Here is a 57,671-nt window from a genome sequence, read left to right as displayed (position 1 = left end):
TTATTATTGTACTAAAGTGTTATCGTGCTAAAATTCTGAAAATTCAATTGACAAATAAGCTTTGTATCCCATACAATAATTATCATTAAGATAATTAAAGAATGGAATGATACCAATGAGGCATCTGAAAATATTCAATCTATTAATTATAAAAGAGGCTGGACTCCCAATCGAGTAGATTCGGAATCCAGCCTCTTTCTTTATTATACTACAGTGGTAGAGGAGAGAGACAAAATGATAACACTAACAGGTGGAAGTTTAACATTAAAGCAAATGAAGGATGTTTTATATCGTAAGCAAAAGGTCATGGCTTCAGCCGAGAGCATGGAAGCAGTCAAGAAGAGTCGTGAAGCAGTGGAAAGAATTGTGGCAGAATCAAAGGTGGTTTATGGAATTACGACAGGGTTTGGAAAATTCAGCGACGTACTCATTGATAAGAACCATGTCCAAGATCTTCAGCTTAATCTAATTCGTTCTCATGCATGCGGAGTGGGCGATCCTTTTCCAGAAATTGTTGCAAAAGCAATGGTGCTACTCCGGGCTAACGCACTCCTCAAGGGATTTTCAGGTGTCAGGCCGATTGTCATTGAAAAGTTATTAGAATTAGTAAATCAAGACATTATTCCTGTCATCCCGCAGCAAGGTTCCCTTGGGGCAAGTGGTGATTTAGCCCCGCTTTCTCATCTGGCATTGGTATTAATTGGTGAAGGGGAAGTATTTTACAAAGGCGAGCAAATGGAAGCTTTTAATGCACTTCAACAAGAAGGTATTTTACCCTTAACATTGGAAGCAAAAGAAGGTCTTGCCCTTATTAATGGAACCCAAGCGATGACTGCTATGGGAGTTATCGGTTACTTGGAAGCAGAGCAGCTGGCACAAGAAAGTGAGCTGATTGCTTCCATGACAATGGAAGGGTTAAATGGAATTATCGATGCATTTGCGGAAGAAGTTCAGGTGGCAAGAGGGTATAAACAGCAAATTGATACAGCAGCAAGAATCCGCCGCTATTTAAGCGATAGTTTGTTAACAACCCAGCAGGGTGAGTTACGAGTTCAAGATGCTTATTCACTCCGGTGTATTCCACAGGTTCATGGTGCCTCATGGCAGGCTTTGGATTATGTAAAGGAAAAATTAGAGATTGAAATGAATGCCGCAACAGATAATCCGTTAATTTTTGATAACGGGGAAAAGGTGATCTCAGGGGGGAACTTTCACGGGCAGCCGATTGCTTTTGCGATGGATTTTATGAAAATTGCCGTTGCCGAACTGGCAAATATTTCGGAAAGACGAATTGAACGCTTGGTAAATCCTCAGCTAAATGATTTACCGGCATTTTTAAGTCCACAACCTGGTTTGCAATCGGGTGCGATGATCATGCAATATGCGGCTGCAGCACTGGTATCAGAGAATAAAACACTTGCCCATCCAGCAAGTGTCGATTCTATTCCTTCATCTGCCAATCAAGAGGACCATGTAAGCATGGGCACAATTGCCTCAAGGCATGCTTATCAAATTATCCAAAATGCAAGAAGAGTTTTGGCGATTGAACTGATTTGTGCCATGCAGGCAGTGGAGATTCGCGGAATTGATAAAATGGCAACACATACTAGGGTGTTTTTTGATAAAGGTCGCGAACAGGTAGCGTCCATTACACAAGATAGAGTGTTCTCAAAAGATATAGAAAAAGTTGCTGAGTGGCTTAAGTCCATAGAATTTTCGCAACTTATTAGAACTTTAAGTATTGAAAAAGGACAATTCTAAGGGGAATTCCTAAGAATAAAAAGGCGTGTGGTGCTCACGCCTTTTTATTCTGTCTGATCATTGAGCAAACGAGCAGTATCTCCTCGATATTCTTCCTCATTTTCAACTCGATTTTTAAAGGCTTCCCGTACCACTAGGAATTCCTCGTCACCGACTGCTTCTTTCCCCTGTTTTTCTGTTAAAGTGTCTTTAGGGAAGTTCCCTGGATGATGCTTCTTTTTATGTTCAAAATGTTCTCCGCGTGCCAAATTCAACACTCCTTTCGTCTTCGCAAGTATCATTCCCAAAATAGAGTGAAATAATTACTTTTTGATTAGCACATAAAAAGAAAAAGCTGATTGAAAGAGGAATCTTACATAGATTCACTCTTCATCAGCTTTTTGTTTTGAGAGCTCTGGCTTGCATATGCGGTCCAATAAATAGCCAGCAAACACAATAAATGCAATCGGAATAGAAAAGTTTAACACATGAATAAGGGGCATCGAACTGCTTCACCACCAATATTTGAATATTATTAATATTATGATAATAGTCGTGTTGTTTACATTATATGCTAATTGTCACAATTTAGACAAATATTGAAGTGATAAATATATCTTTTAATGGTTATTCAACATAATGAGAAGGAAAGAAATTGTTCAAAGTTCCATCATTTTGACATAAAGCTGCAAGGATTCGATTTAAATTGGGATATTTTTGTAGAAATATGGGATTAATTGTTAGAAAAAGTTTTTTGAATATTGTAAAATTACGACAAATTACAACACCCTACTGAAATAGCACTAGATATAATATCAATGAGGATTAAGTATATCGACCTATCAAAACAATGAAAAAAACATTAATACAGTGACTTAAGTTGTGTTGGAATCAGAAAAAGGCAAACCTGTTGAAAAGCAGGGACGCAAAGCCGAGGATCTAAGGTATGTTTTACATGCTAAGATGGCCGGGTTACCTGGAATACATTATGTATTTTAGGAGTGAGTAGAATGGTTATAACCGAAAATAATGTAGAAGTAATCGATCAAGAATGGATGGCACTCATATTAGAAGCAAAGGACTTAGGGTTATCCATAGAAGCAGTTCGTGATTTCTTGATTAACAAGAGATAATCACGTTAAACGTACATAAATAAAAAGCATTCTACAAAAAAATCACGTTTTTTGTAGAATGCTTTTCTTTTCAATAAGATCTTTTATATCTATTTATCGTTTTGATTAATTCGCCACTTATTAAATTCAAGGAAATCCCGAAATTGTTCCTTAGATACACCAGACTTCATTGCATCTTTGACTAGATTCATCCAATCAATATCTAATTCCTCTTTATTGATTTCTTCATGTATCAAATGGTCCACAGGAATATTCAAAACAACAGCAATTTTTTCTAGGAACTTTATAGAAGGGTTCTCTTGTTTATTATTTTCAAGGTTACTTAAATATGATTTAGCCACCCCAGCTTGAGCAGCAAGTTCGGAAAGTGACATTTTTCTATCTAAGCGAAATTTTTTTACGCGATCACCAATCATTAGTCTCACACCCAATTATTATTCACTTTACGTTAATTCTAACAAAAAGAATGGAAAAGCACCATATTAAGAACAAAGAAATATGACAATTTTTGAACTTTGAGAATTAGTTTAGTCAAAGTATCTTTGAAAAAATACCAGGATAGAGTTAATATAAAAAGTGTTGCCTATTACGGCATAATGTATAATTCTTTTGAGGTATGTTTTTAGTCGAATAACCATTTTGATTTGCATACATAAAAATAATTAAAAAGGAAGGGGACCCAATAATGATTGTCCTTAAATCACAGCGTGAAATTGATGCGATGAAAAAAGCTGGAGATATTTTGGCAGCTTGTCATAAAGAAATTGCTAAAATGATTAAACCAGGTATTACAACATGGGAAATTGATGTATTTGTAGAAGAATTTCTTAAGAAAAAAGGCGCGACCCCAGAACAAAAAGGGTATAAAGGCTACGAATATGCTACTTGTGCGAGTATAAATGACGAAATATGCCATGGCTTTCCAAGGAAAGAACCTTTAAAAGAAGGGGATATTGTGACAGTGGATATGGTTGTCAATTACAATGGCGCGTTAGCAGATTCCGCTTGGTCTTATGCTGTTGGCGAAGTATCAGAAGAAACCGAGCGTTTATTAAAAGTCACAAAGGAAGCACTTTACAAAGGGATTGAACAAGCGGTTGTCGGCAATCGAATCGGGGATATTGGTCACGCCATTCAAAAATATGTTGAAAGCGAAGGGTTTTCAGTCGTCCGGGACTTTATTGGTCACGGGATTGGAGCAGTAATTCATGAGAAACCGGATGTTCCTCACTATGGTCTGCCAGGAAAAGGGGCAAGAATAAAGGAAGGTATGGTATTTACGATTGAGCCAATGGTCAATGTAGGAAGATATCAAACAAAGATGGATTTCAATGGATGGACGGCAAGAACCATTGATGGAAAATATTCAGCGCAATACGAGCATACCCTTGCCATTACAAAAGAAGGAACCGTCATCTTAACTGAACAAGATTAAAAACAAACCCGTTATGTGCAATAACGGGTTTTCACTTTATTTTTTTCTTAAGCTGCCAAGTTCTTCAACTAAAGCCTGCATTTCATTAGGACTAAACGAATTCTTTCTTTGGACCATATCATAAATTTCTTTCAGTTCCTCGTACATTTCCTCATCAAAGTGGGAAGGTTTAATCGCACCAAGGTTCAAGACTTTTAATTTTTCCTTTATTTGTTCAATCATATATTCGACATTTTCAATCGACTTTTCAGATAAATTCATTTTCGGTCATCCTTTCCGAATTAATAAGTTTATCTTTTCATGTAAAAAATTATATGTCAATTAAAAATTTTTTAAAAGTAGATTGGACTTGCATGGACCTCTTCTATAAAGCAAAATAAATATAAGAAAGTCTTGGTATTTTTTACATTTAGTATGCTTGATAATAACAAGGATTAAAGGAGACGTTAACATGACACAGAAGAATCAATTTTGGCGCGGAATAATACTTGGTGCAATTGCAGGCGGGGCCATTAGCCTTATAGATAAACATACACGTGAACTAATGAAAGAAAACGTACAAAAAACCACCTCAAAGGTATCCTACGTATTTAGAAATCCAGGAGAAATAACGGATAAAGTAAAGGAAACCGCTGAGAAAATAAAGACAACCGTGAAACAGGTCAGCGAAGATATATCCTTTATTACAGATAAGGTAGAAGAGTTACGGGAATTAACCCCACAGGTAACTGACATGATAAAAGAAACGAAGGATTCCTTTTCAAAAGGTGATGAAGAGCTTCTTTTAGAAGAAGTGTTAGAAGACGATAGAATTCAGTAAAAGGAGGATGAAGATGGAAAAAGTGGGGAATGTTCGCTCATCGCTACTAAGATTACTTTGGCATAGGATCGATGAAGATGATCTTCCAGGCTTGAGTGCACAGTTGGCCTATTATTTTCTACTGTCCTTATTTCCGCTGCTGATTGTTCTCTTTACACTTCTTCCATATATTCCGATTCCACATAAGGATATGCTGGGGGTAATAAGAGATTTTGCACCAGGTGACACAATGGATCTAATTGAGAAAAATGTCCATGACATCATGAACCATCGGAATGGCGGTTTGCTTTCGTTCGGGATCATCGGTACCCTTTGGTCGGCATCAAACGGTATTAATGCCATTGTAAAGGCCTTTAATAAGGCATACAATGTCAAGGAAAGCCGCTCATTTATTGTCTCAAGAGGGATGGCTATATTATTAACATTTGGGATGATCATAGTATTAATTCTCGCTATTGTTCTTCCTGTGTTCGGCAAAGAAATTGGTATTTTTTTATTTTCTCAGTTGGGTTACACCACAGAATTTATTAAGCTCTGGAATACATTAAGTTGGCTAGTTAGTGCGATTATTTTGTTCTTAATTTTTACAGGATTATATTGGATTGCTCCGAATGTAAAATTAAAATGCCGCAGTGCCTTTCCAGGGGCCATATTTGCAACAATTGGCTGGATTGTTTCCTCCATCGGATTAACGTTTTATGTTGGAAATATCAGTAATTATTCGCTTACCTATGGAAGTATTGGGGCAATTATTGTTTTAATGATTTGGTTGTACATATCGGCATTTATTATTATTTTAGGTGGAGAAATAAATGCTTTTTATAGTGAAAAAAACCGGAAGAATTGCTAATAGTTACCTTCATGAAAGTAGCCTTTCTGTTCAAACTAAGATAGCAGGATACTTAACATCAAGGAGGTTCTTATTATGACAAAGAAGACCAAAAAAGATGGCGGCACAAAGCAAAAAGGTAAAGGAAGTAAAGGAAATAAAACTTCCGGTTCAGCAAACGGCTCAAATGGCTATCACTAATAAGCTTTTCCTTCTATAAAATTAAAAACCGGATGAATGTTCATCCGGTTTTTTACTTAATTACCTATTTCAACAATCGAAGGCTATTTAAAATAACCAAAATGGTACTTCCTTCATGACCAATGACTCCAAATGGTAAATCCAGCAATTGAAAGAAATTAGAGGATATTAGGATCATGATAACTGTGATAGAGAACACCACATTTTGCTTAATGATTCTATTCATGCGTTTTGATAAATCGATGGCTTCAGCAATTCGAGGCAGATCATTTTTCATTAGAACAATGTCGGCCGTTTCAAGAGCAACGTCTGTTCCACCGCCCATGGCAATGCCGACATTTGCGATGGCCAATGCAGGTGCATCATTGATTCCGTCCCCTACCATTGCAACAGTTTCATATTGTGTTTTCAAACTCTTAAGCTTTTCTACTTTCTCCTCAGGTAGGCATTCCGCGAAAAATTCATCGACATGGCTTTCAGTGGCAATCGCATGCGCAGTTTTCTCACTATCACCGGTCAGCATAACCGTACGAATCCCTTGCTTTTTTAAATGGTCAATCGCAAGCTTCGTTCCTTCGCGAACGACATCCTTCATGGCAATAATCGCACTAAGTTCGCCATCAATTTCAATAAATACCAGTGTATTGCCAAGACTAGCTAGTTCCTTAGCTTTTCCATCCGCAAACACATCGATATGCTCGTTGTCTACAAAAGCAGCCTTGCCAATTTTCCAATGCTCCTCGTTAATGGTGGCTTTTACACCCCATCCTGGTACATCTTCAAGAGTATCGGGATGAAGGAGTTCTTTGTTTATGTTGGATTTTACATATTTTACAATGGCATTTGCAAGTGGATGGTTAGAATGGCTTTCAATTGATGCTGCTTTCCAAATCAGGGTATCTTTATCAAGCCCGTCCTTTATAATCACTTCTGTTACTTCTGGTTTGCCTTTTGTAAGGGTGCCGGTTTTATCAAATGCAATGGCACCTAAATGGCTTAAATTTTCTAGATGAACGCCGCCTTTTACCAGGATTCCACGTTTTGCTCCATTTGAAATAGCTGCTAATGTCGCCGGCATAATGGATGCAACAAGGGCACATGGGGAAGCAACCACCAATAATATCATTGCCCTGTAAAAAGCTTCTTGCCAACTCCATCCTAAGATAAAGTGCGGAAGAAAAAACATCAATAAAACAACTGAAAGGACTACTTTCACATAGGTTCCTTCAAATCGTTCAATAAATAATTGAGAAGGTGACTTTTCGCTTTGAGCGGATTGTACAAGCTGAATGATCTTTTGAAAAAGTGTGTCATGACTTGCTTTTGTAACTTGGATCGTAATTGATCCTGTCATGTTAACAGTACCAGCAAAAACATCTTCCTTATTTCCTTTTGAGACGGGCATGGATTCGCCAGTGATTGCAGCCTCGTCAATATTGGTTTGTCCTTTGATGATCATCCCGTCAGAAGGGATGCGCTCCCCGGGCTTAATTAAAATCAAATCACCGACACGAAGCACTGAAACAGGGACTCTCTCTTCACAACCATTAGAGATAAGTAACGCCTCTTCTGGCTGTAGTTTCATTAAAGAGGAGATTTCCTTATGGCTTTTATTCATTGTATAAGTTTCCAGAGCACCGCTTACTGCAAAAATAAAAATTAACACAGCACCCTCTGTCCAGTAACCAATAATGGCGGACCCGATAGCAGCAAAAATCATTAACATTTCTACATTTAATTCTTTATTTTCATAGGTGGCCTCAATGCCTTCTTTTGCCTTGGCAAAACCGCCAATTACAAAGGCTAGCAGGTAAGCAATAATGGAATCAGCACCATTCCCATACTTATCAAATAGCCAGCCAGCTGCAATTAATCCACCGCTCAATCCCGCAGCAAGTAGTTCTGCATGTGGTTTGATTTTTTCGAAGAATCCTAATTTGTTCACACTCTTTGTTAGTGCCTTTGCTTCGGAACTCATTATTTCTCCCCCCTCGATTGCTAATTGATAAGAATAATCAAAGTCAATCCCCTTAAAAAATACGAAAGCTGTCATCAGAAGGATGACAGCACAGTCTATAAAATGTCTCTATTTATGATTATCTTACCACATATTTTATGCACAAGATATGAATTTGCTCTTCAATGAGTTAAGAATTTTGTTGCTCCATTAGCAAATAAGTCTTCTTCCCAAAAGTGAAAACGATGATAGATAAAGTTAACAGCATTGTACTAATGATATAGAAAAAACTCACATTTTCTAAGAATCTAATGAACAAACCTCCGATAATCGGGCCGCTTAAACTGCCGAGGCTGAAAAAGACTCCGCATAACAAATTTCCTGTTGGCAGTAAGTTCTTTGGAACTAAATCAGTCATATAGCTTATGCCAAGCGAAAAGGTTGATCCGACTATCATTCCAGAAATGAGGAAAGCTACAAATAGTCCAATAAAGGAATGTTCAAGGAAACTAGCTGCTGTAAAACTGAAAAATCCAAGAAAAAGAATTGTGATTAAGATATTTCTACGTCCATATTTATCACTAATAATTCCTAGTGGAAGTTGGGTAATAATACTGCCAATAGCAAATGCAGATAGCACCATTGAAACACTGGATATGTCTATATCCATTCTTAATGCATAGACAGGAAAACTGCCATTTAAGGAAGATTCTAAAAAGCCGTAAGAGAATGGCGGCAAAAAAGCAACCCAACCATATTTTAAAGTCTTCCTAAACTGTTTGATGGTTGCTACGAATGAATTGATACCAACTTCTTGTTCAGGCCGTTCATTTTTAAGCGTAAAGACAAAGATCCAGCCAATAAAACATAGAATCGAGGAGACAATAAAAGGCAGAGATTCATTTACGTTCACTAATGGCGTCATAAGTGGTCCACTGGCAAAACCGATTCCAAAAAATAATCCATATAGAGAAATATTTCTTCCTCGCTTATCAGCTGGGGAAGATGAAGTGATCCAAGTTTGAGTGGCAAAATGGAGAGAATGATCGCCAATTCCAATTAGTAATCGGAGGGCAAACCAAAACCAAAACGTCTCCCAGATCGGAAATAAGGCAAGTGAAATAATTACGATTGCACCACCATAGATAATTACTGGTTTGTAACCATATTTTCGAAGGGGCATTTCCATAAAAGGAGACACGAGTAGAATTCCAATATAAAGTGCTGTCGCATTGAACCCATTTAATGAGGGAGAAACCCCGCTTTTCTCAAAAATTACGGCGATAAGAGGCAGCAACATTCCTTGCGAAAACCCAGAAATGGCAACGATACTAACCAAAATCCAAAATCGAAGAGTATTTTTTTCCATATAATTTCCTCATGTCTACTTTCATAAATTAAATAGTTCCTAAATGATGGTAACGAGAAAATTGTCCATTTGCAAGAGAAATTTCATACCCTAGACATTCGAGATGATTTTAGGTAAATTAAGGAACAAAAGGGAAAAAGTTTATAAAAGGAAATCCCCATTTAATTAAAAGAATATGGAGGGAATACGGTGAATAGAATTTTTATGCTAATGACATTCATTGGCGTACCACTTTCGGTTATTGGCTCACTGATGCATTGGTCGAATATTGTCTTGTTTATTATTTACTGCTTAACCATCGTGGCGTTAGCGAGTTATATGGGAAGGGCAACAGAAAGTCTGGCAATTGTTGCAGGACCACGAATTGGCGGTTTATTAAATGCCACCTTTGGTAATGCAGTCGAGCTTATTATTTCGATTTTTTCGTTGAAGGCTGGACTTGTTGGGATTGTTCTGGCCTCACTAACTGGTTCCGTTTTAGGGAACTTACTGCTTGTAGCGGGATTATCATTCTTTATTGGGGGCATAAAATTTAAGCGGCAGACATTTAATGTTTTCGATGCTAGACATAATTCAGGACTGCTTATGTTTGCTGTTATCATTGCCTTTGTCATTCCTGAAGTTTTTTCGATAAATATGAATGAGACAAAAACTCATTCCTTAAGTGTTGGGATTTCAGTTATTTTGATTGTTCTGTATCTTGCTGCCTTATTTTTCAAACTGGTTACTCATCGAGGTGTGTATCAGCATAGTACTGAAAAAGTCGTTCATGAGGAAGAAGAACCAGAATGGGGGAAAGGAAGAGCCATCGCCGTTCTTTTTATTGCAACATTAGCAGTGGCTTACATTTCCGAACGCCTTGTCCATACCTTTGAATATGTTGGAGATACACTTGGTTGGTCTGATTTGTTTATCGGGGTAATAATTGTGGCCATTGTAGGGAATGCGGCCGAACATGCGTCTGCCATTGTTATGGCATTTAAAAATAAAATGGATATTGCTGTGGAAATTGCGATTGGTTCTACCTTGCAGGTGGCCATGTTTGTGTTACCTGTGCTTGTGCTTGTCTCTCTTTTCTTTGATACCTCAATGCCGCTCCTATTTAGCTGGCAGGAATTAATTGCAATGGTGTCCTCGGTGCTCCTTATGGTAGTCATCTCTAACGACGGCGAATCCAATTGGTTTGAAGGGCTAACTTTACTAGCAGCCTATTTGATTATGGGAATTGGCTTTTACTTACTTTAATAGTTAGAAACAAAATAAAGACTCTAAGCCGAATGGTGGCCAAGAGTCTTTATTATTCAATTTAAAGATTAAATTTCAATTCTTCAATTCTTCAATGTACGGGGTTAATTGTTAAGCTTGTGCTATACTGATAGGGTTAAAAATCAATCGCTTTACTTTGGGCCATCAATCACCAACCTTCATGTTTATTTAACTACATGAACACGAGTGTTGAATCTCATATAAGACGGGAATCCCAACCTCCTTAAGGATCATAAGTAATTGACAAGCAGATTGATTACGGCCCTCCTTTGTTGATAAGTTAAGTGTATTATAACATGTAATTTTAATTTTGTAAATGTTCTGAATATTACATTTATGTTACTTTCCACCGAAACTTTAAGGAGCGACTAATGATTATTAATTCAGATATTATTTTTTATTTTAGGTTTAAATATTATGATGTTTGGTGTCTGTATGATGTTACGTCTTAAAGCGAAATATTGAAATTAATACTTGGATGGATAAAAATAGTCAACTCCGAAAAAACTACTAGCAGACTGATTAATGCTATTAGTGAAAGGAGTTTAACTCGTGAAGAAAAATGTCACTATCCTTATGACTCTGCTATTAATGTTAACTTTTATTCCGTCAGCCTTCGCACAAAAGGGTCAGGCTCAAAAAGCTTCAGTTAAATATCAAGTTCCTGCTTCGGTCCGGAATATTACTAAGGAAAATACTTATCCAAATTCAACACAGGATTTGCCATTATTACAACCCAGTGATTTAACCAAAAAGTTGATCAACTCATCTAGGGTAAAGATTGAAAACCCTGATTTAATCCGGATGTTAAACGAATCGAGTATTAATAGCACACCGTTTGCAATTGGTTATCGTGCCATTGTTTACTTAGGTCAGTGGCCTTTAAATTACGAATCAACGGAAACCTCTCCGAACTGGGAGTTCCAGAAAATTAACACCAACTATTTCGATAATCGCGGCGGTAAAGTGCCGTATCAGATTAAGTATGTTCAGGAGTCCCAAAAAATTATCAGGGGCGGCCTAACTGCTAAAATCGCGAATGCCGAAGACGTGAAAAAAATGATGCTTTTAAAGGCGATGGAAAAAACTCATCTTCCACTTGCATTCGATACGATTATTGGGGCCGGCACGAAGAATGACCATATTTACAACATTCCCCCGAACCGCTTGGGCTACCTATATGCCTATGCACCAGGTGTGAATGAAAAGGGTAAGGTAACCTACGGCGAAGTCTACTTAATGCTAAAAGGAAGTAAAAAGTTTATTGTGGTTAAAAATGTAACTTCTCAAGGAATTGGTGCCTGGATCCCGGTTCAGGACTATGTTTCCTTTGGATTTGCAGCTTCAGAACGTCCTCGCTGATGTTGATTTGATCTAGACTCCTGATTTCTGGGGGTCTTTTTATTTTAGGCTGTGTTAAAGGTTATTGTTGATTTTTCCAATCTGTTGATTGGAGCGGAATCAACTGACAAGTTTAACCCAGCCTTAATTTAAAAAAATAGGGCAAAATATTATTAATCGATTGTCAAAGTAGCAATTTTTCGGTAGGATGAAGACGTTAGCGAAAGGAGTGAACAACTTGGGTATTCCGATTGAAGATAAAAATACACAAGTGAATTTTCTAAAACAGCGATTAAACATGTTCATTGATGTCCTCGATGCCATTGATCCAGAAGATACGGATCTTGAAGATATTGACCGCTTAATTTCAATGTTAGATGATATGGAATCCAAATGCAGAGAATTTAATAACCGTGAAGTAAGTGAGTCTGTTTAATCAACAGGCTCTTTTTTCTTAGGTTGGGTAGAGGCAGGAAGTGGTTTATCCAATATTTACATGGCTATTTCCTCGATTAACCTGGCAGCGGTTGCAAGCTAATCCTTTAATTCTAGTGGTTATAGGAGTATAATATAAGCGTGCAAAATATTGTAAAATTGAAAAAGATTATTGGGGAACATAGGGAGAGGGGTACTCGAATTGAATATTGCTAAATTACAAGAAAGTATGTACAAACTGGTCGTTGAAACTTCAACAAAACTTCCTAAGGACGTACGCCGGGCTGTTAAACGAGCTAAGGAAATTGAAAATGCTGGAACAAGTGCCGCAATGAGCCTTGCGACGATCACAAATAATATCAAAATGGCAGACGATCAAGTCTCACCAATCTGTCAGGACACAGGTTTACCAACCTTTAAAATTAAAACGCCAGTTGGTGTCAATCAGTTAGAAATAAAAGAAGCCATTCGCAATGCCATCGTGTTGGCGACAAAAGAAGGCAAACTGCGCCCGAACTCGGTTGATTCACTCACTGGGGATAACAGTGGTGATAATCTTGGTGCAGGCGTGCCAGTAATCAAATTTGACCAATGGGAAAAAGACTATATCGACGTTCGTCTTATTTTAAAAGGCGGCGGTTGTGAAAATAAAAACATTCAATACAGTCTTCCATGTGAATTAGATGGATTAGGCCGTGCCGGACGTGACCTTGATGGAATCCGTAAATGTATCATGCATTCCGTCTATCAGGCTCAAGGACAAGGCTGCAGCGCAGGCTTTATCGGCGTTGGTATTGGCGGGGACCGTTCTTCTGGATACGATTTAGCCAAGGAACAGCTATTCCGTTCTGTCGATGATGTAAACCCAAATGAAGATCTTCGCAAGTTAGAAGAGTATGTAATGGAAAACGCAAATAAATTAGGAATCGGCACAATGGGCTTCGGCGGGGAAGCAACCCTTTTAGGCTGTAAAGTAGGTGTCATGAACCGCATTCCTGCAAGTTTCTACGTTTCAGTTGCCTACAACTGTTGGGCATTCCGCCGCTTAGGTGTTAGCGTCAATGCTGAGACTGGTGAAATTAATGAATGGATGTACCAAGACGGGGAATTCATTGATTTTTCTGAAGGAGAAGCAGCTATGCAGGAAACGGCAGCTACATCTGAAGGGGTAATCACTCTTCAAGCGCCTATTTCCGAAGAACAGATTCGTTCCCTTAAAGTAGGTGACGTCGTTCAGATTAACGGTATGATGTACACAGGACGAGATGCGATTCATAAATATTTAAGCGATCATGAAGCGCCTGTGGATTTAAATGGACAAGTTATTTATCATTGCGGTCCGGTCATGTTAAAGGATGAGGCGGGTACATGGCACGTTAAGGCGGCTGGTCCGACAACAAGTATTCGTGAGGAGCCTTACCAAGGTGATATCATGAAGAAATTCGGCATCCGTGCTGTCATCGGTAAGGGCGGTATGGGACCTAAGACGTTGGCTGCTTTGAAAGAGCATGGCGGGGTATACTTAAATGCGATTGGCGGCGCTGCTCAGTATTATGCCGATTGTATCAAATCTGTTGAAGGTGTAGATTTAATGCAATTCGGAATTCCAGAAGCGATGTGGCATCTGAGCGTAGAGGGCTTCACAGCCGTAGTAACAATGGATTCACACGGAAACAGCCTGCACGCCGATGTTGACAAGTCATCATTAGAAAAATTAGCAACTTTTAAGGAACCGGTTTTTAAATAGGGGATTAGTGGGATAGACGCCTGGATGGGTGTCTATCTTTTTTAGTTTGCCCGGAGAATCTGAAGTTTGAGGGGATTACCAAATAATATCCAGGAAATGTCGTAAGTTTCGTGAAATATGTAGTAAGAGTCTGGAAATATGTAAAAAGTTCCGGAAAATATGTAATAAGTATCTGAAGATTGAGAGACTTACCAAATAATATCCAGGAAATGTCGTAAGTTTCGTGAAATATGTAGTAAGAGTCGGGAAATATGTAAAAAGTTCCGGAAAATATGTAATAAAAAATAAAAAAACGAAGTTTGTTACTATTTCTAAATTATTTTTCTAAATTTAGAGGTAAATTTGCTTAAAATCAAAACTAGTCACAAAAATGTCATAAGATCTACTAAAAAAGAGTAGGAGCTTTCAGATTTTAATTGAAGATATACTATTAAATACAAAGGGGGAATATACCTTGATTGAATTGGAACTCACTCCACCAACTTTCTTACTTCAAGCAGAGGCTTTAGAAAGAAGGTTAGTAGAAAATCACAGAAGGATGCAGGATATAAGGTCCAAAATTAGAATTTTAAGATCCGGATACAATGGAGAAAAAACAATAAAATATTTTCTGGACCTACTTCCGGAAGACAAGTATCACATTTTTTACGGACTCCGCCTCCCCATGGGAAATGCCTTCTTTCAAATTGACGCTCTTCTCCTTTCACAAAATTTAATTTTAATTTTCGATGCTAAAAATCACTCAGGAACTTTACGTTTTGATAAAAATCAATTGATTCATGAATATGCTGACAATAGAGATGTATTTGAAAATCCTGTAGCTCAAATAAACAGGCATAAAATATTATTAAAACAGTTACTTGATTATCACAAAGTACCTCCAATTCCAATTGAAAATTTTGTTACAGTTTGCAAACCCTCAACTGAAATCATCATCAATCCAGGCTACAATGAAGCTGAATATAAAGTCAAGAGCATATGATTTATTAAAAAAGGTAGATGAATTAGAAGAGACGTACACCGAAAAAAAGTTAAAACAAAAGGCGATCAATCATTTGATTAATCTTTTAATAACACAACACACTCCTCAAAAAATTGATATCCTTAATTATTTTCAAATAACGGAAGACGAACTAATTACAGGAGTACATTGTCCAAGATGTTTTTATATACCAATGGAATATAAAAGCTCGAAATGGATATGCCCCGAATGCCTTTTGTTTTCAAAAGATGCTTATTTATTTGGAATTAACGATTACTTCCTGCTGATAAAGCCCACATTTAGCAATCCTGAATTACGGCATTTCCTTCACATGCCATCTTCGAGAACGACCACATCATTTCTACCAAAACTAAACTTTCCTCATACAGGAACCAAAAGAGGGAGAATCTACCATCAACCAACATTTCCTTTAATAACCAATAATGTTTTCCCACCTAAAAACAAACAATAAACACAACAAAAAAATAGGGGGAACATGGATGAAACGATTATTGTGCATCCTTAGTATGCTGCTCTTTTTCATACCTCAGAGTACATTTGCGGCTGTGTCCAATCAGCCAATTCATTGGGGTTTTAAGAAGGGGGTAAATGAACAGCCTGCAGAAGCTGGTCCCGAGCTTGATCAGCTGATTGAAAAATATGGTGCTTTTTATAAAAGTAACCCGGATTCTAAGACTTTATACCTTACCTTTGATAACGGGTATGAGCAGGGTTATACCCCTCAGATTCTTGATGTCTTAAAAAAGGAAAAGGTACCTGCCACCTTTTTTGTTACGGGACATTACTTGCTTTCGGCGGAGGATATAGTAAAGAGGATGGTGAAAGAAGGACATATTATTGGAAACCATTCGTGGCATCATCCTGACTTAACAACGGTAAGTGACCAAAGGATTCGTGAAGAGCTCGAGAAGGTCCGCGTTAAAACCAAGGAACTAACTGGTCAAAAAGAAATGAAATACCTTCGTCCGCCCAGGGGTGTATTTAGTGAAAGAACGATGCAGATTGCTAAAGAAGAGGGCTTTACTCATGTTTTCTGGTCACTTGCTTTCGTCGATTGGCATGTGAATTCGCAAAGAGGCTGGCAATATTCCTACGACAATATCATGAGACAGGTTCATCCCGGCTGTATCTTACTATTACACACAGTTTCAAAGGATAACGCAGATGCCCTCGAGAAGGTCATTCAGGACTTAAAGAAAAAAGGCTACAAGTTCAAAAGCTTAGATAAATTTCCAATAAAAAAATAGTCAGAGCTAAAGGCGAATTTAAAAAAATTCGCCTTTTAAAGGTTTGTTTTCTAATATACAATATTATCCAGAGAAGAGGAGGGGATTATTAATGAAATCAACAGAAAAATTTACTGACAAGGCAGATGTTTATTCGAAATATCGTCCAGGTTACCCTAAAGAGTATATTGATTATTTGCTTGCTGCAACTATGGTAAATGAGAATTCGGTCATTGCTGATATTGGCTCTGGGACAGGTATATTCAGCAGGCAGTTGTTTGAAAGAAACATAACTGTAATCGGTGTAGAACCAAACGATGATATGAGAGAGAAAGCAGAACAATCATTCAAACAGAATGCCCGGTTTATGTCAGTAAAGGCTGAAGCTGAGCATACGACTTTGAAGGATCATAGTGTTGATTTAGTAACGGTTGCACAGGCATTTCATTGGTTTGAAAAAGACAAGTTCCAATTAGAATGTAAACGGATTTTGAAAGCCAATGCAATGGTTGCACTTGTATGGAATAGTCGAGATGGATCGAGTAAATTAAACCAGGAAAGTGCAGAGATTTGTCAAAGGTACTGTCCAAATTTTAAAGGCTTTAGCGGCGGTATGAACAACGACGGGGATGTTTTTAATCAATTTTTTAATGATGGAAAATATGATTTTAAAAGTTTTCGAAATGACTTGGAATTAGATATTGACGGATTTCTGGGCCGATATTTGTCCGCTTCCTATTCCCCCAAAAAAACTGACAAAGAGTATGAACCATTTATTACCGCCTTATCAAATTTATTCGAAAAATATAGCAACAATGGACTTATTTTATTACCCAATCGCACACGAAGCTATTTGGGAAAAGTGTAAGTGTAAAAAATTCGGTCTTTCCTTTGTTAATATCAAAAGAACGTATAATCCAGGATTAAACATCTACAAAAACCGAATTTCTGATGGAATTCGGTTTTTCTATGTGAATCATGCTATAATACGGGGAAAATTAAAATGAACTATCTATATGAATTTATGGAATACTTTGGAGTGAAATAAATGAAAACTGATCAAAATATCAAAATTGAACTAAATCAAACCTTTCCACTCACGATCAAACGGCTAGGGATTAATGGGGAAGGCGTGGGTTATTTTAAAAAGCAAGTGGTTTTTGTACCAGGTGCTCTTCCGGGTGAAGAAGTTGTCGTCGAGGCAACGAAGATTAACCCTAAATTTGCTGAGGCAAAAATAAAAAAAATTCGCATTAAATCCCCCCATCGTGTCCAGCCGCTTTGTCCGGTTTATGATCAATGTGGAGGATGTCAATTGCAGCACTTGAAATATGATCAACAGCTTAAGGAAAAACGTGATATTATCATTCAATCACTTGAGCGCCATACCAAGGTAGATATCAGCAAACTTGATATCCGCGACACAATTGGAATGGAAGACCCATGGGGATATAGAAACAAGAGCAGTTTTCAAGTAAAGGCAATCGATGGCAAGGTACTAGCCGGACTTTATGGCCTTAATTCCCATCAATTGATTAACATTGACGAATGCGCGGTTCAGCACGCTCAAACAAATGAAGCAACATCTGCAGTTAAACGAATATTAGAGGAATTAAAGATTCCTATTTATAATGAAAAATCCAGAAAAGGTATTGTTCGAACCATTGTCACTCGGGTCGGTATTCAAACTGGAGAGTTGCAAGTAGTTTTGATTACAACACAAAAAGAATTGCCAAAGGTAGACACCATTATTGAGGAAATCCAAAAACGGCTTCCGAAGGTGAAATCAATTGTCCAGAACATAAATGGGCAAAAAACGTCCCTTATTTTTGGAGAGGAAACACTCCCGTTAGCGGGTGAAGATTTCATCCAAGAAACATTGGGAGACTTACAATTCGAGCTTTCAGCAAGAACCTTCTTCCAGTTAAATCCTGTACAGACGATAAAGCTTTATAATGAAGTTAAAAAAGCAGCAGCTCTGACTGGCCAAGAAAAAGTGGTTGATGCCTATTGTGGAGTGGGAACAATAGGATTATGGCTCGCTGACCAGGCTGGAGAAGTCCGTGGGATGGATGTCATCACAGAATCGATTGAGGATGCGAAGAAAAACGCGAAGCGCCACGGATTTACCAATACAAAATATGTACCTGGAAAGGCAGAGGAAGTTCTGCCTAAATGGGTCAAAAAGGGTTGGAAGCCCGATGTCATTGTAGTCGATCCACCTAGAACAGGCCTCGAGGGGCAGTTAATCCAAACGATCCTTCAGGCAGAACCAACAAAGCTCATTTACATCTCCTGTAATCCTTCAACTTTGGCGAAGGACATTCAGACCTTAAGTGCAAAATATGAAGTAAAGTATATTCAACCAGTAGACATGTTCCCGCATACGGCGCATGTTGAAGCGGTCGCGTGGTTGGAGTTTGTATAATAGAAAAGCAGTTGATATAGAAAAAATCTATACCAACTGCTTTTTTGTTTATAAAAATACCATTCAGGACCGATTTTGGTTAAAATAAATATTGCCGATTTTCACAATAGTTTTTCACAAATTATAAATGTTCAAATGTACTTGTGTTTGATAATAATTTATTAAGCATGATATAAGTGTAAAAGAAGTGGAACATTTGGCTTTATATTTTTTGACCGAGAGTTTGAAGTTGTATCCATAGTGAGAGGATTTGAGTTTGAAATGATAGATAATTTTTGGCGTGATTTACCACGACCATTTTTTGTACTTGCACCAATGGAAGATGTGACAGATGTTGTTTTTCGTCACGTAGTAAGTGAAGCCGGTCGACCGGATGTATTTTTCACAGAGTTTACAAACTCGGATAGCTATTGTCATCCAGAGGGCATGAAAAGCGTGCGTGGCCGTTTGACTTTTACTGAAGATGAACAGCCAATTGTGGCACATATTTGGGGGGATAATCCCGAATATTTCCGTCAAATGAGTATTGGCATGGCAGAGCTAGGATTTAAAGGCATCGATATTAATATGGGCTGTCCTGTACCGAATGTAGCATCGAGAGGGAAAGGTAGTGGCCTTATTCTGCGTCCAGACGTTGCGGCAGAACTTATTCAAGCAGCAAAAGCGGGTGGACTGCCTGTCAGCGTGAAAACACGACTTGGCTATAAGGATGTAAATGAGTGGGAGGAGTGGCTAACGCATATTTTACAACAGGATATTGCGAACCTTTCTATTCATTTACGTACAAGAAAGGAAATGAGCCAAGTAGATGCGCATTGGGAGCTAATTCCGGAAATCAAAAAATTACGTGACCGTATCGCACCAAATACGCTGCTAACAATAAATGGAGACATTCCTGACCGTCAAACTGGGCTGCAGCTTGCTGAACAATATGGTATTGATGGCGTTATGATCGGGCGAGGTATTTTTAAAAATCCTTTTGCTTTTGAAAAAGAGCCAAAAGAGCATAGCAGTAAAGAATACCTTGATCTTTTAAGACTGCAGCTTGATCTTCAAGATCAATATGCGGAAGCACTTCCACGTTCAATCACAGGTCTTCATCGCTTTTTCAAAATTTATGTCAAAGGATTCCGTGGAGCTGGTGAATTAAGAAATCAATTGATGAACACGAAATCAACAGATGAAGTGCGTGCATTGCTTGATAATTTTGGAAAAGAATGTTGATGGGACGGGGACAGTGAAATGATGTAACTCTCAAAAAGTTAGAGAAAAGATGAATCACATCAACTCATGTGTACTTATATTATTCAGATTCAAGTTCCTTTGCAGCCGGCAACTTTTGTTTTGATAAAGTCTGTTTTCTGAAAGAAAAAGGTCTTAAGAATGTATTAAACCCACCAGCACCTTTGTGTTGCCACATACACTCTGCACATGTGGAGTGCTGTTCACTACTAGTATTGAAAGAATAAAATAAATAAATGAATGTGGCCGTGTGTAAAACAGTCTCCCTGGTTTTCAGTGAGGCTGTTTTTATCCTTAATCGTTTAAGTCTTTTGCGGTGCAGAGAACTTTGGTTTAGTAGATTGAAACTGGTGATCTTTTAGAGAATTACTTCAAATCCGCGGAATTCTGAAATAAAATTTCACGTTTTTATCAGAAATTTTAAAAAATAATGCCAATGGCGTAATCCTTTTGACCTGTATAAACGTCTGTTATAGGACTTATGTGGTATAGACTACTATACACCATTACCTATATGCTTTTACTATAAGTTGTAAGCGTTACCAGTATCTTGGTATACATAGGGGAGATCCCGCCTACAATTCATTCCATTTTATAAAGGAGGATTTATGAAAAGAAAACCGTTTATGATTACAGCAGTTTGTACTATGCTACTAGGCACATCAACAGTATTTGCCAACAATGACCTTCCTAATGATCCAACGATTGAAAAGCAAGGAAAACTCACATTCCCATCTAAGAACCCACACCCTGTCTTTACATGGAATTCGACAATTATTCCGGTTTCGAACGTACTTCACCCAAGCTCTGCGAGAGGAGCAGGTATGGTGGAAGCTCCACTCCAGCAAATCGATCAAATTATGAATCAAGCAATTTCGCAAAAATTAATGCCAGGCGCTGTTACATTTGTAGCGAGAGCTGGGAAAATTGTAAAACATGACGCTTATGGCTATGCAGCTCAATACACCGATGGTAAGTTTACCGAAATGGAAAATCCCATTCCAATGGAAAACGACACAATTTTTGACTTAGCGTCTATCAGCAAGATTTTCACTGCTACGGCCGTGATGGTTCTTTTTGAAAAGGGATTATTCAATCTTGATGATCCAGTGGCAAAACATATTCCAGAGTTTGCTGCAAATGGGAAAGAAAACGTAACGATACGCCAATTGTTAACTCACACTTCTGGATTCACCGCGTGGATTCCTTTATATTCGCAAGGGAATTCAAGAGAAGAGAGGCTTAAGTTGGTATTAAACCAACCTTTGAAAAATGTACCTGGTACGACTTACGAATACAGTGATTTAAACATGATCACGTTAGGTATGTTAGTAGAGCATTTATCCGGTCAGCGCCAGGATGAATTCGTCCGGGAGCATATCACAGAACCTTTAGGGATGAAAGATACGATGTACAATCCGCCAGCTTCTTTGAAAAACCGCATCGCAGCAACTGAATACCAGGCCATCCCAAATCGCGGTCTCGTATGGGGAGAAGTTCATGATGAGAATGCTTGGTCATTGGATGGGGTTGCTGGACATGCCGGTGTATTCTCAACCGCAAATGACCTCGCAAAGCTTGCTCATATTTTTATTAATGAAGGCAAGTATGGCAGCACACAAATATTGAAGCCGGAAACGGTAAAGCTGCTGCTGGAAAATCAGAATGCCGTATTCCCTGGGAATGACCATGGACTTGGCTGGGAGTTAGGCCAGGGCTGGTATATGGATGCTTTATCAGAAGGGACATACTCTTTTGGCCATACGGGGTATACAGGAACTTCGATTGTAGTGAGTCCGAACAATAAAACAGTAGCGATTTTACTGACCAACCGTGTCCATCCGTCAAGGAATATGGGGTCATTGAATCAAACCCGTCGCTTATTTGCTAGAAATGTCGCTGATTCGATTCCCGTCTCGATTCCTGGTAATGGTGATGCTTGGTTTGCAGGGTACGGTGACAAGCTAAACCGTGAAATGGAAACGGATCTTCATTTATCTAAGGATACCAAACTCACCTTCTCCACATGGCATATGATTGAAAATGTCTGGGATATTGGGTCTGTAGAGATTTTTAGAGATGGCAGTTGGCATCAACTTGCCCTATTAACAGGCACAAGTAATGGCTGGGAAAAGAAAGAATTGGATATACCTAGTGACGCGACGAAATTACGATTTGTCTATCGAACTGATGGATCTACAAATTCTCGCGGCTGGTATATTCAGAATCCAAAACTGGATTCAGGAGATGCGCTTTCTTTTGAAAAAAATGAATGGGAACTAAGAGATTACTAAATAAAGAAAAGCTTGAGGAGGAGAAACATGCGTAAATTTTTAAAGACATTTATCACCTCGTTTCTAGCGTTTGCCCTTGTGTTGACAGGGATTCCATTATCAGGAGCAACAGCTGCTTCAGGAATCGAGGATTTAATGATTGACCTCAATGTTCCACAGGTTACAAGGGAAGTAGAGGATAACAAGCTTGATTTAAATGCACTTCATGTTTATGAGGATGGCCGCTTTATGTTGGCGACTGAAAACTTAAAATGGGAGTCTTCTAATAAAAATGTTGCCTCTGTATCTGAAAATGGAGAAGTAACTTTATCCGGTCACAATGGTACAACATTTATCTCTGTCAGCGATGGCAGCAACAGCGACAGAATTTCCATTCAATTCAAGGAAAACCAAGACGAAATCCAGGTTGAAAAAGAAAAAGGCGCACGTTATGACCTTATCGGCAAGGCAATTGAGCATATGACGATGGAAGAAAAAGTCGGACAAATGCTGATGCCTGATTTTAGAACCTGGAATGGCAAAAATGTAACAGAAATGAATGCGGAAATTGCCAAGCTAGTAAAGGATTATCATCTTGGCGGTGTGATTTTATTCCGTGAAAATACAGTGACAGCTGATCAAACAACAAAGTTAGTCAGTGCCTATCAAGAAGCTGCGGAAAAGTACGGACTGTTAATTTCCATTGACCAAGAAGGTGGAATCGTTACACGTCTGCAAACGGGTACCGACATGCCGGGAAATATGGCACTTGGTGCAACACGCTCTGAAGAAACAGCTGAAAAGGTTGGTAAAGCGATCGGTGAAGAGCTAAACGCCCTTGGGATTAATATGAATTTTGGACCCGTACTGGATGTAAACAACAATCCAGATAATCCGGTAATCGGGGTTCGCTCTTTCAGTGAGAATCCTGAATTAGTCGGAAAATTAGGTAATGCTTATATTAAAGGACTTCATGAAACGGGAACTGCTGCAACGGCAAAGCATTTTCCCGGTCATGGTGATACAGCAGTTGATTCCCATATTGGACTTCCAGAGGTACAACATGATATTGACCGTTTGAAGAAAGTAGAATTATATCCATTCCAACAAGCGATGGATGCAGGAATTGATGCAATTATGACAGCACACGTGACCTTCCCAAAAATAGATGATGCAAAAGCCATTTCTAAAAAGGATGGAACAGAAATTGCTGTACCGGCAACGCTTTCACATAAAGTACTAACTGGGCTAATACGCGAAGATATGGGCTTTAAGGGAGTAATCGTTACCGATGCGATGAATATGGGTGCAATTGCAGATCATTTTGGATCCGTTGATGCCGCTATCCGTGCTGTAAAAGCAGGTGCAGATGTTCTATTAATGCCAGTTGGAATCCAAGCAGTGGCAAATGGACTTTATGATTCAGTTAACGCTGGCGATATCTCAGAAGATAGACTTGAGCAGTCAGTAGAGCGGATCTTAACCCTGAAATTAAATAGAAGCATTGTTAAGGCAGAAGTGGAAAAGAGTCTTGATGAAAAGGTTGCGAATGCTCTTCAAGTAGTAGGTTCACCTGAACATAAAGCAGTTGAAAAAGAAGCAGCAGAAAAATCCATTACGCTTGTAAAAAATAATGATGTGCTTCCACTGATTGTTTCTCCTGAAGATAAGATTGTTGTGGTTGGTGGTTCTTCTTTCTCCATGAATCTCCTTGCAGCTGAGGTTCAAAAACATCACCCTGGTGCAAGTTATATCAATGCTTCAGGTCCGCTAAATGCTACACAATTAGCACAAGTGAAGGATGCGAAATATATCATTGCTGGAACCTACACCTCAACCGTTAGCGGCAGAGCCAACGACGCTAGTCAAATGGTGATGACAAGACAACTCATCGCGACGGGTGTACCTGTCATTGCTGTAGGGGCTAGAAATCCATATGATGTTATGTCCTACACGGATGTAGATGCCTATCTTGTTCAATATGGTTTTAGACCAGCGAGCTTTGAAGCAACAGCAAACACAATCTTTGGTAAAAACAATCCAACTGGAAAACTTCCAGTCACGATTTACAACCATGATGGCAGTGTTTTATATGATTTTGACCACGGTTTAGGATATTAAGATCAAAAGAGGAGGGGTACGATTGAAAAAGTGGCTTACAGGTTTATTGGCTCTGGTGCTGCTGCTGTCTACTGTTTCTTTGGCGATGGCAGAAAACGATAAAGATAAGAAGAATGAAAAATTCCGTTTGGGTGTAGAGGTTTTGTTGCAGGATAAGATTGATTTGATAAAGGATAAGCGCGTCGGCTTAATCACTAATCCGACGGGGGTCGATCAAAACGTTACTAGTATCGTAGATTTACTTTACAATAACACCAATGTAAATCTAACTGCGCTTTATGGTCCTGAGCATGGTGTCCGCGGAAGTGCACAAGCTGGTCAATATGTTGAACAATATACGGATGAAAAAACAGGACTTCCTGTTTACAGTCTATATGGGAAGACAAAAAAGCCGACACCTGAAATGCTTAGCAATGTTGATGTATTGTTATTCGATATCCAAGATGTAGGAACGCGTTATTACACTTATATTTACACCATGGCACTAGCAATGGAAGCGGCAAAAGAGAACAATATTCCAATTATCGTTCTTGACCGTCCGAATCCAATCAGCGGGACAAAAGTTGAAGGACCTGTGCTCGAGGATAAGTACTCTTCGTTCATAGGTGAATATCCGATTCCTGTTCGCCACGGGATGACCGTCGGGGAGTTAGCAAAGCTTTTCAATAGCGAATTTGGAATTGGAGCAGATTTAACCGTTGTGGAAATGGATGGCTGGAAGCGGAACATGTATTACGATGAAACGCCATTAGAATGGATCCTTCCGTCACCCAACATGCCAACATTAGAAACTGCGGTTGTCTACCCAGGGGCTGCCCTCATTGAAGGAACCAATGTTTCCGAGGGAAGAGGAACAACAAAGCCATTTGAATTGATTGGAGCACCGTTCATTAATAGCGACAACTTGGCCGCCAAGTTAAACTCTTACAAATTACCTGGTGTAACATTCCGAGCGGCTTCGTTTATACCGACCTTCTCGAAGCATGCGAATGTTTTAAGTCATGGAATTCAAATTCATGTTACAGACCGAAATTTCTATAAGCCGTTTGAAACTGGATTATATATTGTAAAAACGATCCATGATATGTATCCAAACGATTTCCAATTCAGAGCGCCAAATGCAGCAGGAATCTCCTTCTTTGATAACCTTGTTGGTAATGGTTCGATCCGTGCTGATATTGAAGCTGGCAAATCAATTGAAGAAATAAAAGCTGTATGGCAGACGGGTTTAGATGAATTTAACGAGGTTCGTGAGAAGTATTTATTATATTAATAGGTGTGAGGGGGCCTTCTTTTTAGGAGGCCTCTTTTTAGTACGATTTATCCTTTAAGAAAAAATCAAATTATAAACACGTTCCATTAAAACGATCAAATTGGATTGCTTTTTCATTTTTCATTCCATCTCAAGGAGGTATTTTCCACTTTATGGGTATTATATGGTCCATTACGATTGTTTTGCGAAATGACTAAATATAAAGAAAATTAAGATATTGACAAATCAGAAAATTCAGGATTAAATGAGGTTAAGGGTTTTAAATAGTTAAATCTAGTTTTATATTATAAAACAACGGGACTGATGTCCCTTTGTTTTAGTTCTATTATGAAAACTGAGTTTTATAATATAAAACTAATTGAGGTGGTGATAAAATTTTTTAGTATAAATGATACCGCTTTCAAAGACAAAATCATTTTAAAAAGGGGGATGAATGATTAAATGAAAAAGTTATTTTCAGTAGCGACTGGTGTAATTCTTAGTGCTTCTTTACTTCTTACGGCTTGTGGAGGAACAACAGAAAAATCGTCTTCCAAAGAAGCTTCAGCAGGACCCTCTAAAACAATAAAAGTGGCGAATTATTTTGCTGAAGATCATCCTCAAAACGTTGCTTTAAGAGAAAAGTTCAAAAAGATTGTTGAAGAAGAATCAAAAGGAAGTCTAAAGGTTCAAATATTCCCAAATAGTACGCTTGGAGCGGAAAAGGAATTTTATGATGGTGTTCGTAACGGGACAATTGAAATGGGTATTCCAGGCTTAATTATGCAAGCTGACATCCCAAAAATGGGGGTTCCAGAATGGCCATTCCTCTTTAAAGATTATGAGCATGTCAAAAAAGTTCTAAATGGAGAAATCGGTAAAGAACTAACAGCAGACCTTGAAAAACAACATGGTGTTAAACCGCTCGCCTGGAGTGCGAATGGTTTCCGTATGTTTTCTTCAAACAAGCCAATTAAGAGTATGGATGATTTTGATGGACTACGATTAAGGATGCCAAACATCCCAAACTATATTGCTCTCGGAAAACTTCTAGGCACCAATGTTTCTCCACTTCCTATTTCAGAAGTTTTTACGGCGCTTGAACAAAAGGTTGTTGATGGCCAAGATAACCCAATTGCAACTTTGAGGGCTTCTGGATGGTATGAAGTGCAGTCGGATATTTTAGAGTCAAAACATATGTTTAGCCCTAATATTTACATTATTAACAGCAAGTTTTATAACAGCTTAACAAAAGAACAGCAAAAAATTATCGAAGATGCGGCCAAGGAATCTGCAGATTATGAATTTGAACTAATGGAAAAAAGCTATGAAGATGATAAAAAATTCCTAGAAAAAAACAATGTAAAGTTTACTACTCCATCTGCTGAATTTGTAAAAGAAATGGAGAAGGCTGCCGAGCCTTTATATAAAGAGATCTATAAGGAAAATGACTGGGCAGAGGATTTGGTAAAACGTATTAAGGATGAGCAATAGAAAGGCGGGAGGAAGATGGAAAAGTTATCAAAATACTTGGAAACGATGTTGAACATCTTTATGGCGTTTGCTCTTTCCTTAATGGTCGTTCTTGTTTTTGGAAATGTTGTTTTACGTTACTTCTTTAATTCAGGCATAACATGGTCAGAGGAAATGTCCCGCTATTTATTTGTCTGGTTAACCTTTTTAGGAGCCATAGGCGCTTTTAAGGATAAAGAGCATCTTGGAGTTGATATGCTTGTAAAACGCTTGCCAACCGGATTGAAAAAGGTAGCACTGGTTATCAGTGATTTATTAATGCTATTTGTTCTTTATCTGGTCCTTGAAGGAAGCTGGAAAATGACATTGATCAATTTGCACAGCAAAGCTCCTGCAACAGGTCTTCCGCTTGCTGCTGTTTACGGGACAGGGATTTTAGTCAGTATTTCAATGGGGTTAATATTAATCAATAATCTTATTAAACTCTTAACTAATAAACTGACGGATGCAGAATTAGTACTAATTAATGATTCTGAAGAAATGATTGATTACCACGAAAAAGACTTGATAAAGGAGGGAAAACAAGCATGATTGGTGTCTTTTTAGGTTCTCTGCTTGGGACCATGGCTCTTGGAATGCCAATTGCTTTTGCTCTTTTATTGAGTGGCGTTGCATTAATGTACTTTCTTGGGATATTTGATAGCCAGATTATTGCCCAAAACTTAATAAGTGGAGCAGACAACTTTCCTTTAATGGCTATTCCCTTTTTTATGCTTGCAGGGGAATTAATGAACGCTGGGGGACTTTCCCAAAGAATCGTTAAAATGGCAATGGCTATGGTGGGGCATATCAGAGGCGGCCTTGGTTTTGTTGCTATCATTGCAAGTGTATTGTTTGCCAGCTTATCTGGGTCAGCTGTAGCAGATACTGCTGCGCTAGGTGCCATATTAATTCCGATGATGGTAAAAAGCGGTTACGATGTTAACCGGTCAAGCGGGTTGATTGCAGCAGGTGGAATCATTGCACCAATCATTCCTCCGAGTATTGGATTTATTATTTTTGGAGTAACCAGCGGGGTGTCGATTACAAAACTTTTTATGGCAGGAATCGTACCAGGAGTCCTGCTTGGGGTAGGGCTTTGCATTACCTGGGCAATTGTAGCCCATAAAGATAAAGTGATAGTACAGCCTCGAAAATCTATGAAAGAAATTTTAATTTCGGTTAGAAATGGTTTTTGGGCCCTGTTATTGCCTGTGATCATTATTGGAGGGCTAAGAGGAGGAATCTTTACTCCAACTGAGGCGGCTGTAGTTGCTGCTGCTTATGCACTATTCGTTGGCCTGGTGGTGTACCGTGAACTGAAAATCCCAGAGCTATTTCACGTTCTTGTGAGAGCAGCAAAAATGACGAGTGTTGTTATGTTTCTTGTAGCAGCTGCATTGGTTTCATCCTGGTTAATTACCGTTGCAAACCTTCCTGACCAAGTTATTACTCTTTTGGAACCGTTATTGGATCATCCATTATTACTTATTTTGATGATTAATCTTTTAGTAATTATTATAGGAACTGCGATGGATATGACACCTACGATTCTTATCCTTACTCCTGTTTTAATGCCTTTAATAGAGAAGGCGGGGATTGATCCGGTTTATTTTGGAGTCCTATTTATCCTTAATAATGCTATTGGTTTGTTAACGCCGCCTGTCGGTACAGTGTTAAATGTTGTCTGCGGAGTTAGTAAGATAAGCATGGAAGATATCATGAAAGGGATTTGGCCTTTCCTTCTAGTGGAAGTGGTGGTTTTGATTCTACTAATTTTATTCCCTGATCTTGTACTAGTTCCGCTCAAATGGTTTATATAACGCTAAGGAGATGTAGTAATGAGTAAATATAAAGTAGTCATTACCGATTGGGAATATGATGACCTTCGCTATGAAGAGCAGGTTTTTGAAGGGCATAAAGAAATCGAATTGGTCGGTACCCAGTGCAGTACTGAGGAAGAAGTAATAAGTGCTTGTAAAGATGCTGACGGAATCATTAATCAATATGCACCTTTAAGTAAAAGAGTAATAGAATCTCTTGAAAAATGTCAGGTTATTACCAGATATGGAGTGGGTGTAAATACAACAGATTTGGAAGCGGCTACACAAAAGGGAATTTGTGTAGCAAATGTACCCGATTATTGTATGGATGAAGTTTCAGATCATGCATTAGCCCTTATCCTTTCCTGGACTAGGAAAATTGTGTTGGCAAACAACCAAGTGAAAAATGGAAATTGGGATTTTAAAGTGACAAAGCCTATTCACCGTTTTAGAGGCCAAACTCTTGGCCTGGTTGGGTTTGGCAAGATACCACAAACACTGGCTGAAAAAGTAATACCCCTGGGCTTCAATGTTATAGCAGCGGATCCATACTTTCCTGCCAAAGAAGCAAAGAAAAAAGGTGTAACTTTGGTATCTCTGGAAACTCTTGCTGAACAATCAGATGTAATTTCGGTACATGCCCCGCTTACACCAAGTACTAAAGGAATGATAGGCAAGGAGCTTTTTGCAAGGATGAAAAAAGCTCCATTGATTGTCAATACAGCAAGAGGTCCGGTCATTGACGAGCAGGCACTAATTGAGGCATTGCAAAACGGAAAAGTTTCCGGTGCAGCATTGGATGTTGTTGAAGAAGAACCAATTAACCATAACCATCCTTTCCTATCGATGGAAAATGTTATCGTTACTCCACATGTAGCATGGTATTCAGAAGAAGCAGAAAAAGAAATGCGATTGAAGGCAGCAATGGGTGTCGTTGATGTCCTTGTACACGGCGAGTATCCGAAATATCTTGTAAACAGAGATGTAAAAATGCAATCAGGACTGGAAGAAGGCGTTTCATTAGAAAGATATAGCGAACTGGTTAAATAAAAGGGGGATAAAGAATGAAAAATTGGATTAAGAAAATCGGTGTAGGACTAATTCTACCAAGTATGCTTCTGTTAAGTGCATGCGGTTCAAGCTCAACTGGCGGCAGTACCAATGGTGAAAACAAAGGAAAATCAAGCAGTATCCAGGAAAGGACCATCAAAGCAGGTATTGGATTAAATGAAGATCATCCCGAAGGGCTTGGACTGAAAAAATTTGCTGAAATTGTATCAGAGAAGAGCGGAGGAAAATTAAAAGTTAAGCCTTTCTATGCTGCAACTCTTGGCGATGACCAGAAAATGACGGAAGCACTTCAAGGAGGAATGCAGGAAATTACCATTCCATCCACTTCTCCTCTTGTAGGAATGATAAAGGAATATGGAATTTTTGACTTCCCATTCCTATTTAATAATGGTGAAGAGGCAGATGCGGTTCTTGATGGCCCTGTCGGCCAAAAGCTACTTGATAAACTTCCGGAGCATGGGCTTATTGGACTGGGCTACTGGGAAAATGGCTTCCGCCAGCTGACAAACAGCAAACACCCCGTTGAAACTGCGGAAGATTTTAAAGGCTTGAAAGTCAGAACTATGCAAAACGAAGTCCACCTTGCCGCTTTCAAGGAACTTGGTGCGAACCCTACTCCAATGGCGTTCTCCGAAGTATTTACAGCCTTGGAGAGCAAAACTGTTGATGGACAGGAAAATCCGCTTGCAACTATTAAGTCAAATAAATTCAATGAAGTTCAGGATTATTTGAGCCTTACAAAGCATGTTTACACTCCGTTTGTTTTCCTTGTTAGCAAGAAGTTCTGGGACGGACTTTCTGAAGAAGAGCAAAAAATCCTGAAGGATGCAGCTATAGAAGCTGGAAAATATCAGCGCCAATTGAGCCGCGAAGAAGATAAGAAGGCAGTTGAAGATCTTAAAGCTGCTGGCATGAAGGTTAATGAAGTTTCTGATGAAGAAAAAGCGAAAATGAAGGAAATCATTGCTCCAGTAACAGAAAAGTTTGCAGAAAAGTTCGGAAAAGACTTGGTTGATGAGCTAAATGCAGAAATCGACAAGGTACGAAAATAGTTTAAATGATCCCGGGAGATGATGGGAATTGGAAATTATTAATGAGCTCTTACGGGGAATTCCGATTCCCAAGATGGTGAAAGTCAGGCAAAAATTTCATGCCCCTGAAATAGAAAATGTGGAAGAAGCAGTCCGGGAAGCAATTGCCGATGCAAAGGTAATGGACCGGATCAAACCAGGAGATCATGTAGCGATTGCAGTAGGATCAAGGGGAGTAGCAGACCTGCCAATTTTGGTAAGGGAAACGGCATATGCGGTAAAAAAAGCCGGAGGAAATCCTTTTATCGTACCTGCGATGGGCAGCCATGGCGGAGCAACAGCTGAAGGCCAGGAAGATGTGCTTAAGCAGCTGGGAGTAACGGAAGGATCAACAGGAGCCCCTGTCAAATCCAGTATGGAGGTCGTAGAGATTGGAAGGCTTGAAAATGGCCTTCCAATCTATATCGATAAACATGCCTATGAAGCTGATAAGATAATTGTTATTAACAGGATTAAACCACATACTGCGTTTCGGGGGCCTGTTGAAAGTGGCCTAATGAAGATGATAACGATTGGCCTGGGAAAACAAAAAGGTGCGGAAGCGGCCCATGCGTACAGCTTTAAATATATGGCAGAACATGTTGTAGAAATGGCTAAAATTGCAATTGACAGGGTTCCAATCATTTTTGGGCTTGGGACATTGGAGAATGCCTATGACCGCCCGGCGAAAATAGTTGCCATTCCTTCTGAGGAAATTTTTACAATAGAACCTGCATTATTGCTGGAAGCCAAGTCACTGATGCCAAGAATTATGTTTGATCCAATTGATGTTCTGGTTGTTGATGAAATTGGAAAAGATATTTCCGGCGATGGAATGGATCCAAATATTACTGGAAGATATGCAACGCCTTATGCAGGCGGCGGGCCGAAGGTAACGAGGATCGCTGTTTTGGGCTTAACAAAAAAGACACACGGGAATGCAAATGGAATTGGAATGGCTGACATGTCTATTAAAAAAGTTCTTGATGAAACCGCTTTGGAAAAAGGATATGCGAACGCCTTAACAAGTACCGTGATTGATGTGGTAAAGCTTCCAATGATTTTGGAGAACGAGGAACTGGCTGTAAAGGCAGCAATAAAAACGTGCAATGCCTTTGACTTAAGTAAAGCCCGGGTCGTAAGAATAAAAAATACACTTGATATTCAAGAAATATGGATCTCAGAATCCCTGCTTGAAGAAGCCAGGCAGAATGAATCTATTGAAATACTATCTGAGCCTATAGAAATGGATTTTTCCTCAGAGGGTATGGAGCAAGTATATTAGAATGCAATTTTGCATTAGGGAAAGGGTTGTTCAATTATGACAGTGAAGTATCCTTATATTGAAAATAAGGTAAATCCTTATCGGGATAACGTCCAGGGAAAGGCAAATGAACCTATTTGTGTTGCGGGTTTATTGGATCGCTCCAAGCAAATACTTAGTACAGAACTGAAAGGGGTCCAGCCGGACTGGACACTTGGAGAGATTTATGACAGACTTCACAACAATGCGCCGCGTATTGCCATCATTGGGGGATCGCCTGACCATCCCGCACATATCATGGATTTCCAAACAATCGCGAGGGCTGCTATCCGGATATGGCAAAACGGCGGTGTTCCATTCCAGTTTTCGACCCCTGTTATGTGTGATGGAACTGCACAAAGCAACCAGGGTATGAGTTATTCCCTTCAGAGCAGAAATGCCGTTGCCCAGATGGTCGTAAACCAGATGGAAGCGCACAGCTACCATGGAGCATTTGTTATTCAGGGATGCGATAAGCAGCCTCTTGGTGTTGTTTCAGCGCTTGCCCATCTGGACCGCATAAGAAGGCATCGAAATGAAGCGCCATTTATTGCAACTTTTGCACCTGCCCATGTTCTAAAAGGAGGCACTATTCCTGATTATCTTTTTGCAGAACTTGAAGAAGTGGCGGTAAATGCAGAAGCTTCCGGAGCAGAGGATATTGCCTATGATTTAAGGGATGCATTAGCGTACATTCTCCAATGTTCTTCCAACACGGCATTTCAGGGAGTATTGGAGAGAGCCAGGGAAAGAGGCATTATTTCCAAAGAGCAGCATGAAGATTATGAGAAAAGGCTTGCAGTTGCAACTTGCGACGGCCAAGGCGGTGTGTGTGCATTCAATGGTACCGGAAACAGTTCAAGGCATCTTGTTGCTGGAATGGGGCTTGTCCACCCGGCATTGGAGCTTTTGACTGCTCCTCCTACGCAGTTCGAAGTAAACCAAGCTGTTGATTCACTTGCGATTATGATAAACAATCCTGTATTTGGTGTTGCCAACATCATGGCAGCCAATATAAAGAACGCGATTAGAATTCACAGCGCTTCAGGAGGTTCCACGAACTTAATGATGCATATAGTTGCCGGTATGCTTTATGGCGGCTATAAATTTGATTTATGGGATTACGACCAGATTCACCACGAAGTTCCTATTCCAGATTTGTTCAATTACAGCCTTACCGAAGGTCGGGACATTTTTGCCCTTGCGATGCAATGCTGCAGCGGCCAAATCAGAGGGATGGATACTTTGTTTTATGAACTTATCCAAAATGGCGTTCCCATGAATTTGGAGGCGCCAACTGTTACGGGCTCAACCTGGGCAGAAAGACTATCTGAAAAGCATGAATTGTCCGCTTTAGGAGTAAAAGAGAATCCAATCATTTTATCAAAGCCAAGAAGGCTGTTTAGCGGAGTTGATGTCATTAAAGGCAATTTCTTTGAAAGTGCTGTTGTAAAAATTAGCGGGATGACAACAGATCAGCTCGATACTTTCGACAAAAAAGCATCATTCGTCCTTTTCTATGATAATGAAGAAAGCGCCAATGCAAGCCTGCTGGATGAAAATCTATTGGATAAGATAAAGAAAAACAAAGAATTCAACTATGATTCTATGCTTGCAATGCTAAAGCAAAATGCCCTTGAAAAGTACGATCAATATAAGGCGCTGGAATACGATCAGCTATTTGAAAAGATGGTTGAGGAGGGCGCTTTAAAAATATCGATTATTGTGTCCGGGCAAGGGCCGGAAGCGTTTGGCATGCCTGAAATGTTTACACCTATGCAGCATATTAACGCCAACAGAAAACTTAAAAGAATTGCAACCCTAATAAGTGATGGAAGATATTCTGGTGTTACATATGGCGCAGCTATCGGGCATATGACGCCAGAAGCCAAGAATGGCGGAGGCATCCTTTACTTGCAAACTGGCGATGTTCTTTATCTTGAACTCCGAAGCAAGAAAATAGAGTTTTTGGATGAAACAGAATTCCAGAATGGAAGATTATCTTTCAATTTTGAAGATACAAAGAATGCAAGACAGGAGCTTGGCGAACAGAGGCTTCTTAAAATTCGCGAGCGCCAGAGACTTGTAGCAGCAAGCAATCGGATGGCAGGGCATACGGATGCAGCAAACGGTGTAGTACCATATGCTGTAGCGGAAGATGCTGTTTTTGATTTTAAAACTGACGTCCTATTCCCTGTAAAGGAAGAATTGGCATAAGAAGAATTATATCGATGGGAGAGAGTAACTATGGAAAAAACACGAAAGTTTATTGAAAGCCTTGGATTCCCAAGCGGCGATCTTAACAGCCTGCCAGATTCACAAAAAACTTTTCCAGATGGGGCCCTATACAGAATTGAAATCCCAAGTGTCGAGGGGCCTGCTGCCTTTAGGGAAGTCATTCAAGCATCCCAGGATTATGATGTAGAAATTCACAGAATTTCACAGGGAAGCGGAATCATGCTTTTAACAGATGACGAGCTGAAAGAAATGGCTGAACTAGGACAGGATAACAACCTTGAAGTTAGTTTATTTGTCGGTCCAAGAGGGACTTGGGATGTTACACCAATGTCCTGGGCAAGCGCGGGTAAAGTGACCGGGCTCAGGGTCGAAAGCATGGACCAGCTCGTATATTCTATTGAAGATATTAAGAGAGCCTGTAATTTTGGAATCAGAAGCATACTGGTTGCTGATGAAGGATTGCTTTGGCTGGTAAATGAGTTTAAGAAAAAAGGAGAGCTTCCAGAAGACCTTGTTGTTAAAATTTCCGTACAAATGGGGCAGGCGAACCCTGTGTCCATTAAGTTGATGGAAGATATTGGAGCTTCTACTTTCAATGTTCCTACTGATTTAACTCTTGCCCGCCTCGCCGCAATCAGGCAGGCAGTTGATATCCCTATTGATATTTATGTAGAAGTTCCGGATGATGTCGGCGGTTTTATCAGGCATTATGAAATTCCTGAGATCATCCGTGTTGCAGCTCCTGTTTATATTAAATTCGGGTTGAGGAATGCACCGAATATTTACCCTTCAGGCACACATCTTGAAAAGACTGCAGTTGCTCTTTCAAGAGAACGGTTAAGAAGAGCGAAGATAGGGGTAGGTATGATCAAACGATATGCACCGCATTTGAAAACCTCTAAAAATGGAGCCGTTGGCCTGGGAGTTCCAAAGCAGGGAGTAGAAGTGCGGAGATAAAATCTTTCTACCCGTTTAGAAGCCATCAGGAAGTCAAATTTTTTTCCTTCGGTCCCACAGGAGAAGAAGGTGGAATGACTGTATTGGCAGCAAATAGAAGATAAGTAGCTCTAAAAAGCAGTGCTTCAAAGTGTTTTGCAGATTCAGAGGCATTTGACTTTCATGCTAATATGGTAATATAGATTCACACACATTGTTTACAAAGGATGAAGAAAATGCCAATTATTCAATCTGTTGAGCGGGCTCTTAGTATATTAGACCTGTTTGATGAATATGAAACTGAACTGAAAATCACCGATATCAGTGGGAGAATGCAGCTTCATAAAAGCACTGTCCATTCACTCTTAAAAACATTGCAGGTTAAGGGCTATATCGAACAAAACGTTGACAATGGTAAATACAGGCTGGGGATGAAGCTTTTCGAACGTGGGAATCTTGTTATCCGCAGGCTTGATTTAAGATCCATTGCCAAAAAATATTTAGTTGAGCTATCGGCCAAAACCCAGAATACCGTTCATTTGGTCATCCTGGATGGCAAAGAAGGTATTTATATTGAAAAAGTAGAGGGCTCATCAGCGACAGTTTTATATTCAAGAATTGGAAGAAGGATTCCGGTCCATTGCAGTGCGGTTGGAAAGGCACTTATAGCAAATAAAAATGATCGGGAATTGAAGGAAATACTTAGAGGTTATGAGTATATCCAGCAAACGCCCAATACAATTATGGATGAAGATTCTTTTGTAGCCGAGCTTGAAAAAGTTAAGAAAAATGGCTTTGCCATCGATAGTGAAGAAAATGAACCTGGAATTACTTGTATTGCTGTACCTATATGGGACCACACCGGTTCAGTCGTGGCGGCAATGAGCATGTCCCAGCATTCCGCATCAGTTAGCCGGGAAAAACTCGAACAAACCGTTGCCATACTAAAAGAGGCTGCAGACAAAATCTCCAGTGAATTGGGCTATGAACTTCATAATATGGCGAGGTAGCCAAATAATTCTGCTCAAACGGGCAGAGGACGGCACGATAATAAAACTTAGTTTTATAATATAAAACAGGAGGGTTTTGAAATGAGAATCATTCGTTTTCTAGACAATAATTCACAACTCGTACTTGCGGCCTTAACTGATCAGGAGGAAGTTTACCCAATTCCTTTTAATGATTTTATGGAGCTGGTTAATTCAGCTGAAAAATCAGGAATTACAACTTTAAAACTTGTTGAAACTTCCATTTCCCGCGTCATGCCGCTTAAAGAAAGGGTTGAAGATCTGGAACTTCTCGTACCGATTGTAGCTCCTGAAGTTTGGGCCTCCGGCGTAACATATGAGAAAAGCAGGGATGCAAGAAACTATGAAGCTACTGGCGGAAAAGTCGAAGTCGAAACTTGTTATGACAAAGTCTATGATGCAAAAAGGCCAGAAATCTTTTTTAAATCTACGGCTGCAAGGACAGTCGGGCCAAACACGCCTGTGTACTTAAGAAGTGATTCCAATTGGCAAATTCCAGAACCTGAGGTAGCTTTGGTCATTTCAAAGTCAGGCAAAATTGTCGGTTATACTGCTGGCAATGATATGAGCAGTCGCGATATTGAAGGGGAAAATCCTCTTTATTTGCCTCAGGCGAAAATCTGGAAACATTCCTGTTCGGTTGGGCCTGCTATCCGCCTGGCTGAAACAGTGGAGGATCCATATAATTTCCAAATAACTTGCCGTATTTATAGAAATAATAAGTTGGTTGTTGAGGGAACCGCAAATACATCACAGTTAAAGAGAAGATTCGACGAACTCGTTTCTTTCCTTGTAAAAGATAATGATATTTTTGATGGAACAGTTCTTTTGACAGGAACATGCATTGTTCCTCCAAATGAGTTCACTCTTCAAGACGATGATCAAATTGAAATTGAAGTATCAACTATTGGTGTACTGTCCAATCCAGTAAAAGAACAGCAGCGAAGCAAAGAAGCTGTAAATTAATAGAATAAGTAGTATTTTAAGAGAGAAGCGAAGTAACCTTACAATTCTAATTATTCTGTATTTGGTGGTGTAATCATGGCAAGCAATTTAAAAACTGTAATGATGAAACCAATCGATAAGGTGGCCATTGCTTTAATGGCCATCCCACCCGATTCGGAAGTGGAAGTAACGTGCCAGGGCCAAACTTTTAAAGTTACGATTTCAGAAGAAATAAAGTTTGGCCACAAGTTTGCAGTAGTTGATATTGAGCAGGGAGAAGAAATTTTAAAATACGGCGAAGTTATCGGACGCGCCACTAGAAAAATCCTTGCGGGTGAACATGTTCATGTTCATAACCTGGAAGGGATAAGGGGAAGGGGAGATAAGGTTGCAACTTAATCATAGCCTAACCTTCATGGGTTACAGAAGGCCTGATGGTAAAGTAGGGGTCAGGAATCATGTATTAATTTTGCCTACGATTACTTGTGCGACTCAGGCTGCACACCAGATTACCCAGCTTGTCCATGGAACAGTCAGTTTTATTCACCAGCATGGTTGTGCACAGGTGGGAGTCGATTACGAACAAACTTTCAGGACATATGTTGGTATGGGGCTTAACCCAAATGTCTATGGTGTAGTAGTGCTTGGCTTAGGGTGTGAAACACACCAGGCAAGAAGTGTTGCAGGAGAAATAGCCAAAAGCGGCAAGCCTGTAGAAGTTATTTCCATTCAGGATAGCGGTGGAACATTGATGGCAATTGCAGAAGGATCCAAAGCGGCGGCTAAAATGGTCCAGGAAGCTTCTGCACAAATGCGGGAGGTCTGCCATTTCAGCGAACTGATTATAGGTACGGAATGCGGGGGTTCTGATGCTTGTTCAGGAATTTCAGCAAACCCTGCGGTTGGCGTTGTAAGCGATATGATTGTCGAGGCAGGAGGGACTGCAATTCTTGCTGAAACAACTGAACTTATCGGCGCCGAGCATCTGCTGGCCAAACGGGCAACAAATGACAGAGTAGCAAAACGAGCTTATGAAATCATTGACATGATGGAAAAAAGAGCAATTGTAATGGGTGTCGATATTCGAACAGGAAACCCAAGCCCGGGAAATATAGAGGGCGGATTAAGTTCCCTGGAAGAAAAGTCTCTTGGTGCTTCAGCGAAATCCGGCACCAGCCCTTTAACCGAAATCGTTGATTATGCCCAGATACCTACTCAAAAGGGGCTTGTATGGATGGATACCCCAGGCCACGATATTGAACAATTGACAGGGATGGCAGCTGGCGGAGTGCAGGTTGTTCTTTTTACAAGCGGAAGAGGGACACCAACCGGCTCTCCTATTGTTCCAGTGATTAAGATTTCTACGAATACACCTATTTTTAATAAGATGAGTGAAAACATTGATATGGATGCTGGAACCATCATTGATGGCGAAGAATCCGTCGATGAAGTCGGCAAAAGAATCTTTCAAGAGATTGGTCAAGTGAGCTCAGGAAAGCTGACCAAAGCTGAAATTTTAAAACAGCATGATTTTGGAATTTGGCGAATTGGCCCTACTTTTTAATCTATTTCAAATAGGAAGGAGAACAAAATGACTACACAAACACAAGCCAAAACATTTAATAACTATATTAATGGAGAATGGGTTTCTTCTATAGAAAGTAATACAGTAAAAAGCATCAATCCAGCAGACAGGAACGAAATTGTGGGTTATGTACAGCTTTCTGGAAAAGAAGACCTTGATCAGGCTGTTGCTGCAGCAAAGAGTGCCAAAATTAACTGGCGCAAGCTTTCTGGTGCTGCAAGAGGCGATTTCCTTTACAAAGCAGCCAATGTCCTTGAAAGCCGTTTAGATGAAATTGCAGAAACAATGACACGCGAAATGGGAAAAACATTGCCCGAAGCCAAAGGGGAAACAGCGAGAGGTATTGGTATTCTCCGTTACTATGCTGGCGAAGGAATGAGAAAAATCGGAGATGTCATCCCTTCTTCTGATAATGAAGCTCTCATGTTTACAACAAGGACGCCGCTTGGTGTCGTTGGGGTCATTTCCCCATGGAATTTCCCTGTTGCCATTCCAATTTGGAAAATGGCGCCGGCCTTAATATATGGAAACACTATTGTTATTAAACCGGCTACAGAAACTGCAGTTACAGCTGCTAAAGTAATTGAATGCTTCCATGAAGCAGGGTTCCCGGCTGGTGTTGTTAATTTTGTAACTGGTTCAGGCTCCGTCATTGGTCAAGGCCTTGTTGAACATCCGGATGTAAACGGGATTACATTTACCGGTTCAGACTATACAGGAAAAAGAGTCGGTGCTGCTGCTTTTGCAAGAGGTGCAAAATATCAGCTTGAAATGGGTGGGAAGAACCCGGTAATCGTTGCTAAGGATGCAGATTTGGATTTGGCTGTCGAAGGAACCATTAGCGGCGGCCTAAGATCTACTGGGCAGAAATGTACGGCAACCAGCAGGGTATTTGTCGATAATGAAGTCTATGAAACTTTTAGGGAAAAACTAGTTTCCAAAGTGAAAGAGCTTAAAGTTGGCCATGGACTCGAAAGTGAATCCTGGATGGGTCCTTGTGCCAGTGAAAGCCAGTTAAATACAGTTCTTTCATATATTGAAAAAGGAAAGGCAGAAGGTGCGGAACTTTTATATGGAGGAAACAAAGTAACAGGTAATGGCCTAGAAAATGGTTTTTATGTTGAGCCAACTGTTTTTGATAATGTTAACAATAATATGAGCATTGCCAGGGAAGAAATTTTCGGTCCTGTACTAGCCTTGATCCGGATCAATTCTTTTGAAGAAGCGCTTGAATTGGCTAATGATACAGAATACGGCTTAAGTGCTTCTATTTATACAAAAGATATTTCAAATATCCTTGCATTCATCAATGATATTGAAGCCGGCCTTGTAAGGGTAAATGCTGAAACAGCCGGTGTCGAGCTGCAGGCTCCATTTGGAGGAATGAAGCAATCAAGCTCACACTCACGTGAACAGGGGCAGGCAGCCATAGAGTTCTTTACTTCCATAAAAACTGTTTTCGTAAAAGCTTAAGCATGATTGGTTCTCCTCCACGATGGGGGGAGAACCTAATTTACTTTTGGAGGCGTAGAAATGAAATTTATATCCTTTGAAAAAGACGGCAAACTGGCTTTAGGTTTGCTCACTGCTGGTGGAATCCTGGATTTAGGGTCTGCAGCACAAAAACAGGAAAAGACGGAAATTCCTGAAACAATAATGGAATTAATTTTGAAGGGTGAAGCCGCTATTAATGCAGTAAAACAAATAGCGGAAAATATACCTGATCGTGATTCGGAGGTTCTTCTGGAGGAAACTAATATTTCTTTTGGACCAAGTGTTACCGATCCTCAAAAAATCATTTGTGTAGGATTAAATTATCGTAAGCATGCTGAAGAATCAGGCATGGCACCGCCTGAGTTCCCTTTATTGTTCAGTAAGTTTTCAAACACTCTTTCTTCTCATAAACAGCAGGTTAAAATCACGGAAACTATCCATCAGGTAGATTATGAAGCGGAACTAGCCATTGTTATTGGCAAAGAGGGCCAAAATATTAAAGAGGAAGATGCTTTAGATTATGTCTTTGGCTATAGCTGCTCGAATGACCTTTCCGCAAGAGATCTTCAATTTAAGAGCTCTCAATGGCTTCTTGGAAAAACGCTAGATGGATTTTGTCCTCTGGGACCCTATTTGGTCACAGCAGATGAAATTCACAATCCAAACAATCTTGGAATTAAAACGTATGTGAATGGAGAACTTCGCCAGGATTCAAATACTTCAGATATGATTTTTAATTGCAAAGAAATTATTTCGTATGTCTCTCAATATATGACTCTCTATCCAGGAGATGTTATTTTAACAGGGACTCCTGAAGGTGTTATTATGGGCTTGCCTGAAGAGAAAAAGGAATGGCTGAAGGATGGCGATACCATTGAAGTTGTTATCGAAGGCTTGGGCAGCCTGGAAACAAGGATTGTCCGATAAGGGAAGCGTTTATTAAAGGCTATTTTCGCATAGATTGTTGTTTTTCGTAAAAGTTCATCAACCCGTTTAACTAGATGCTTCGTGGCATCTTTTCGTAAGAACATTTGCGAAAATTGCCTAGAATATTAGTAAATGACCCTTATTAAACTCCAAAAGCAAAAAAGTTTACGAAAAGAGCCTTATTAAAAGAAGGGAAGATGGATACGTGGTTAATGAAAGAGTTAAATTTCATGGGATAATCCCTCCAGTAGTCACATTGTTTCATGAAGTCGGCGAATTCAACTGGGAAGCAAACAAGAAACTGGCTGATTACCTAATCAGCCAGGGAGTCAACGGAATTTTATTTATGGGCAGTACCGGGGAATTTTCTTCGCTGCCGATTGAAAAAAGAAAGAAATTTGCTGAAGAAATGATTCGCCACGTAGATAAAAGGGTCCCAGTCCTGATTGGAACTGGAACACCTTCTCCTGCTGATACCATTGAATTGTCACGGCATGCTCAGGAAAGCGGTGCCGATGGTGTCCTTGTTGTAAGCCCATTCTATTGGAAATTTACCGAAGACCAGCTTTTTGAATACTATACGTCAATTGCTGACAGCATTGATATTTCTGTTTTAATCTATAATATTCCAATGCTGACAGGGCAAAGCCTTTCCCCTCAACTGATTGCACGCCTTGCTGAAAGCCGAAGTAATATTGTTGGTATTAAGGATACCATCGAAAGCATGACGCATATCCGCCAGCTTATTACAGAAACGAAGAAAGTTAGAGATGATTTTGCTGTTTTTGCTGCTTTTGATGATCTAATCCTCCCTGGACTTCAGATAGGTGCAGCAGGGGCCATTAACGGAACATCCGTTTTTGCTCCTGAACAATCAGTTAATTTATACAATGAATTTAAAAATGAAAACTATAAAAAGGCATTGGAGCATCATCAAAAATTAGTTTCCTTAACATCTATTTATGATTTCAGCCAGCCTTTGCTTATTGCAATAAAGGAGGCAGTACATCAAAGGGTATTAGGATATGATACAGCTTTTATTTCTCCTGCATTAAATCTTGATGATTCCATAAAAAGCAAAGTGGAAGATTTTATAAGCAATAACTTTGAAGTTCTGACAAAATAAAATACGAAAAAGGCCGCTGTTCATTCTTTAAAATGGCCAGCGGCTTTCTTTTTATAGTAGTTTTTTTATTAATTTTGATTGTAAATATTCCCTGAAGAAAATATCTTAAACGGAACATGTGGACTGTTTGTCGCAGCTTGTATTAAAATAATAAGAAATCTTAAAAATCCGCTTTTCCAAAAAGGAAAGGCGGATATTTTGCTTAAAAGGACATTGATTGAATAGAGCAAAATGTATGAAGTTTAACATTATTTAGTCATTGTGTGTTAAAATACACATCTGATACTCTATTATTATGTTATCTTATCTATATATAACTTTTGGAGGTAAAAAGCTATGCAACAAACTTTGGAAAACCCGAAAAATACCAAAAGTGACAAACTGCCATTTTCAAGGACTAATCCATTTCAAGCGAAGGTTCTTAAAAATATTAATTTGAATGGAGCAGGGTCAAGTAAGGAAACGAGGCATATTGAATTATCATTAAAAGGTTCAGGTTTTTCTTATAACCCTGGCGACGCACTTGGCGTTGTCCCTTCAAATGACCCGGAACTTGTGGCTTCCATTCTTAATGAAATGGATTGGGATGAAGAAGAGATTGTAACGGTAGGTAAACAAGGTGAAACACTACCGCTTAAGAAAGCGCTAACCAGCTATTTTGAAATTACACTTCTATCGAAGAAAATTTTACAACAGACAGCTGCATTTACAGAAAACGAAGAGTTACAAAAGCTTTTGTTGATTGAAAATGCAGACCAGCTTAAGGGATATTGCTATGGGCGTGACTTGCTTGATATGTTACGTGATTTTGGCCCATGGAAGGCTTCTGCACAAGAGATCGTCTCATTACTAAGAAAAATGACACCGCGTCTCTATTCGATTGCAAGCAGCTTTAATGCTACTCCTGATGAAGTTCATCTAACCATTGGCACTGTACGCTACACGGCGAACGGCCGTGAGAGAAAAGGCGTTTGTTCTGTTTTATGTGCTGAACGTGTTCAAGAGGGAGATACACTACCGGTCTATGTGCAAGCAAATAAACATTTTCATTTGCCGGAGTCCCCAGATAAAGATATTATCATGGTAGGTCCTGGAACAGGAATTGCACCATTTCGTTCCTTTATACAGGAGCATGCAGTGAAAAAAGCGACAGGCCGGTCATGGCTATTTTTTGGAGATCAGCATGCTGCCTCGGATTTTCTTTATCAAGATGAGTTAGAAAAATATCAACAAGATGGAGTCCTGACAAAATTAGATACTGCGTTCTCCCGCGATGGGGCTCAAAAAGTTTATGTTCAACATAAAATGCTTGAAAATAGCAAGGAAATATTTGAGTGGCTTGAAAAAGGAGCTTATTTCTACGTTTGTGGGGATAAAGAACGTATGGCGAAGGACGTTAACGAGGCAATAATAAACGTGATTGAAAAAGAAGGTGCAATGACACGCGATGCAGCCGAAGCGTATCTCAAAGATATGCAAAAGCAAGGACATTATCAACGTGATGTGTATTAAAAAGAAAAGGCATTAAGTTTTCAGAATTACTGTTTTTTTTAAAGAAATCGTTCGTTCCGTTTGGTTCGAAGGATTTCTTTTTCTTTAATATAAAGACATTAAAAAACAAAGAAGGTGTTTGACTAACCTTCTTTGTTCTTTTTTTCTTATTAACAGCATCTTGAAACTTTACCGCCTTTGGCGTTGTAGCGGGCTTCCTGTGCTTCACAGAAAAATTCTTTTCTGGATTTCACTGAATCCCCGGGATGGTGCTTTTTCATATGATCGACGTATGTTTCGTAGCTAGGAACGCCGACAAGAAGACTAAGGAATTGCCTTCTGTACGAGATGATTTCCTTTAACTTGTTAAGCATAATGTTTCAAATCTCCTCCGTCGCGAGGCACAGGCGGTGTCTCATGCAATGGTAATTTGTGGTTTTTTATGACTTTAATCCAAATCCTGATCGCAGAAATTAATACAACAATGACAACTGCCATAAAAATAGCACATAACGTCGTATCAACATAATCATTTATCAGAACTTGTTTCATTTGTGCCGGTGATGTTGCAGGTGCTTGTACTTTTCCATTATTATATGCCTCTTTAAAAATGTTAGCATGGGCAAGGAAACCGATTTTTGGATTATCATGGAATATTTTTTGCCAGCCTGCAGTTAAAGTGACAATGAGCAGCCATGTTGTCGGAAGCAACGTTACCCAAACATATGCTTTTTTGCCCATTTTATAGAGAATGGTCGTACCAAGCAGCAGAGCAATCGCGGCCAGCATTTGGTTTGCAATACCGAACAGCGGCCATAAAGTATTAATTCCTCCAAGCGGGTCAATTACACCTTGATATAAGAAGTAACCCCAAAACAGTACACATAGCGCCGTTGCGATAATATTTGGAATTAACGCATCCGTTTTAGCAAACGGCTTATAAGCTGTACCGATAAGATCTTGAATCATAAAACGTCCAACACGTGTTCCTGCATCAATCGTTGTTAAAATAAATAGTGCTTCAAATAGGATGGCGAAATGGTACCAAAATGCCATAAGCGCCTTTCCGCCGATTACATTCGAAAATATGACGGCCATACCAATGGCAAGTGTCGGTGCACCGCCAGTTCTTGAAAGAATGGTTTGTTCTCCAACATCATTGGCAAGTGTTTTCAGATCATCAGGAGAGATGGTAAAGCCCCAGTTCGATATCGTAGTGGCAGCTTGGACAACATCCGTACCAATTACGGCAGGCGGACTGTTAATGGCAAAGTAAATACCAGGTGTCAATACACAGGCAGCAATCATGGCCATAACAGCAACAAAAGATTCTGTAAGCATGGCTCCATAACCGATTGGACGGGCATGTGATTCACGTTCAATCATTTTAGGTGTTGTACCTGAGGAAACCAAAGCATGGAACCCGGAAACAGAACCACAGGCAATTGTAATAAATAAGAATGGGAAAAGATTTCCTGCAAAGACTGGACCTGAACCGTCAATGAAATTTGTAACACCCGGCATTTCGAGATTCGGTGCAACAAAAATGATTCCTAATGCAAGTCCAAAGATGGTCCCTACCTTTAAAAATGTACTCAAATAATCACGTGGTGCAAGAAGAAGCCATACAGGTAAAACAGATGCAACAAAACCATAAATAATCATCATGATTGCAATCGTTTCACCTTTAAAAGTAAACATAGCTGCTAACGTTGGATTTTCCGAAACGGTTTGTCCGAAGAATAGTGAAAGAAGCAATAATACAATCCCAATTAAGGAAGCTTCTCCAACACGGCCTGGACGAATATAACGCATATAAATCCCCATAAAGATAGCAATTGGAATGGTAGCGGCGATTGTAAACATTCCCCATGGACTTCCCACTAGGGCCTTCACAACGACCAATGCTAAAACAGCTAATAAGATAACCATGATTCCTAAAATACCAATCATTGAAATAAGGCCTGTGACACGTCCCATTTCGTCCTTAATCATTTCACCGAGTGACTTTCCGTCTCGGCGCATAGAGCCGAAAAGAATAATAAAGTCCTGAACCGCCCCAGCTAAAACAACACCGACTACAATCCACAATGTTCCAGGTAAATAACCCATTTGCGCTGCAAGAATGGGACCGACTAATGGCCCAGCACCGGCAATGGCCGCAAAGTGATGTCCAAATAGTACCCATTTATTTGTCGGAACATAGTCCTTTCCATCGTTATGTATTTCTGCAGGTGTTTTACGTTTGTCATCAAGCTGAAACACCTTATTCGCAATAAACTTGCTGTAAAAACGGTAGGCAATTGCATAAACACAAACAGCAGCTGTTAAGAGCCAAATAGCATTAATGCTCTCGCCGCTATTTAGGGCCATTACTGCGAATCCCGCTGCTCCGAGGGCTGCAATTAATCCCCAGATTACAATTGATTTAAGCGCTTTCATTTTCTCGCCACCTTTTCTATAATTATATCGATATTATATAACAAAATTTGGAGAATTCAAATAAATCTAAAAATATTATTTGGCACTATTCTGACAAAGTATAATAATTACAAAAAGCAGCCGAATGGCTGCTTTCCTCCCAATCTCTTTATTTCTGATAGACCTCTAGCTTTTCCATTATATTTTCAACAGTTGAGCAGACAATTTTTGGTTGAACAAATCCGATAAGTAGTCCACTGTTGTTAAGTACAGCAATCCGTTGCCTTCGAGTTTTGGCGAGTTTCCTAGAGGAATTGTTCTCTTTATTAATTGTGCATAAAGTTCAGGTTCTGTCAGATTTCGCTCAAAGTTTTTGTTGGCAATTTCCTTTATAAGCGCAAGTGCACCGGATACATGCGGTGTTGCCATCGAAGTTCCGCTTAGTTTTGCATATTTTCCATTTAAAAAGGTTGAAAGAATCTCTTCACCAGGAGCAACTAAGTCGACCTCATTATTCGAGTTTGAAAATTCAGAAGAACGTCTTTGCAGATTAATGGCACCGACACTGATCACTTCATTGTAGGAGCCGGGATAGGCCCATTCATCGGAAGAATCCTGTCCATCACCCTCATTTCCAGCAGCACAAACTACTAGAATTTGGTTAGCCACTGCGTTTTGAATCGCTCGATGCAATTCAGGTACATCCTCAGAACCACCGAGGCTCATAGAAATGATATCCACCTTTTGTTCAACCGCATAGTTAATTCCATTTATGATCCAGTCGTATTGCCCTGATCCATTTTTATCAAGTACTTTTAAAATCAGTAAACTTGCTTCAGGTGCAACACCAATTACGCCCTTGTCATTTTGGATGGCAGCAATTGTGCCAGCCACATGTGTTCCATGGCCATTATAGTCAGTGTATACATCAGGATTTCCATTATCATCATTTGTGAAATTTCGACCGCCGATAATCCGCTCACTCAAATCAGGATGGGTTTCATCACAGCCTGTGTCCAATATCGCAACCGTGATTCCCTTACCTTTCGATTTCTCCCAGATTTTCGGGGCCTCAATCATCTCAATACCTTCTGGCACCTCAGACACCGCTTCGACCAATGCATTTACCTGATACGGAAATAAATGTAATCCTTGATCCATTTGTATCCCTCCTGACAGAATTGGTTTTCTGTGTGTTTTCTAGGAAGTTACTAATAGTTTAACAATTCAGAATTAATTTAAACAGTTACAATAGTTGTGTTTTTTCGAACTATTGTTCTTGTTAGTGGAGTAAGGCAGGCCTCTAATATCTGGTTCAAGGCAGAAGAAATATATTGGGATAAGACGGGCTGTCCTCTACTTATGCAAGAATAATAAAGGGATTAACTTTATAAAAGAGAATATATAAAATTAGGTGGGCTATTTATGACATTTGAAGCCGTAGTTATACTCTCAATTGGTTTTCAATGCGATTAATTCAGAAACAATTTATTAGGAGTGTGGTGAGCATGTTTCATGCAAAAGACGTTTTATCCGATCAATTATTAGCAAACGCTAATGATCCTAGCTGGTACCTTCCATTTTCTGACTCGGTTGAAAATTTGTCAGAGAAAGATGCGTTTTGGAAGCCTGATAATGATTGTAATAGTATCGCTGAAATTGTGCAGCATCTATTTTATTGGAATGAAACGTGGCAAACCAGGTACCAAAAATCTCATGTCGATGCTGTGCCTTCTATTGGTAATAATAATAAGAGCTTTATAATTCCGGAGGATAAAAATTTTAATGAATTAAAAGAACGACTATTAGAGGTATTGTTGCAATGGCAAGACTTATTAACTGAGGAAAAAGTCGAAAGTGAAGTAAAGGGTTTCCCTGTGAATGTGAAGTGGTGGGAGATACTAGGAAATGTCTCCACTCATAACGCATATCACATTGGACAAATCATCTATATTCGAAAACTGCAAAAGAGCTGGAAAGTAGATACTGTTAGAGTTTAGTCATTTATTTTTGTATGTTAAATACTAGATTTTCATATGACAATAGGTAAAATACCGAAGCAGCATTATCGATTTTTAGAAGCAAATTGTTCATAAAGCAAACCAATTTAATTATACCTTTACGTTCTAAAGTCTTTTTCGAAGTAAAAAAAGAGAGGGCTGAGTTAATGGGAAATAACCGAGCTAAGAAAATGTACGATTACCACGTTTGGGCTAACCAACAAGTGATTAGGCACTTGAAGCAACTACCTGATAAGGTTTATAACGAGAATGTAAAAAGTGTTTTCTCTTCAATCTCAGATGTTATGATTCATCTTTATGCAACAGACATTACTTGGTTGGAGACGATGAAAGGAAGTAGCTTCCAAGATACTGTTAGGGAAGTTGAGCATCGAAAGTCAAAAGCATTGGGAGCATCGATAGATGATCTTGAAACGTTCTATGATGCGCTTTCTATGGAATTTTACAGCTTTTTTGAAGAGCAGAAAGATCTAGAATGTAGCATTATCACTGAACACCCTAAATATGGTCGTATTGAGTTTATACTTGCTGATCTCGTTCACCATGTAGTGAATCATGGAACCTATCATCGCGGGAACGTGACAGCGATGCTACGTCAACAGGGTGAACGGGGAGTACCTACGGATTATATATATTTTTGTCTATCAAATTAATACGTTTTGTTTTTATCTCGAAACTGGCACGATTCCTCAACAGTGAATCGTGTTTTTTGTTCTGGTAAAATTCTTCCCTCATCATTGTAAAAATGGTTAATACATTTATTTTAGCATAATCTTGGGGTGACTTTTAAGCAGGACTAGCCCTTTGGATTGTTATATATAAACTTATTCAGATTGAATATTATTCCATATTCTTAACGATAATAGGGAGGGAATTGGAAGAGAACAACCGAATTCATTTAAAGAAAAGGTTTTATCAAATATTGGAGGCTATTAAATTATGGGAAGAGTAGTTCATTTCGAAATTCATGTGGATGATATGGAAAGGGCAAAGAAATTTTATGGAGAGGTATTCGGATGGTCATTTCAAGATTGGAGTGAATATGCAGGAATGCCTTACTTTGGAGCAGTAACTGGCGATGAAAATGAACTTGGGATCAATGGTGCTTTAATGCAGCGTCAAAGTGCTCCGCCGGAAACAAACCAAGCTTTAAATGCATTTGCTTGTACAATGGGTGTGGAAAGTTATGATGTAACGGAAGCTAAAATTATTGAGAATGGCGGCCAGGTCGCAATGCCTAAATATGCCCTGCCAGGAATGGCCTGGCAAGGATACTATACAGATACCGAAGGCAATGTATTCGGAATTCACCAACCTGATGTGAATGCAAAATAGAATCGATGTTAGATAAATAAAAACATGAAATCACTGGTACGGATGAATGACGTGAATAAAAAGTGAAGAAAGGCAGATGATCTGTCTTTCTTTATATTACATTCTTTTATTGTTGTATTTTATAACGTTTATAAAGGACAAATCTCTTATGCATTCGGCGAGATTTGTCCTTTATAGTGCTTTTCAGTGACAAATCTCTTGCTCTTGCAGAACAATTAATATTTAATGATAAAGAAAGAAATAAGTATATTTTTATTGTATTTAATTTTTTCAATTGTCATATTTACAGGTGATTAAATGATACATAATTATTTAGGCCAGACTGTTAGTTTTGAGATTGTTTATAAAAAGCGTACATCGATGGGCATTACTATAGATATTTATGGCAATGTCGAAGTTCTGGTTTCAAAAGGGACATCCGATGAACTTGTGCTTCAATTCATTGAGGAAAAATGGGACTGGGTCCAGCTGAAATCCAAGGAAATGAAGGATAGATTGCTTGGGAAAAAGATAAAGGTCTATGATCATGGTGAGTTCTTTCTTTATTTAGGTAACGAATATCCTATTCAGGTCTCACATGATATAACAATCCAGCAAGACTATGTAGTCTTTGAAGGGGATAAGTTAAATATATATGTGAAACAACTTGAGGATGAAAAAATAAGGCAAGCCTTAAAACGGTTTTATTATCAGCAATGTAAAATGTTGGTAGAGAGGAGTGTTCGTTCCTATCAAAAACATTTTAAAGTTAAACCACGGTCTATCCGCATCTCGGATAATAACAGCAACTGGGGAACTTGCGATTCAAGGCAGCAGTTAACCTTCAATTGGAAGCTGGCGATGGCCCCTCAGAAGGTAATCGATTATGTTGTCGTTCACGAAATGTGCCATCTGGTCCATCTGAATCATGATCGTTCCTTTTGGCGCCTTGTAGGTAAAATACTACCCGATTATGAGGAGCGAGAGGACTGGCTAGCTTTATCAAGTTGGAAAATGACAGTATAAGATGGAACATAAATATAAAGGAGACTTATAGATGGATAATAATGATATACTAATTCGATTGAGATATGCACTAGAAATAAAAAATAAAGAAATGGCAGAAATATTTAACCTTGGCGGCGTGGAAGTAACAGTTCCCGAGGTGATAAAAATTCTCACAAAATCAGATGATGAAGCCGAATATGACGATCAAATAAAATGTAATAACAGTATGTTCGATTCATTTTTAAATGGCCTTATAATTTTTAAAAGAGGGAAACAGGAGCCCAAACCAGTACAGTCGGATACACCGGAACCGTTATTAAAGAAAAGTGCAAACGTTAATAATCTCTTGTTGAAGAAAGTAAAAATAGCGCTGGCATTAACTACTGAGGATATGCTGGAAATATTCGAAAATGCAGGAATAACCGTAACAAAAGGAGAACTTGGCGCTTTATTAAGAAAAGAAGGGCATAAGAATTATAAAGAGTGCGGGGATAAATTCGCTAGGAATTTCTTAAAAGGATTAGCACTAAAATATAGGGAATCTTAAATGAACAAAAAACAAACAGAGCAACCCAAATGGTTGCTCTTTTCCTTGGTTTGGAGATGATTTCTTAACTATAGAACCCGTTCAATAAAAATTTCGTAACAGGAATTTTTTATAATCTAAAGAAAATCACCTATAATAATCGTGTAAAGTAAAAAAGACAAAACAAGAATAGGGGATACGATGGCTACAGAAAGAAAAGAAATAGGCTGGAACTTTGATAACAGTTATGCCCGTCTGCCTGACTTATTTTTTACTAGAACCGACCCAACTCCGGTACAAACACCCAGTCTGATTATACTTAATCATTCATTGGCAGCAGACTTAGGTTTAAATGGTCAGGAACTCGATAGTGAAAATGGTACAGCAGTTTTTGCTGGAAACCGGATACCTGAAGGGGCCATGCCGCTTGCCCAAGCATATGCAGGGCATCAATTTGGGCATTTCACAAAATTGGGGGATGGCCGAGCGATCTTGCTGGGGGAACAAATCAGCCCAAAAGGCGAACGATTTGATATTCAACTCAAGGGTCCAGGTAGAACCCCGTACTCTCGCGGAGGCGATGGCCGAGCATCGCTTGGACCGATGCTGCGCGAATACATCATAAGTGAAGCAATGGATGCGCTAGGGATCCCTACTACCCGCAGTCTAGCAGTTGTGACAACGGGAGAGCCTGTATTCCGTGAAAGGACCTTGCCTGGTGCGATTTTAACCCGTGTAGCGGCCAGCCATTTGCGCGTCGGTACCTTTCAATATACTGCAAAATGGGGAACAATCGAAGAACTCCGGATTCTGGCTGACTACACACTCAATCGCCATTATCCAGATATCGAAACGGATGAGAATCGCTATCTTGCGCTACTCCAGGAAGTGATTAAACGTCAGGCAGCGCTCGTTGCCAAATGGCAACTAGTAGGCTTTATCCATGGTGTAATGAATACCGATAACATGACGATAAGTGGTGAAACCATCGATTATGGTCCATGTGCCTTTATGGATACATATGACCCAGCAACTGTATTTAGTTCAATTGATACCCAAGGCCGCTATGCTTATGGCAATCAGCCGTATATCGCTGGTTGGAATCTAGCGAGATTTGCTGAAACTCTTCTGCCGCTTATTCATGATAATCAGGAAGAAGCTGTCAAACTGGCACAGGATGAGATATCAAGATTTATGGAGTTGTATCAAAGAAATTGGCTTTCAGGTATGAGAGCAAAACTGGGGATATTTAATGAAGAGGATCAGGACGTAACCATTGCTGAAGACCTCCTCGGTATGATGGAGAAGTATCAGGCGGACTATACTAATACTTTCCGTGCCTTAACGTTTGAAAAGCCTGAGGATACGGTCTTAATGGAGACTCCAGAATTTAAAGCTTGGTCTGAGAAATGGCAGGCGCGACTAGGCAGGCAGCAGGAATCTAAGGCTAGTTCACTTCAGTTAATGCGTAGCAGCAATCCTGCGGTCATTCCTCGGAATCACCGGGTGGAGGCTGCACTAGATGCTGCTGTGAATCAAGAAGACTACAGTGTAATGGGACAGCTCCTTGATATCCTTTCAAACCCATTCGCTCACTCTCCAGAACAGGCCGATTACTGTACACTTCCTGAGCAATCAGCCCAGCCCTACAAAACTTATTGTGGTACATGAAATAGCATTAGGGATGGTTTACTAGAAGGACAAGATAATGCTAGCCTACGGGAAGTATTATTTTTGTTCATCCAAATATAGTTGTGAATGTGCTTGACTCAATCAATACTGGGGATGAGTTAGTGTTTTAAAAAGAGTCTGATTTCTATTGGAAATCAGGCTTATTTTTTTTGATTATGAAATAAAAAACAAATAGTTAAACTATTTGGAATATTGACAGAATAATGAACGAGAGTTACGATTAGATTGTTCTTAATAAATGCGAATGCCATTCGATAATGTCGAACGTAAGGAGGGTGGTTGTGTCAGAACGTTTAATTCAGTCTGTTGAAAGAGCCGCTGATATCCTTGAATTATTTTTGGTTACTAAACCAGAACTAAGTATCAAAGAGATTAGTGAGAATCTAAACTTATCAAAAAGTACAGTCCACGGTATTATCAAAACCCTGGAACATAGAGGTTACCTTCAACAAAATCCTGAGGATTTGAAATATAAACCAGGAATTAAGCTTTTTGAACTTGGCAATTTTGTTGGAAAACATCTCGATATTGGAAAAATTGCAAGACCTATTATTAGAGACTTAGTTGATGAACTAAATGAAACCGTTCACTTAGTTTCGTTACAACGGGATGAAATTATTTACATTGAAAAGGTAGAAGGACATAGTGCCCTTACCATTTATTCTCATATTGGAAAAAGAGCTCCCTTCCATAGTACAGGTGTTGGAAAGGCGATCCTTGCTCACTTAAATGAAAATGAGGCAAATAGAATCTTATCATCAATCAATTTGGAGTCTTTCACAAAATACACGATGACAAATATTGAGGAGATTAAAGAACAGCTTCATTCCATCCGAGAGCAAGGCTATGCGGTCGATGATGAAGAAATTGAGTTAGGACTTAAATGTATAGCTGCTCCGATTTTTAATCATCAAGGAAATGTAATCGCTTCAATCAGCTGTGCTGCACCTAAAATGAGGCTTGATGAAAATCGGCTTCCTCAAGTAATTGCAGGAATAAAAAGAGCTGCAGCAGAGATTTCAAGTGATTTAGGGTATCGAGGTAAAAACATCTTATAGAAAAACTAGAGAAAAAAATAAAACCATAAATTCTAGGAGGAGAATTATTTTGTCAAAAATAAAAGTTGCCGTTCTTGGCTCGGGGAACATAGGTACAGATTTAATGATCAAACTTGGACGATCAGAACTATTAGAATTAACTGCTGTAATTGGGATTGACCCACAATCAGACGGGTTACGCCGTGCAAGAGAATTAGGTTATGCAGGTGTGGATACGGGGATTGATGGATTTCTTGCAGACCCAGCATTAAAGGCTGACATCGTTTTTGATGCAACCTCAGCCAAAGCACATCTTTATAATGCAAAAGTGTTAAAAGAGGCAGGCATAAAAGTAATTGATATGACACCTGCAGCTGTTGGCCCATATGTATGTGCGGCTGTTAATATTGATGAACATTTAGATAAAGATAATATCAATTTGATTACCTGTGGTGGTCAGGCGACAATTCCAATGGTCCATGCAGTAAACCGTGTAGTACCAGTAGAATACGCAGAAATTGTAGCTACAATTGCAAGTTTGAGTGCAGGACCAGGAACACGTGCTAATATCGATGAATTTACGGAAACAACTTCACGTGCGATTGCAGAGGTTGGTGGTGCGAAAAAAGGAAAAGCGATTATGATCTTGAACCCAGCGGAACCGCCGATTATGATGCGGGATACCGTTTATACACTTGTTGAAGAAGGAAAAATGGACGATGAAGCAATTAGGAAATCGATTGCTGAAATGGAAAAAGTGGTTCAAGCTTATGTTCCTGGCTATCGACTCCGCACGGAGCCTATTTTTGAAGGAAATAAAGTAACCATCTTCCTTGAGGTAGAGGGTGCTGGTGATTACTTACCTAAATATGCAGGAAACCTAGATATCATGACATCTGCTGGTGTTAAAATTGCCGAAGCGTTTGCTAATAAACTATTAACGAAAGAAACAGTTTAAGCTGTAGAAAGGGGTAAATAATAATGACAAATAAACAAGATATTCTTATCACAGAGGTAGCCTTACGTGATGGAAGCCATGCCATCAATCATCAATATACAGTGGATCAAGTACTTAAAATTGCCAAAGCATTAAATGATGCAAATGTTCCTTTTATAGAAGTTTCTCATGGAGACGGTTTAGCTGGATCATCATTACAATATGGGCTCTCACGTACAAATGAAATGGAATTAATTGAAGCAGCAGTATCTGTTACAGATAAATCCAAAATTGCTGTTCTTCTTTTACCAGGGATCGGTACATTACATGAATTAAAAGAAGCGGCTAATTTAGGGGCAAAAATGGCACGTATTGCCACGCATGTTACAGAAGCTGATGTCGCTCCACAACACATTGCCTATGCAAAAGAATTAGGAATGGAAACAGTAGGATTCTTAATGATGAATCATATGGCACCTGTTGCTAAATTAGTAGAACAGGCAAAACTAATGGAAAGCTATGGAGCGGACACAGTATATGTTGTTGATTCTGCTGGTTACTTACTTCCTGATCAAGTCCGCGAACGGATTCGTGCTCTTAAGCAATCCATTGGTGTGAATGTTGGTTTCCACGGCCATAATAATTTATCACTTGCAATGGCTAACACTCTTGCGGCCATTGAAGAGGGAGCTACTCGTATTGATGGTAGTGTTCGCTGCCTAGGTGCTGGAGCAGGTAACACACAAACAGAAGTACTAGTTGCAGTTTGTGAACGGATGGGAATTAAAACCGGAGTAGACTTATATAAAATGATGGACTTGGCTGAAGATATCGTGGCACCTATTTTACAAACACCACAAGAAATCACAAAAGATAGCTTAACACTTGGATATGCCGGTGTATACTCAAGCTTCGCACTCCATGCAAAACGTGCTGCGACAAAATTTGGTGTTGACTCACGTGATATTCTCATTGAATTAGGAAAACGAAAAGTAGTTGGCGGACAAGAGGATATGATCGTCGAAGTGGCAGCAGAAATTGCTAAAAACAAGTCAAAAATTGTTTTGGCCTAAAATAAAGTCCACTAATAGTAAATTTATAGAGTTTCAAAATAATAGATTTTTTGGAAGAGGGGACATAATGGTTCCCTCTTCCTCCACTTTAGAAGCGAAGTGTTGTTTTTTGTAACTGAAGTTATCTACTGTCATTGTTGTAATGGTAATGTTCCCGTTCTTTCAACTTAATATTCAATTGATGCAATCCGTCCATTAGCAGTTTATATTCCACGAGTTCAATACTACAGGATTGAATTTTTTCACTGATCGTTTTGATAATCGCTTGCTTTTCTTCGAGTGCCTTCTTTTCTAAATGGATATAGACTCTGCGTTCATCTGCCTTAGAACGTTCTTTTCTAATCCATCCGTTTGCTTCCATTCTAGTTAGCATAGGGGTCAATGTTCCAGTACCTAAACTCAATTTTTCTCCTAAGTCTTTTACTGTAACACCAGCTTTTTCCCATAAGGCTAATAGTACCAAATATTGTGGATAGGTTAAGCCGTATGGTTGAAGTGCACCAGTATATAACTTATTGAATTCACTTGCTGTTTCGTATACGGCAAAGCAAAGTTGATTCTTTAATAACATGAAGTCTTCCATGATGATCACCTTACTTTAAATAATTAGGACAATAATCTTTTTATATCTTTCTCCATCCGGCTTGGTTCAGTCGTGGGAGCATAGCGTTCAATCACCTGACCAGTAGGATCGACAAGGAATTTTGTGAAATTCCATTTGATATTCTTGGTAAGTGCCCCTGGTTTTTGGTTTTTTAAATAAGTAAATAGAGGGTCTGCATTAGTGCCATTCACATCAATTTTTGAAAATATTGGAAAGGTTACACCGTAGTTTACTTGGCAAAATTGAGTGGTTTCTTCAATATTAGCGAATTCTTGATTGTTGAATTGATCACATGGGAAGCCTAAAATCTCCAGGCCATCCTCATTGTATTTTTCATATAGCTCCTGAAGTCCCTTGAATTGGGGTGTTAAACCACATTTACTGGCGGTATTTACAATAAGCAATAGCTTGCCCTCGTAATCCATTAAGGATTTTTCCATACCATTAGTCATTTTTACACTAAAGTCATAAATTGTTGTCAAAGTAAATTCCCCCTTATTTTATGGAACATGGTTTCTTTAAAAAATAAATCGTCTACAATTCAATCTTATGCGATTTAATTACCAATGGCAAGTTTGAAGATATTGTTGGTTAGCTGGATATCTGGAAATGGAAAAGAGAACGATAAAAGTGAAAAGGAGGTTTTCTGGATGGGTCTCAATTTGTTTAAT

At 39.2% G+C, this 57,671-nt stretch carries 53 protein-coding genes and 1 riboswitch (1 of these 54 only partly in view); of the genes, 43 read left to right on the top strand and 10 right to left on the bottom strand.

Features of this window, described 5'->3' with window-relative positions; genetic code table 11:
• Positions 1-234: 234 nt before the first annotated feature.
• Positions 235-1,761, top strand: coding sequence for a histidine ammonia-lyase (hutH, locus tag ACJ004_RS07775; protein WP_410892283.1), 1,527 nt, complete (start codon positions 235-237; stop codon positions 1,759-1,761).
• A gap of 44 nt (positions 1,762-1,805) precedes the next feature.
• On the opposite strand, the gene ACJ004_RS07770 is transcribed toward hutH, so the two are convergent.
• Complete coding sequence (locus ACJ004_RS07770) at positions 1,806-2,018, bottom strand: hypothetical protein (RefSeq protein ID WP_410892282.1); 213 nt, start codon at positions 2,016-2,018, stop codon at positions 1,806-1,808.
• A gap of 612 nt (positions 2,019-2,630) precedes the next feature.
• Positions 2,631-2,720, top strand: a riboswitch (cyclic di-GMP riboswitch).
• Positions 2,721-2,750: 30 nt separating this feature from the next.
• Here ACJ004_RS07770 and ACJ004_RS07765 point away from each other — a divergent pair.
• Positions 2,751-2,873 carry an anti-repressor SinI family protein gene (locus ACJ004_RS07765; RefSeq protein WP_410892281.1) on the top strand — a complete coding sequence of 41 codons (123 nt, stop codon included), beginning with the start codon at positions 2,751-2,753 and terminating at the stop codon, positions 2,871-2,873.
• 89 nt (positions 2,874-2,962) lie between these two features.
• Here ACJ004_RS07765 and ACJ004_RS07760 read toward each other — a convergent pair whose 3' ends face one another.
• Positions 2,963-3,289 (bottom strand): helix-turn-helix domain-containing protein, encoded by a 327-nt coding sequence (locus ACJ004_RS07760; RefSeq protein ID WP_410892279.1) that lies wholly within the window; start codon positions 3,287-3,289, stop codon positions 2,963-2,965.
• 269 nt (positions 3,290-3,558) lie between these two features.
• On the opposite strand from ACJ004_RS07760, the gene map reads away from it, so the two are divergent.
• On the top strand, positions 3,559-4,308 hold the full coding sequence (map, locus tag ACJ004_RS07755) for a type I methionyl aminopeptidase (protein WP_410892278.1): 750 nt from the start codon (positions 3,559-3,561) through the stop codon (positions 4,306-4,308).
• A 36-nt stretch (positions 4,309-4,344) separates the two neighbouring features.
• Here the strand turns inward: map and ACJ004_RS07750 are convergent, their stop codons facing one another.
• Positions 4,345-4,569: a DUF1128 domain-containing protein gene (locus ACJ004_RS07750; RefSeq protein WP_026564441.1), complete on the bottom strand. Its 225-nt coding sequence runs from the start codon at positions 4,567-4,569 to the stop codon at positions 4,345-4,347.
• 190 nt (positions 4,570-4,759) lie between these two features.
• On the opposite strand from ACJ004_RS07750, the gene ACJ004_RS07745 reads away from it, so the two are divergent.
• Both ACJ004_RS07745 and ACJ004_RS07740 read left to right on the top strand, forming a co-directional pair.
• Positions 4,760-5,128, top strand: a complete 369-nt coding sequence (locus ACJ004_RS07745) for a YtxH domain-containing protein (protein WP_410892276.1) — start codon at positions 4,760-4,762, stop codon at positions 5,126-5,128.
• Between the two features lie 13 nt (positions 5,129-5,141).
• A complete protein-coding gene (locus ACJ004_RS07740; RefSeq protein ID WP_410892274.1) occupies positions 5,142-5,978 on the top strand; it encodes a YihY/virulence factor BrkB family protein in 837 nt (278 codons plus the stop codon).
• Between the two features lie 244 nt (positions 5,979-6,222).
• Here ACJ004_RS07740 and ACJ004_RS07735 read toward each other — a convergent pair whose 3' ends face one another.
• Together ACJ004_RS07735 and ACJ004_RS07730 are read right to left on the bottom strand one after the other, a co-directional pair.
• On the bottom strand, positions 6,223-8,136 hold the full coding sequence (locus ACJ004_RS07735; protein ID WP_410892273.1) for a heavy metal translocating P-type ATPase: 1,914 nt from the start codon (positions 8,134-8,136) through the stop codon (positions 6,223-6,225).
• A 169-nt stretch (positions 8,137-8,305) separates the two neighbouring features.
• Positions 8,306-9,484 carry an MFS transporter gene (locus ACJ004_RS07730; protein ID WP_410892271.1) on the bottom strand — a complete coding sequence of 393 codons (1,179 nt, stop codon included), beginning with the start codon at positions 9,482-9,484 and terminating at the stop codon, positions 8,306-8,308.
• A 189-nt stretch (positions 9,485-9,673) separates the two neighbouring features.
• On the opposite strand from ACJ004_RS07730, the gene cax reads away from it, so the two are divergent.
• The 28 genes from cax (at position 9,674) to ACJ004_RS07590 (ending at position 44,388) form a co-directional block, all read left to right on the top strand.
• A complete protein-coding gene (gene cax / locus ACJ004_RS07725; protein ID WP_410892270.1) occupies positions 9,674-10,729 on the top strand; it encodes a calcium/proton exchanger in 1,056 nt (351 codons plus the stop codon).
• A 612-nt stretch (positions 10,730-11,341) separates the two neighbouring features.
• Positions 11,342-12,112: a YfkD famly protein gene (locus ACJ004_RS07720; protein ID WP_410892645.1), complete on the top strand. Its 771-nt coding sequence runs from the start codon at positions 11,342-11,344 to the stop codon at positions 12,110-12,112.
• A 217-nt stretch (positions 12,113-12,329) separates the two neighbouring features.
• Positions 12,330-12,527, top strand: coding sequence for an SE1561 family protein (locus ACJ004_RS07715; RefSeq protein ID WP_410892269.1), 198 nt, complete (start codon positions 12,330-12,332; stop codon positions 12,525-12,527).
• Between the two features lie 201 nt (positions 12,528-12,728).
• On the top strand, positions 12,729-14,273 hold the full coding sequence (locus ACJ004_RS07710) for a fumarate hydratase (protein ID WP_410892267.1): 1,545 nt from the start codon (positions 12,729-12,731) through the stop codon (positions 14,271-14,273).
• 454 nt (positions 14,274-14,727) lie between these two features.
• On the top strand, positions 14,728-15,255 hold the full coding sequence (locus ACJ004_RS07705; protein ID WP_410892266.1) for a nuclease-related domain-containing protein: 528 nt from the start codon (positions 14,728-14,730) through the stop codon (positions 15,253-15,255).
• Between the two features lie 500 nt (positions 15,256-15,755).
• Positions 15,756-16,523, top strand: coding sequence for a delta-lactam-biosynthetic de-N-acetylase (gene pdaA, locus ACJ004_RS07700; RefSeq protein WP_410892265.1), 768 nt, complete (start codon positions 15,756-15,758; stop codon positions 16,521-16,523).
• Between the two features lie 91 nt (positions 16,524-16,614).
• Complete coding sequence (locus tag ACJ004_RS07695) at positions 16,615-17,370, top strand: class I SAM-dependent methyltransferase (protein WP_410892264.1); 756 nt, start codon at positions 16,615-16,617, stop codon at positions 17,368-17,370.
• 180 nt (positions 17,371-17,550) lie between these two features.
• Positions 17,551-18,930 carry a 23S rRNA (uracil(1939)-C(5))-methyltransferase RlmD gene (gene rlmD / locus ACJ004_RS07690; protein ID WP_410892263.1) on the top strand — a complete coding sequence of 460 codons (1,380 nt, stop codon included), beginning with the start codon at positions 17,551-17,553 and terminating at the stop codon, positions 18,928-18,930.
• Positions 18,931-19,191: 261 nt separating this feature from the next.
• A complete protein-coding gene (locus ACJ004_RS07685) occupies positions 19,192-20,154 on the top strand; it encodes a tRNA dihydrouridine synthase (RefSeq protein ID WP_410892262.1) in 963 nt (320 codons plus the stop codon).
• A gap of 626 nt (positions 20,155-20,780) precedes the next feature.
• Positions 20,781-22,466, top strand: coding sequence for a serine hydrolase domain-containing protein (locus ACJ004_RS07680; RefSeq protein WP_410892261.1), 1,686 nt, complete (start codon positions 20,781-20,783; stop codon positions 22,464-22,466).
• A gap of 27 nt (positions 22,467-22,493) precedes the next feature.
• Positions 22,494-24,566: a beta-N-acetylhexosaminidase gene (gene nagZ, locus ACJ004_RS07675; protein ID WP_410892260.1), complete on the top strand. Its 2,073-nt coding sequence runs from the start codon at positions 22,494-22,496 to the stop codon at positions 24,564-24,566.
• Between the two features lie 22 nt (positions 24,567-24,588).
• Complete coding sequence (locus ACJ004_RS07670; protein ID WP_410892259.1) at positions 24,589-25,839, top strand: exo-beta-N-acetylmuramidase NamZ family protein; 1,251 nt, start codon at positions 24,589-24,591, stop codon at positions 25,837-25,839.
• 441 nt (positions 25,840-26,280) lie between these two features.
• Positions 26,281-27,312, top strand: a complete 1,032-nt coding sequence (locus tag ACJ004_RS07665) for a TRAP transporter substrate-binding protein (protein ID WP_410892258.1) — start codon at positions 26,281-26,283, stop codon at positions 27,310-27,312.
• Between the two features lie 15 nt (positions 27,313-27,327).
• Positions 27,328-27,882 (top strand): TRAP transporter small permease, encoded by a 555-nt coding sequence (locus tag ACJ004_RS07660; protein ID WP_410892257.1) that lies wholly within the window; start codon positions 27,328-27,330, stop codon positions 27,880-27,882.
• Positions 27,879-29,153, top strand: coding sequence for a TRAP transporter large permease subunit (locus ACJ004_RS07655; protein ID WP_410892256.1), 1,275 nt, complete (start codon positions 27,879-27,881; stop codon positions 29,151-29,153). Before ACJ004_RS07660 ends, ACJ004_RS07655 begins: the two co-directional genes overlap by 4 nt.
• Positions 29,154-29,171: 18 nt before the next feature.
• On the top strand, positions 29,172-30,203 hold the full coding sequence (locus ACJ004_RS07650; protein WP_410892254.1) for a C-terminal binding protein: 1,032 nt from the start codon (positions 29,172-29,174) through the stop codon (positions 30,201-30,203).
• A gap of 14 nt (positions 30,204-30,217) precedes the next feature.
• On the top strand, positions 30,218-31,276 hold the full coding sequence (locus tag ACJ004_RS07645; protein ID WP_410892253.1) for a TRAP transporter substrate-binding protein: 1,059 nt from the start codon (positions 30,218-30,220) through the stop codon (positions 31,274-31,276).
• 28 nt (positions 31,277-31,304) lie between these two features.
• Complete coding sequence (locus ACJ004_RS07640; protein ID WP_410892252.1) at positions 31,305-32,579, top strand: nickel pincer cofactor-dependent isomerase, group 22; 1,275 nt, start codon at positions 31,305-31,307, stop codon at positions 32,577-32,579.
• A gap of 36 nt (positions 32,580-32,615) precedes the next feature.
• Positions 32,616-34,814, top strand: a complete 2,199-nt coding sequence (locus ACJ004_RS07635) for a dihydroxy-acid dehydratase domain-containing protein (protein WP_410892251.1) — start codon at positions 32,616-32,618, stop codon at positions 34,812-34,814.
• A gap of 30 nt (positions 34,815-34,844) precedes the next feature.
• On the top strand, positions 34,845-35,792 hold the full coding sequence (locus ACJ004_RS07630; protein ID WP_410892250.1) for a U32 family peptidase: 948 nt from the start codon (positions 34,845-34,847) through the stop codon (positions 35,790-35,792).
• 215 nt (positions 35,793-36,007) lie between these two features.
• Complete coding sequence (locus tag ACJ004_RS07625) at positions 36,008-36,781, top strand: IclR family transcriptional regulator (protein WP_410892248.1); 774 nt, start codon at positions 36,008-36,010, stop codon at positions 36,779-36,781.
• An 81-nt stretch (positions 36,782-36,862) separates the two neighbouring features.
• Entirely contained in the window at positions 36,863-37,765 is a 903-nt protein-coding gene (locus tag ACJ004_RS07620) for a fumarylacetoacetate hydrolase family protein (RefSeq protein WP_410892246.1), read from the top strand.
• 75 nt (positions 37,766-37,840) lie between these two features.
• On the top strand, positions 37,841-38,143 hold the full coding sequence (locus ACJ004_RS07615; protein ID WP_410892244.1) for a UxaA family hydrolase: 303 nt from the start codon (positions 37,841-37,843) through the stop codon (positions 38,141-38,143).
• 16 nt (positions 38,144-38,159) lie between these two features.
• Entirely contained in the window at positions 38,160-39,308 is a 1,149-nt protein-coding gene (locus tag ACJ004_RS07610; RefSeq protein WP_410892644.1) for a UxaA family hydrolase, read from the top strand.
• 27 nt (positions 39,309-39,335) lie between these two features.
• Positions 39,336-40,802 carry an alpha-ketoglutaric semialdehyde dehydrogenase GucD gene (gucD, locus tag ACJ004_RS07605; RefSeq protein WP_410892242.1) on the top strand — a complete coding sequence of 489 codons (1,467 nt, stop codon included), beginning with the start codon at positions 39,336-39,338 and terminating at the stop codon, positions 40,800-40,802.
• Positions 40,803-40,862: 60 nt separating this feature from the next.
• Positions 40,863-41,750, top strand: coding sequence for a fumarylacetoacetate hydrolase family protein (locus ACJ004_RS07600; RefSeq protein ID WP_410892241.1), 888 nt, complete (start codon positions 40,863-40,865; stop codon positions 41,748-41,750).
• Positions 41,751-41,955: 205 nt separating this feature from the next.
• Positions 41,956-42,876 (top strand): dihydrodipicolinate synthase family protein, encoded by a 921-nt coding sequence (locus ACJ004_RS07595; protein WP_410892240.1) that lies wholly within the window; start codon positions 41,956-41,958, stop codon positions 42,874-42,876.
• 336 nt (positions 42,877-43,212) lie between these two features.
• Positions 43,213-44,388, top strand: coding sequence for a sulfite reductase subunit alpha (locus ACJ004_RS07590; protein ID WP_410892238.1), 1,176 nt, complete (start codon positions 43,213-43,215; stop codon positions 44,386-44,388).
• Positions 44,389-44,537: 149 nt separating this feature from the next.
• On the opposite strand, the gene ACJ004_RS07585 is transcribed toward ACJ004_RS07590, so the two are convergent.
• The 3 genes from ACJ004_RS07585 to ACJ004_RS07575 all read right to left on the bottom strand — a co-directional run bounded on the left by ACJ004_RS07585 (position 44,538) and on the right by ACJ004_RS07575 (position 47,949).
• Complete coding sequence (locus tag ACJ004_RS07585; protein ID WP_410892237.1) at positions 44,538-44,741, bottom strand: YbdD/YjiX family protein; 204 nt, start codon at positions 44,739-44,741, stop codon at positions 44,538-44,540.
• On the bottom strand, positions 44,734-46,809 hold the full coding sequence (locus ACJ004_RS07580; RefSeq protein WP_410892236.1) for a carbon starvation CstA family protein: 2,076 nt from the start codon (positions 46,807-46,809) through the stop codon (positions 44,734-44,736). Before ACJ004_RS07580 ends, ACJ004_RS07585 begins: the two co-directional genes overlap by 8 nt.
• 177 nt (positions 46,810-46,986) lie before the next feature.
• Positions 46,987-47,949: a S8 family peptidase gene (locus ACJ004_RS07575; RefSeq protein WP_410892235.1), complete on the bottom strand. Its 963-nt coding sequence runs from the start codon at positions 47,947-47,949 to the stop codon at positions 46,987-46,989.
• A 347-nt stretch (positions 47,950-48,296) separates the two neighbouring features.
• Here ACJ004_RS07575 and ACJ004_RS07570 point away from each other — a divergent pair, with 347 nt between their 5' ends.
• The 9 genes from ACJ004_RS07570 to dmpG all read left to right on the top strand — a co-directional run bounded on the left by ACJ004_RS07570 (position 48,297) and on the right by dmpG (position 56,396).
• Positions 48,297-48,788 (top strand): DinB family protein, encoded by a 492-nt coding sequence (locus ACJ004_RS07570; protein WP_410892233.1) that lies wholly within the window; start codon positions 48,297-48,299, stop codon positions 48,786-48,788.
• Between the two features lie 167 nt (positions 48,789-48,955).
• A complete protein-coding gene (locus ACJ004_RS07565; RefSeq protein ID WP_410892232.1) occupies positions 48,956-49,462 on the top strand; it encodes a DinB family protein in 507 nt (168 codons plus the stop codon).
• Positions 49,463-49,748: 286 nt separating this feature from the next.
• Complete coding sequence (locus tag ACJ004_RS07560) at positions 49,749-50,144, top strand: VOC family protein (RefSeq protein WP_410892230.1); 396 nt, start codon at positions 49,749-49,751, stop codon at positions 50,142-50,144.
• 297 nt (positions 50,145-50,441) lie between these two features.
• A complete protein-coding gene (locus ACJ004_RS07555) occupies positions 50,442-51,149 on the top strand; it encodes a M48 family metallopeptidase (RefSeq protein ID WP_410892228.1) in 708 nt (235 codons plus the stop codon).
• 31 nt (positions 51,150-51,180) lie between these two features.
• The gene (locus tag ACJ004_RS07550) at positions 51,181-51,678 is read left to right on the top strand and encodes a YehS family protein (RefSeq protein ID WP_410892227.1); all 498 of its coding nucleotides are present in this window, start codon (positions 51,181-51,183) and stop codon (positions 51,676-51,678) included.
• A gap of 180 nt (positions 51,679-51,858) precedes the next feature.
• Positions 51,859-53,328, top strand: coding sequence for a protein adenylyltransferase SelO (locus ACJ004_RS07545; RefSeq protein ID WP_410892225.1), 1,470 nt, complete (start codon positions 51,859-51,861; stop codon positions 53,326-53,328).
• Positions 53,329-53,630: 302 nt separating this feature from the next.
• Complete coding sequence (locus ACJ004_RS07540) at positions 53,631-54,407, top strand: IclR family transcriptional regulator (RefSeq protein WP_410892223.1); 777 nt, start codon at positions 53,631-53,633, stop codon at positions 54,405-54,407.
• Positions 54,408-54,456: 49 nt separating this feature from the next.
• A complete protein-coding gene (locus tag ACJ004_RS07535; protein WP_410892221.1) occupies positions 54,457-55,344 on the top strand; it encodes an acetaldehyde dehydrogenase (acetylating) in 888 nt (295 codons plus the stop codon).
• 23 nt (positions 55,345-55,367) lie between these two features.
• Entirely contained in the window at positions 55,368-56,396 is a 1,029-nt protein-coding gene (gene dmpG / locus ACJ004_RS07530; RefSeq protein ID WP_410892219.1) for a 4-hydroxy-2-oxovalerate aldolase, read from the top strand.
• Positions 56,397-56,517: 121 nt separating this feature from the next.
• On the opposite strand, the gene ACJ004_RS07525 is transcribed toward dmpG, so the two are convergent.
• Positions 56,518-56,979 (bottom strand): MarR family winged helix-turn-helix transcriptional regulator, encoded by a 462-nt coding sequence (locus ACJ004_RS07525; RefSeq protein ID WP_410892218.1) that lies wholly within the window; start codon positions 56,977-56,979, stop codon positions 56,518-56,520.
• Between the two features lie 23 nt (positions 56,980-57,002).
• Positions 57,003-57,482: a glutathione peroxidase gene (locus ACJ004_RS07520; RefSeq protein WP_410892217.1), complete on the bottom strand. Its 480-nt coding sequence runs from the start codon at positions 57,480-57,482 to the stop codon at positions 57,003-57,005.
• A 168-nt stretch (positions 57,483-57,650) separates the two neighbouring features.
• On the opposite strand from ACJ004_RS07520, the gene ACJ004_RS07515 reads away from it, so the two are divergent.
• On the top strand, positions 57,651-57,671 hold the 5' end (the start) of the coding sequence (locus tag ACJ004_RS07515; protein ID WP_410892215.1) for a hypothetical protein. 207 nt of this gene lie beyond the right edge of the window; 21 of the gene's 228 nt are visible here — the first part of the coding sequence; it begins with the start codon at positions 57,651-57,653; its stop codon lies beyond the right edge, outside the window.

Origin of the sequence: Neobacillus sp. 204 (assembly GCF_046562815.1) — a bacterium.
GTDB lineage: Bacteria > Bacillota > Bacilli > Bacillales > Cytobacillaceae > Neobacillus.
The sequence above is the reverse complement of the archived record's forward strand: the minus strand, read 5'-3'. Positions and strand labels throughout refer to the sequence as shown.

What these genes read in the sequence shown, in the direction of transcription:
- ACJ004_RS07525 (WP_410892218.1), bottom strand. Translation starts at nt 56,979, where the DNA reads ATGGAAGACTTCATGTTATTAAAGAATCAACTTTGCTTTGCCGTATAC.
- gucD (WP_410892242.1), top strand. Translation starts at nt 39,336, where the DNA reads ATGACTACACAAACACAAGCCAAAACATTTAATAACTATATTAATGGA.
- ACJ004_RS07665 (WP_410892258.1), top strand. Translation starts at nt 26,281, where the DNA reads ATGAAAAAGTTATTTTCAGTAGCGACTGGTGTAATTCTTAGTGCTTCT.
- ACJ004_RS07615 (WP_410892244.1), top strand. Translation starts at nt 37,841, where the DNA reads ATGGCAAGCAATTTAAAAACTGTAATGATGAAACCAATCGATAAGGTG.
- ACJ004_RS07645 (WP_410892253.1), top strand. Translation starts at nt 30,218, where the DNA reads ATGAAAAATTGGATTAAGAAAATCGGTGTAGGACTAATTCTACCAAGT.
- ACJ004_RS07745 (WP_410892276.1), top strand. Translation starts at nt 4,760, where the DNA reads ATGACACAGAAGAATCAATTTTGGCGCGGAATAATACTTGGTGCAATT.
- ACJ004_RS07610 (WP_410892644.1), top strand. Translation starts at nt 38,160, where the DNA reads ATGGGTTACAGAAGGCCTGATGGTAAAGTAGGGGTCAGGAATCATGTA.
- ACJ004_RS07740 (WP_410892274.1), top strand. Translation starts at nt 5,142, where the DNA reads ATGGAAAAAGTGGGGAATGTTCGCTCATCGCTACTAAGATTACTTTGG.
- ACJ004_RS07735 (WP_410892273.1), bottom strand. Translation starts at nt 8,136, where the DNA reads ATGAGTTCCGAAGCAAAGGCACTAACAAAGAGTGTGAACAAATTAGGA.
- ACJ004_RS07545 (WP_410892225.1), top strand. Translation starts at nt 51,859, where the DNA reads ATGGCTACAGAAAGAAAAGAAATAGGCTGGAACTTTGATAACAGTTAT.
- ACJ004_RS07685 (WP_410892262.1), top strand. Translation starts at nt 19,192, where the DNA reads ATGATAGATAATTTTTGGCGTGATTTACCACGACCATTTTTTGTACTT.
- ACJ004_RS07555 (WP_410892228.1), top strand. Translation starts at nt 50,442, where the DNA reads ATGATACATAATTATTTAGGCCAGACTGTTAGTTTTGAGATTGTTTAT.
- ACJ004_RS07575 (WP_410892235.1), bottom strand. Translation starts at nt 47,949, where the DNA reads ATGGATCAAGGATTACATTTATTTCCGTATCAGGTAAATGCATTGGTC.
- ACJ004_RS07600 (WP_410892241.1), top strand. Translation starts at nt 40,863, where the DNA reads ATGAAATTTATATCCTTTGAAAAAGACGGCAAACTGGCTTTAGGTTTG.
- ACJ004_RS07720 (WP_410892645.1), top strand. Translation starts at nt 11,342, where the DNA reads ATGTTAACTTTTATTCCGTCAGCCTTCGCACAAAAGGGTCAGGCTCAA.
- ACJ004_RS07570 (WP_410892233.1), top strand. Translation starts at nt 48,297, where the DNA reads ATGTTTCATGCAAAAGACGTTTTATCCGATCAATTATTAGCAAACGCT.
- ACJ004_RS07585 (WP_410892237.1), bottom strand. Translation starts at nt 44,741, where the DNA reads ATGCTTAACAAGTTAAAGGAAATCATCTCGTACAGAAGGCAATTCCTT.
- ACJ004_RS07655 (WP_410892256.1), top strand. Translation starts at nt 27,879, where the DNA reads ATGATTGGTGTCTTTTTAGGTTCTCTGCTTGGGACCATGGCTCTTGGA.
- nagZ (WP_410892260.1), top strand. Translation starts at nt 22,494, where the DNA reads ATGCGTAAATTTTTAAAGACATTTATCACCTCGTTTCTAGCGTTTGCC.
- ACJ004_RS07635 (WP_410892251.1), top strand. Translation starts at nt 32,616, where the DNA reads ATGACAGTGAAGTATCCTTATATTGAAAATAAGGTAAATCCTTATCGG.
- ACJ004_RS07560 (WP_410892230.1), top strand. Translation starts at nt 49,749, where the DNA reads ATGGGAAGAGTAGTTCATTTCGAAATTCATGTGGATGATATGGAAAGG.
- ACJ004_RS07750 (WP_026564441.1), bottom strand. Translation starts at nt 4,569, where the DNA reads ATGAATTTATCTGAAAAGTCGATTGAAAATGTCGAATATATGATTGAA.
- ACJ004_RS07580 (WP_410892236.1), bottom strand. Translation starts at nt 46,809, where the DNA reads ATGAAAGCGCTTAAATCAATTGTAATCTGGGGATTAATTGCAGCCCTC.
- rlmD (WP_410892263.1), top strand. Translation starts at nt 17,551, where the DNA reads ATGAAAACTGATCAAAATATCAAAATTGAACTAAATCAAACCTTTCCA.
- ACJ004_RS07695 (WP_410892264.1), top strand. Translation starts at nt 16,615, where the DNA reads ATGAAATCAACAGAAAAATTTACTGACAAGGCAGATGTTTATTCGAAA.
- ACJ004_RS07550 (WP_410892227.1), top strand. Translation starts at nt 51,181, where the DNA reads ATGGATAATAATGATATACTAATTCGATTGAGATATGCACTAGAAATA.
- ACJ004_RS07660 (WP_410892257.1), top strand. Translation starts at nt 27,328, where the DNA reads ATGGAAAAGTTATCAAAATACTTGGAAACGATGTTGAACATCTTTATG.
- pdaA (WP_410892265.1), top strand. Translation starts at nt 15,756, where the DNA reads ATGAAACGATTATTGTGCATCCTTAGTATGCTGCTCTTTTTCATACCT.
- ACJ004_RS07730 (WP_410892271.1), bottom strand. Translation starts at nt 9,484, where the DNA reads ATGGAAAAAAATACTCTTCGATTTTGGATTTTGGTTAGTATCGTTGCC.
- ACJ004_RS07630 (WP_410892250.1), top strand. Translation starts at nt 34,845, where the DNA reads ATGGAAAAAACACGAAAGTTTATTGAAAGCCTTGGATTCCCAAGCGGC.
- dmpG (WP_410892219.1), top strand. Translation starts at nt 55,368, where the DNA reads ATGACAAATAAACAAGATATTCTTATCACAGAGGTAGCCTTACGTGAT.
- ACJ004_RS07765 (WP_410892281.1), top strand. Translation starts at nt 2,751, where the DNA reads ATGGTTATAACCGAAAATAATGTAGAAGTAATCGATCAAGAATGGATG.
- ACJ004_RS07590 (WP_410892238.1), top strand. Translation starts at nt 43,213, where the DNA reads ATGCAACAAACTTTGGAAAACCCGAAAAATACCAAAAGTGACAAACTG.
- ACJ004_RS07680 (WP_410892261.1), top strand. Translation starts at nt 20,781, where the DNA reads ATGAAAAGAAAACCGTTTATGATTACAGCAGTTTGTACTATGCTACTA.
- ACJ004_RS07760 (WP_410892279.1), bottom strand. Translation starts at nt 3,289, where the DNA reads ATGATTGGTGATCGCGTAAAAAAATTTCGCTTAGATAGAAAAATGTCA.
- map (WP_410892278.1), top strand. Translation starts at nt 3,559, where the DNA reads ATGATTGTCCTTAAATCACAGCGTGAAATTGATGCGATGAAAAAAGCT.
- ACJ004_RS07650 (WP_410892254.1), top strand. Translation starts at nt 29,172, where the DNA reads ATGAGTAAATATAAAGTAGTCATTACCGATTGGGAATATGATGACCTT.
- ACJ004_RS07620 (WP_410892246.1), top strand. Translation starts at nt 36,863, where the DNA reads ATGAGAATCATTCGTTTTCTAGACAATAATTCACAACTCGTACTTGCG.
- ACJ004_RS07625 (WP_410892248.1), top strand. Translation starts at nt 36,008, where the DNA reads ATGCCAATTATTCAATCTGTTGAGCGGGCTCTTAGTATATTAGACCTG.
- ACJ004_RS07565 (WP_410892232.1), top strand. Translation starts at nt 48,956, where the DNA reads ATGGGAAATAACCGAGCTAAGAAAATGTACGATTACCACGTTTGGGCT.
- hutH (WP_410892283.1), top strand. Translation starts at nt 235, where the DNA reads ATGATAACACTAACAGGTGGAAGTTTAACATTAAAGCAAATGAAGGAT.